This is a genomic window from Paenarthrobacter sp. UW852 (assembly GCF_024608385.1).
Taxonomy (GTDB): domain Bacteria; phylum Actinomycetota; class Actinomycetes; order Actinomycetales; family Micrococcaceae; genus Arthrobacter.
The window spans coordinates 1-57,671 of the sequence record NZ_JAMSGY010000015.1; the positions used below are offsets into that span (position 1 = coordinate 1).

Annotated in this window: 44 protein-coding genes and 1 pseudogene (1 of these 45 running past the window's edge); 26 read left to right on the forward strand and 19 right to left on the reverse strand. The window is 61.1% G+C overall.

Annotated features, from left to right (window positions below; all coding sequences use genetic code 11):
- Positions 1-259 precede the first annotated feature (259 nt).
- The 3 genes from NEK97_RS19385 to NEK97_RS19395 are packed head-to-tail and all read right to left on the reverse strand — an operon-like array spanning position 260 to position 2,721.
- Complete coding sequence (locus tag NEK97_RS19385; RefSeq protein WP_235517323.1) at positions 260-862, reverse strand: TetR/AcrR family transcriptional regulator; 603 nt, start codon at positions 860-862, stop codon at positions 260-262.
- 37 nt (positions 863-899) lie between these two features.
- Positions 900-2,249: a phenylacetate--CoA ligase PaaK gene (paaK, locus tag NEK97_RS19390; RefSeq protein WP_257371343.1), complete on the reverse strand. Its 1,350-nt coding sequence runs from the start codon at positions 2,247-2,249 to the stop codon at positions 900-902.
- Between the two features lie 7 nt (positions 2,250-2,256).
- Positions 2,257-2,721, reverse strand: coding sequence for a hotdog fold thioesterase (locus NEK97_RS19395; protein ID WP_257371344.1), 465 nt, complete (start codon positions 2,719-2,721; stop codon positions 2,257-2,259).
- A gap of 108 nt (positions 2,722-2,829) precedes the next feature.
- On the opposite strand from NEK97_RS19395, the gene NEK97_RS19400 reads away from it, so the two are divergent.
- The gene (locus tag NEK97_RS19400; protein ID WP_257371345.1) at positions 2,830-3,426 is read left to right on the forward strand and encodes a GNAT family N-acetyltransferase; all 597 of its coding nucleotides are present in this window, start codon (positions 2,830-2,832) and stop codon (positions 3,424-3,426) included.
- Here NEK97_RS19400 and NEK97_RS19405 read toward each other — a convergent pair.
- Both NEK97_RS19405 and NEK97_RS19410 read right to left on the reverse strand, forming a co-directional pair.
- On the reverse strand, positions 3,423-4,979 hold the full coding sequence (locus NEK97_RS19405) for a bifunctional diguanylate cyclase/phosphodiesterase (RefSeq protein WP_257371346.1): 1,557 nt from the start codon (positions 4,977-4,979) through the stop codon (positions 3,423-3,425). The genes NEK97_RS19400 and NEK97_RS19405 overlap by 4 nt on opposite strands.
- Positions 4,980-4,981: 2 nt before the next feature.
- The gene (locus NEK97_RS19410; protein WP_257371347.1) at positions 4,982-6,034 is read right to left on the reverse strand and encodes a CDC27 family protein; all 1,053 of its coding nucleotides are present in this window, start codon (positions 6,032-6,034) and stop codon (positions 4,982-4,984) included.
- A gap of 107 nt (positions 6,035-6,141) precedes the next feature.
- Here NEK97_RS19410 and NEK97_RS19415 point away from each other — a divergent pair, with 107 nt between their 5' ends.
- The gene (locus tag NEK97_RS19415) at positions 6,142-6,312 is read left to right on the forward strand and encodes a hypothetical protein (RefSeq protein ID WP_235517317.1); all 171 of its coding nucleotides are present in this window, start codon (positions 6,142-6,144) and stop codon (positions 6,310-6,312) included.
- Positions 6,313-6,461: 149 nt separating this feature from the next.
- Here NEK97_RS19415 and NEK97_RS19420 read toward each other — a convergent pair whose 3' ends face one another.
- Entirely contained in the window at positions 6,462-8,102 is a 1,641-nt protein-coding gene (locus NEK97_RS19420; RefSeq protein WP_257371348.1) for an ATP-binding protein, read from the reverse strand.
- 218 nt (positions 8,103-8,320) lie between these two features.
- Here NEK97_RS19420 and NEK97_RS19425 point away from each other — a divergent pair, with 218 nt between their 5' ends.
- Together NEK97_RS19425 and NEK97_RS19430 are read left to right on the forward strand one after the other, a co-directional pair.
- A complete protein-coding gene (locus NEK97_RS19425; protein WP_257371349.1) occupies positions 8,321-8,704 on the forward strand; it encodes an STAS/SEC14 domain-containing protein in 384 nt (127 codons plus the stop codon).
- A 19-nt stretch (positions 8,705-8,723) separates the two neighbouring features.
- Positions 8,724-9,533, forward strand: coding sequence for a class I SAM-dependent methyltransferase (locus tag NEK97_RS19430; RefSeq protein ID WP_257371350.1), 810 nt, complete (start codon positions 8,724-8,726; stop codon positions 9,531-9,533).
- Between the two features lie 6 nt (positions 9,534-9,539).
- Here the strand turns inward: NEK97_RS19430 and NEK97_RS19435 are convergent, their stop codons facing one another.
- Positions 9,540-11,789: a S9 family peptidase gene (locus NEK97_RS19435; RefSeq protein ID WP_257371351.1), complete on the reverse strand. Its 2,250-nt coding sequence runs from the start codon at positions 11,787-11,789 to the stop codon at positions 9,540-9,542.
- 284 nt (positions 11,790-12,073) lie between these two features.
- Between NEK97_RS19435 and NEK97_RS19440 the strand changes: the two genes are divergently transcribed.
- Genes NEK97_RS19440 through NEK97_RS19460 form a run of 5 tightly spaced genes read left to right on the forward strand, consistent with a single transcriptional unit; the run spans position 12,074 to position 18,586 of the window.
- A complete protein-coding gene (locus NEK97_RS19440) occupies positions 12,074-12,781 on the forward strand; it encodes a glycosyltransferase (RefSeq protein WP_257371352.1) in 708 nt (235 codons plus the stop codon).
- Complete coding sequence (locus NEK97_RS19445) at positions 12,778-14,220, forward strand: glycosyltransferase family 4 protein (protein ID WP_257371353.1); 1,443 nt, start codon at positions 12,778-12,780, stop codon at positions 14,218-14,220. The genes NEK97_RS19440 and NEK97_RS19445 overlap by 4 nt, the downstream gene beginning before the upstream one ends.
- A gap of 47 nt (positions 14,221-14,267) precedes the next feature.
- On the forward strand, positions 14,268-16,634 hold the full coding sequence (locus NEK97_RS19450; RefSeq protein ID WP_257371354.1) for a lipopolysaccharide biosynthesis protein: 2,367 nt from the start codon (positions 14,268-14,270) through the stop codon (positions 16,632-16,634).
- A complete protein-coding gene (locus tag NEK97_RS19455; RefSeq protein ID WP_257371355.1) occupies positions 16,631-17,776 on the forward strand; it encodes a glycosyltransferase family 4 protein in 1,146 nt (381 codons plus the stop codon). The genes NEK97_RS19450 and NEK97_RS19455 overlap by 4 nt, the downstream gene beginning before the upstream one ends.
- Positions 17,777-18,586, forward strand: coding sequence for a PIG-L deacetylase family protein (locus NEK97_RS19460; RefSeq protein ID WP_257371356.1), 810 nt, complete (start codon positions 17,777-17,779; stop codon positions 18,584-18,586).
- On the opposite strand, the gene NEK97_RS19465 is transcribed toward NEK97_RS19460, so the two are convergent.
- The 3 genes from NEK97_RS19465 to NEK97_RS19475 all read right to left on the reverse strand — a co-directional run bounded on the left by NEK97_RS19465 (position 18,570) and on the right by NEK97_RS19475 (position 24,691).
- A complete protein-coding gene (locus tag NEK97_RS19465) occupies positions 18,570-19,496 on the reverse strand; it encodes a diguanylate cyclase (RefSeq protein WP_257371357.1) in 927 nt (308 codons plus the stop codon). The genes NEK97_RS19460 and NEK97_RS19465 overlap by 17 nt on opposite strands.
- The gene (locus NEK97_RS19470) at positions 19,493-22,804 is read right to left on the reverse strand and encodes a response regulator (RefSeq protein WP_257371359.1); all 3,312 of its coding nucleotides are present in this window, start codon (positions 22,802-22,804) and stop codon (positions 19,493-19,495) included. The genes NEK97_RS19465 and NEK97_RS19470 overlap by 4 nt, the downstream gene beginning before the upstream one ends.
- Positions 22,805-23,035: 231 nt before the next feature.
- Positions 23,036-24,691 carry an alkaline phosphatase gene (locus tag NEK97_RS19475; protein WP_257371360.1) on the reverse strand — a complete coding sequence of 552 codons (1,656 nt, stop codon included), beginning with the start codon at positions 24,689-24,691 and terminating at the stop codon, positions 23,036-23,038.
- Positions 24,692-24,805: 114 nt separating this feature from the next.
- Here NEK97_RS19475 and paaA point away from each other — a divergent pair, with 114 nt between their 5' ends.
- The 7 genes from paaA (at position 24,806) to NEK97_RS19510 (ending at position 31,381) form a co-directional block, all read left to right on the forward strand.
- On the forward strand, positions 24,806-25,801 hold the full coding sequence (paaA, locus tag NEK97_RS19480; RefSeq protein ID WP_257371361.1) for a 1,2-phenylacetyl-CoA epoxidase subunit PaaA: 996 nt from the start codon (positions 24,806-24,808) through the stop codon (positions 25,799-25,801).
- The gene (paaB, locus tag NEK97_RS19485; protein ID WP_235517303.1) at positions 25,801-26,178 is read left to right on the forward strand and encodes a 1,2-phenylacetyl-CoA epoxidase subunit PaaB; all 378 of its coding nucleotides are present in this window, start codon (positions 25,801-25,803) and stop codon (positions 26,176-26,178) included. The genes paaA and paaB overlap by 1 nt, the downstream gene beginning before the upstream one ends.
- The gene (gene paaC / locus NEK97_RS19490) at positions 26,175-27,095 is read left to right on the forward strand and encodes a 1,2-phenylacetyl-CoA epoxidase subunit PaaC (RefSeq protein WP_257371362.1); all 921 of its coding nucleotides are present in this window, start codon (positions 26,175-26,177) and stop codon (positions 27,093-27,095) included. Before paaB ends, paaC begins: the two co-directional genes overlap by 4 nt.
- 14 nt (positions 27,096-27,109) lie before the next feature.
- The gene (gene paaD, locus NEK97_RS19495) at positions 27,110-27,646 is read left to right on the forward strand and encodes a 1,2-phenylacetyl-CoA epoxidase subunit PaaD (protein WP_284986340.1); all 537 of its coding nucleotides are present in this window, start codon (positions 27,110-27,112) and stop codon (positions 27,644-27,646) included.
- Positions 27,647-27,656: 10 nt separating this feature from the next.
- On the forward strand, positions 27,657-28,862 hold the full coding sequence (paaE, locus tag NEK97_RS19500) for a 1,2-phenylacetyl-CoA epoxidase subunit PaaE (RefSeq protein WP_257371364.1): 1,206 nt from the start codon (positions 27,657-27,659) through the stop codon (positions 28,860-28,862).
- Positions 28,863-28,871: 9 nt separating this feature from the next.
- Positions 28,872-29,651 (forward strand): enoyl-CoA hydratase/isomerase family protein, encoded by a 780-nt coding sequence (locus NEK97_RS19505; RefSeq protein ID WP_257371365.1) that lies wholly within the window; start codon positions 28,872-28,874, stop codon positions 29,649-29,651.
- Between the two features lie 266 nt (positions 29,652-29,917).
- Positions 29,918-31,381, forward strand: coding sequence for a YdiU family protein (locus tag NEK97_RS19510; protein ID WP_257371366.1), 1,464 nt, complete (start codon positions 29,918-29,920; stop codon positions 31,379-31,381).
- A gap of 52 nt (positions 31,382-31,433) precedes the next feature.
- Here NEK97_RS19510 and NEK97_RS19515 read toward each other — a convergent pair whose 3' ends face one another.
- From NEK97_RS19515 to NEK97_RS19535, 5 genes are all read right to left on the reverse strand, one after another.
- The gene (locus tag NEK97_RS19515) at positions 31,434-31,613 is read right to left on the reverse strand and encodes a hypothetical protein (RefSeq protein ID WP_235517296.1); all 180 of its coding nucleotides are present in this window, start codon (positions 31,611-31,613) and stop codon (positions 31,434-31,436) included.
- Between the two features lie 144 nt (positions 31,614-31,757).
- Positions 31,758-32,174 carry a MarR family winged helix-turn-helix transcriptional regulator gene (locus tag NEK97_RS19520; protein WP_257371367.1) on the reverse strand — a complete coding sequence of 139 codons (417 nt, stop codon included), beginning with the start codon at positions 32,172-32,174 and terminating at the stop codon, positions 31,758-31,760.
- Between the two features lie 78 nt (positions 32,175-32,252).
- On the reverse strand, positions 32,253-32,780 hold the full coding sequence (locus NEK97_RS19525; protein WP_257371368.1) for a hypothetical protein: 528 nt from the start codon (positions 32,778-32,780) through the stop codon (positions 32,253-32,255).
- A 94-nt stretch (positions 32,781-32,874) separates the two neighbouring features.
- Entirely contained in the window at positions 32,875-33,456 is a 582-nt protein-coding gene (locus NEK97_RS19530; RefSeq protein WP_257371389.1) for a DUF1349 domain-containing protein, read from the reverse strand.
- A 78-nt stretch (positions 33,457-33,534) separates the two neighbouring features.
- Positions 33,535-35,061, reverse strand: coding sequence for an S-layer homology domain-containing protein (locus tag NEK97_RS19535; RefSeq protein WP_257371369.1), 1,527 nt, complete (start codon positions 35,059-35,061; stop codon positions 33,535-33,537).
- Between the two features lie 141 nt (positions 35,062-35,202).
- On the opposite strand from NEK97_RS19535, the gene NEK97_RS19540 reads away from it, so the two are divergent.
- Positions 35,203-36,003, forward strand: coding sequence for an alpha/beta fold hydrolase (locus tag NEK97_RS19540; RefSeq protein WP_257371370.1), 801 nt, complete (start codon positions 35,203-35,205; stop codon positions 36,001-36,003).
- A gap of 86 nt (positions 36,004-36,089) precedes the next feature.
- Here the strand turns inward: NEK97_RS19540 and NEK97_RS19545 are convergent, their stop codons facing one another.
- Positions 36,090-37,166, reverse strand: a complete 1,077-nt coding sequence (locus tag NEK97_RS19545) for an LCP family protein (RefSeq protein WP_235517290.1) — start codon at positions 37,164-37,166, stop codon at positions 36,090-36,092.
- Between the two features lie 96 nt (positions 37,167-37,262).
- Positions 37,263-38,864 carry a hypothetical protein gene (locus tag NEK97_RS19550; protein ID WP_257371371.1) on the reverse strand — a complete coding sequence of 534 codons (1,602 nt, stop codon included), beginning with the start codon at positions 38,862-38,864 and terminating at the stop codon, positions 37,263-37,265.
- Between the two features lie 683 nt (positions 38,865-39,547).
- On the opposite strand from NEK97_RS19550, the gene NEK97_RS19555 reads away from it, so the two are divergent.
- The 9 genes and pseudogenes from NEK97_RS19555 to NEK97_RS19595 form a co-directional block, all read left to right on the forward strand.
- Entirely contained in the window at positions 39,548-39,880 is a 333-nt protein-coding gene (locus tag NEK97_RS19555) for a hypothetical protein (protein ID WP_257371372.1), read from the forward strand.
- Positions 39,881-39,883: 3 nt separating this feature from the next.
- A complete protein-coding gene (locus NEK97_RS19560) occupies positions 39,884-41,164 on the forward strand; it encodes a glycosyltransferase family 4 protein (protein WP_257371373.1) in 1,281 nt (426 codons plus the stop codon).
- Entirely contained in the window at positions 41,161-42,912 is a 1,752-nt protein-coding gene (locus NEK97_RS19565) for a glycosyltransferase family 4 protein (protein ID WP_257371374.1), read from the forward strand. The genes NEK97_RS19560 and NEK97_RS19565 overlap by 4 nt, the downstream gene beginning before the upstream one ends.
- A 20-nt stretch (positions 42,913-42,932) precedes the next feature.
- Complete coding sequence (locus tag NEK97_RS19570; protein WP_257371375.1) at positions 42,933-43,799, forward strand: ABC transporter permease; 867 nt, start codon at positions 42,933-42,935, stop codon at positions 43,797-43,799.
- The gene (locus NEK97_RS19575) at positions 43,786-44,676 is read left to right on the forward strand and encodes an ABC transporter ATP-binding protein (RefSeq protein WP_374111554.1); all 891 of its coding nucleotides are present in this window, start codon (positions 43,786-43,788) and stop codon (positions 44,674-44,676) included. The genes NEK97_RS19570 and NEK97_RS19575 overlap by 14 nt, the downstream gene beginning before the upstream one ends.
- Positions 44,673-46,580, forward strand: coding sequence for a glycosyltransferase (locus NEK97_RS19580; RefSeq protein WP_257371377.1), 1,908 nt, complete (start codon positions 44,673-44,675; stop codon positions 46,578-46,580). Before NEK97_RS19575 ends, NEK97_RS19580 begins: the two co-directional genes overlap by 4 nt.
- Before the next feature lie 24 nt (positions 46,581-46,604).
- Positions 46,605-47,894, forward strand: coding sequence for a UDP-N-acetyl-D-mannosamine dehydrogenase (gene wecC, locus NEK97_RS19585; RefSeq protein ID WP_257371378.1), 1,290 nt, complete (start codon positions 46,605-46,607; stop codon positions 47,892-47,894).
- Positions 47,891-53,014 (forward strand): FkbM family methyltransferase, encoded by a 5,124-nt coding sequence (locus NEK97_RS19590; protein ID WP_257371379.1) that lies wholly within the window; start codon positions 47,891-47,893, stop codon positions 53,012-53,014. Before wecC ends, NEK97_RS19590 begins: the two co-directional genes overlap by 4 nt.
- Before the next feature lie 179 nt (positions 53,015-53,193).
- Positions 53,194-54,794 (forward strand): annotated as a pseudogene (locus NEK97_RS19595) (IS1634 family transposase); the annotation flags it as partial.
- Positions 54,795-54,878: 84 nt separating this feature from the next.
- Here NEK97_RS19595 and NEK97_RS19600 read toward each other — a convergent pair.
- Together NEK97_RS19600 and wecB are read right to left on the reverse strand one after the other, a co-directional pair.
- Positions 54,879-56,795 (reverse strand): hypothetical protein, encoded by a 1,917-nt coding sequence (locus NEK97_RS19600; protein ID WP_257371380.1) that lies wholly within the window; start codon positions 56,793-56,795, stop codon positions 54,879-54,881.
- Between the two features lie 401 nt (positions 56,796-57,196).
- Positions 57,197-57,671, reverse strand: the end of a protein-coding gene (gene wecB / locus NEK97_RS19605) for a non-hydrolyzing UDP-N-acetylglucosamine 2-epimerase (RefSeq protein ID WP_257371381.1). Its footprint extends 686 nt past the window's final position; only the last 475 of its 1,161 coding nucleotides appear in the window; the start codon falls outside the window, past its right edge — the gene reads right to left on this strand; it ends in the stop codon at positions 57,197-57,199.

Here is a 57,671-nt window from a genome sequence, read left to right on the forward strand (position 1 = left end):
GGGGGTGGGTTGTGGGTGAGGGTTGGCCGGAAGGGGGCGAGTTGTGAGTGAGGGTTGGCCGGAGGCCGTCCTGACCGCTGAGGGGAAGCAACGCTCTCTCACATTCCGCCGTGTTGAGGGCAAACGCTCCTGCACAACGACCGCAGCCAGCCGCCGTCGTCGGGCGCTTGAAGGGGGTGGGTTGTGAGTGAGGGTTGGCCGGAAGGGGGTGGGTTGTGAGTGAGGGTTGGCCGGAAGGGGGTGGGGTTGTGAGTGAGGGTCAGGAGGCCGTGTGGAGGCCCTCGAAGGCCATGGTGATCAGGTCGTCCGCGAGCTTCTCCGGGGACAGCGAGCCGCCGGGCTTGTACCACTCAACGATCGAGTTGATGGTGCCGAACAAGAGCCTGGTCACAGTGCGGGGATCGATGTCCTGCCGGAGCGAGCCGTCCTCGCGGGCAGCGGAGATCAGGGCAGCCACTTTGTGGTCGAAGGCACGCCGCCGTTCCAAGGCGTCCCGTTCGATCTCCGTGTTGCCCCGCAGGCGCAGCAGCAAAGTTACAAACGGCAGCCGGTCCACCAGCACGGCGATGGTCTGCCTGAGCACAAACTCCAGCCGAGCGTCGGCAGGCCCTGACGTGGCAGAAGGCTCCTCAAGGATCGCCTCCAGCCCGCCCAGTGCGTGGTCCAGGGCGAGCTTCAGCAGATCGCCCTTGGACGGCACGTGGTGGTAGATGGCGGACTTCGAAATCCCGAGGTTTTCAGCCAGGATGCCCATGGACGTTGCGTCGTAGCCGTGCCGGTTGAAGACGTCGACGGCGATGCGGAGCACCGACTGCTGGTCGTAGCCGGGCCGTCCGCGTTTGGTGGTGGTCTCAGTAGGCATGCTGGCATTTTCTCACGATCTCCGCCAACGAAGCGGATCAGCCCTTGGGTCGCAGGTCGTAGATGCGGCGCAGCTTGCCATTGGATCGCTCCAGGGAACCGGGCTCCACAACGTCCACCACGCAAGACGAGCCGATGTGGATCTTGATCTGCTCGCGCAAGGTGTGGGCCGCCGTCGTACTGGCCTCGGCGGTGACGGACTCGCGGCGCTCAATGCGGACCGTGAGCGAGTCCATGCGCTTGCCTTCGGGCCGGGTGATTTCCAGCTGGAAGTGCGGGCTCAGCTCGGGGATGCGCAGGGCGATTTCCTCGATCTGCGACGGGAAGAGGTTCACGCCACGGAGGATGATCATGTCGTCGCTGCGGCCGGTGATGCGGCCCATGCGCCGGTGTGCGGGTCGGGCCGTGCCGGGGAGGAGGCGGGTGAGGTCCTTGGTGCGGTACCGAATGATCGGCAGGGCTTCCTTGGTGAGCGAGGTGAATACCAACTCGCCCGGTTCGCCATCCCCAAGCACGCGCGTGTGGTCGAACGGATCGATGATTTCGGGGCGGAAGTGGTCCTCCCAGATGTGGCAGCCGTCCTGTGTTTCGACGACTTCGCCTGCGACGCCGGGGCCCATGACCTCGGAGAGGCCGTAGATGTCGGAGGCTTTGATGTTCATGGTGACTTCGAGCTCGTGCCGCATCTCTTCGGTCCACGGCTCGGCACCCAACACTGCGTACTTGAGCGAGGTGGAGGTGGGGTCGATGCCCTGGTGCGCCATGGCGTCGGCGATGGTCAGCAGGTAGGTGGGGGTGGCGAGGATCGCGTCCGGCTTGAAGTCCTGGATGAGCTGGATCTGGCGTTCGGTTTGGCCTCCGGACATGGGGATGACGGTGCAGCCGAGGGCTTCAGCGCCAGCGTGTGCGCCCAGGCCGCCGGTGAACAGGCCGTAGCCGTAGGCGTTGTGGACCTTCATGCCCGGGCGGACGCCGGAGGCGCGGAACGACCGTGCCACCAAAGTTGCCCAGTTGGCGAGGTCGTTTTTGGTGTAACCGACCACTGTGGGGCGCCCGGTGGTACCGGAGCTGGCGTGGATACGTGCGATCTGGTCCTGGGGGACCGCGAACATCCCGAAGGGGTATTCCAAGCGCAGGTCTTCCTTGGTGGTGTAGGGGAACTTGCCCAGGTCGCTTAGCTCGCGGAGGTCCGAGGGGTGCACCCCGGCTTCGTCGAACTTGCGCTTGTACAACGGCACGCGATCGTAGGCGTACGCCACGGTGTGCTGGAGGCGGGTGAGCTGGAGGGCTTCGAGTTCGTCGCGGGAGATGGTTTCTTCACGGTCCAGCACGGGGGCGCTGGCTTTGGAGGCGGGAACGTCTGGAGCTGCCACGGTGTTCTGCGTCATGGTTTTCCTACTTCTTGGAGATGGTGCGGCTGCGGCCACGGAACTCAGCGATGAGTTCGCCGGGCTCGGCGTCAGGGGAGGGGGCGGGGGCCGGGGCGGCCGCGTAGATCTGGATGTCGTACAGGCCGCTTCGGCCGGTACTCGCGCGGCGGTTTGCGACGGCGGTGATCACCTGGCCTTGGAACGCCGGCTTGATGAAGTTGATGTCGACGCCGGATGCCACCGTGATGGTGGCGGCTTCCTCGGGCGTGGGGTTGGCCGGGTTGCAGGCCAGTGCGAAGGCTGTGTCGGCGAAGGCGAAGATCATTCCGCCGTGGGCCATGCCGAAGCCGTTGAGCATCTCCTGGCGGAGGTGCATCCGGATGGTGGCGTGGCCGTCGTCGATCTTGAGCACCTGGATGCCCATCCACTCGGACGCGTAGTCGTTCGTCAGGATGTGGTGCGATGCACCGGAGAGGGTTGTTTCAACCATGCGTCATTGCCTCCAGCTTTATTTACCGAATGTTCATTAGGTAATCCCAGATCGCGCCAAGTGTCAAGACTGGACCACTATTCACCCGCGACTAGTAGCCTCATCTTCATGCCCGATATTGAGCTCCCCATAGTCACCGACCGACTCATCCTCCGACGCTTCGAAGCTGAAGACCTTGAGCGTTTCTACGGATATCAGTCCCTCCCTGAAACCGCACGCTTTCTCTTCCGCAACGAGTTGACCAAGACACGGGCCATGGAGGTCCTGGGACGGTATGCGAATTTCGAGTTCAAGCAGGAAGGCGACTGGGTTTGCCTGGCCATTGAACGCAAGGACCAGCCCGGGCTGATGGGCGAGATAGTGCTGAAATGGCTTGAGGGGACGGGGCAAGGTGAGCTGGGCTGGATCCTGCATCCGGAGGCCCGCGGCCAGGGAATCGCTACGGAAGCCGCCCAAGCCGTCATGGAACTGGCTTTTGGGACGTTGTCCTTCCATCGCCTCGACGCCAAGCTCGATGCGCTCAACGCCGGTTCCGCGGGTATCTGCAAACGCCTGGGTATGCGGCTCGAAGCAACCCTTGTGGACAACTGGCACTACAAGGGCCAGTGGGCCACCGAGCAGATCTACGCGATCCTGGACACCGAGTGGCGGGACCGGAGGCGCCAGGTTGCAGCGGGCGGTGAGGCGCCGACGTCGGGCATTTAGTCCTCGGTGACGGGCCACGTCTTGTGGTGCTTCAGCTGCTCCGTTAGCTGCTCCCCGGGCAACGGCCGGCTGAAGTAGTAACCCTGGCCGCTGGTGCAGCCGATGCCCAGGAGGTACTGGGCTTGCTCGGCAGTCTCGATGCCTTCCCACACGGCATTCAGGCCACAGGCACGGATGAGTTGCAGGACGGCAGCGAGCAGGGCCGGTTGCGAGGGGTCGCTGCCCAGGGCGGAGAGCAGGGTCCGGTCCACTTTGACGGTATCGACGGGCAGCCGGCGCAGATAGCTGATGGACGAGTAGCCTGTGCCGAAGTCATCGATCTCCAGACCAACGCCGAGGCGTCGCAGGCTGTTGAGCGTGTAGCGGTCCAGGTCGTTGCCAAGGATGACGGCGCTTTCGGTCAGTTCCAGCACCAGCAGCGATGGGTCCAGGTCCGCGGACGCCAACGCTTCCCTGACGTCCTCGATGAACTCAAGCCGCTGCAGGTCGGCGGCCGAAACGTTGATGCGCATGCTGAAGTTGTGGCCCGCCGTCAGGGGGTCGCTGCGCCATTGCCTTAACTGCTCGACGGCGGTGCGGAGCACCCAACCGCCCAAATCGGAGATCATGCCCGTTTCCTCGGCAATCGGGATGAACTCGTCCGGCATGACCAACCCGCGGGTGGGGTGGTTCCAGCGGACCAAAGCCTCCACACCCTCGATTTCACGGGTGTCCAAACGGATAATCGGCTGGTAGTAGAGCACCAGTTGCGAACCGGCGATGGCCTCTTTGAGTTCGCCCACCAGCTGGTTCCGCATTTGCCGCGCAAGAAGCATGGCCGGTTCAAACACCTTGAGCTTGCCCCGTCCGTCCGCCTTGGACTCGTACATGGCGATGTCCGCTTCCATCATCAGCTCTTCGGCGCCGTGGCCGGGGTCAGCCATCCGCAGGCCCATGCTGGCCCCGCAACGCAAATGCTGGCCTTCGATTTCCATGACGCCCACCACGGACGCAAGGATGCGATTGCCAATTGAAGCCGCTTCGGCAGGGGATACGTCCGGGATCATGACGGCGAATTCGTCGCCTCCCATGCGCGCAACCATGTCCTGTTCACGGACTGCTCCGCTGATCCGTGCGGCAACGGTTTCAAGGACCTTGTCCCCGATGGTGTGGCCCAAGGTGTCATTGATCGACTTGAACCCGTCCATGTCCAGCAGGAGGATGGCGGGCCGCTTGCTGCCCTTATGCCCGGTCGCCTGAGCCTCGGCCAGCGCGTTGGCGAACGCTGAACGGTTATTCAAGCCTGTCAAGGGATCCGTCATGGCCATGTGGCGCATCGCCAGGTGTGCCTGGTTGAGCTGTTCCGTGCGGGCGTTGACCCGCTGCTCCAGTTCCTCGTAGATGATCTGGAGGTCCTCGGCCAGGAGGTTGGTACCCATGATCACAGCATCGATCTCATCGCGGGCGTCGGAGACCTTGATCCTGGTGTTCAGGTCGCCAGCTGCCAACCGCACGATACCGTCCAGCAGCAATCCCAAACGGGGATCCTCGTTGGAGATATTTCCTTCGGACATGCTCACCCCCCGTGCGGCTGGCCTCGTCGCTCATCGTCATGCCGCAGGTGTTCGCGAACGGCGACGCTTCGTTCAGGCAATGCGGCCTGTTCGAACAGTGTGGCTGCTTCGTCAAAATTCGCAAGCGCTTCATCTCGACGCCCCAATTCGAGCAGCGTTCGCGCGAGGAGGAAGTGGGCTTCTGCGGAGGTTTGGGTGGCCAAAATGGAGGACCGCGCGCAAAGCGGTTCAAGGATGGCCGCAGCCTGCTGCATATCTCCGCTGAGGAAATGCCAATGGGCCCGGACCAAGGACATTTCCAAGTGGTCCCTTTCGGAGCCACCCACAATGTCCGTGGCGAGCTCGGCCCTTTCTATGCAGCGGAGGGTAGCAGCGTCGCTGAGTTTGGCCTGAAGGCGCATTTCGGCGGAGGCCCTGTTGAAACGGGCCCAAAGATCAACGTCCTTTGAGGGCGATAGCAGCTCTGCCGCCAGGTCGTGATAGCGCCCTCCGTCATTGACGCGGTCTGCAAGGAAGGCAACGTTGCCTATCACCCAGTAGCCCTTGCCCGCGGTGTCCTCGTCCACATCGTCCGTCAGCAGGGTCTCCAAAGCCAGGCACTCCCGCCAGGCGTCATGGAGCAGGCGGCTTTCCGCCAAGGCGGCTATCAGGGCGCGCTGGGCAAGGATCTGGACGTAGAGCAGATCGGTGTCCTGGGCAGCAAGTTTCGCGGCGTCTGCCGCCATGGTCGCCGCCTCCGCCAACCGGCCCAGCCCTTGGAGGGCAACGGCAACCATGGTCCCGGCCTTCGAGCCAAGCTCTGCGGAGGTGGAGGTGAGGGTGTGGTCGTTGAGTTCGGAAGCCAAGGCAAGGAATTCCTCGATCCGACCCTGGTCGCGGAGGCACTCAGCCTGCAGGTAGCGCATGTTCCACCATGCTTCTTCGTCGCCGGCCAGCGTAGCCAACGCGGCGGCGTCACTTGCCAATCGAGCGGCTTCGTCGAAGTCCCGCTCCTTCCATCTGGCGCGTGCCGAAAGCCCGGCGACTACATGGGCGGCGAGCTGCGGACTTTGCATATGCCCATTATCCATGTCATTACAGAGGAAAAGCTCGTATAGTTTGCCCCGTGACTTTATTCAAGTCACACACAACAAATTCGCATCAGTACGAAAGGGCATAGCGGATGAAAAAATTTGCGGCAACCCTGCTCATGGCGGCGGTTCTGGCAGTAACGGGATTCGCTGCTCCAGCCAATGCCGACTCTTCGCAGGACAGTTCGGCGATCGGATGGTGGCCCAACAGCGTCACCAGCACCAAGACGAACACCACCAGCATCGGTTGGTGGCCAAACTAAACATTGGGGGAGCGCCTCTCAAGGCCATATGACATAAATTGATGCCCTGGGCCGCTGCCCGGGGCATCAGTTTTGTTTCGCCGGATGTCGAGCATTAGTGACGGCGGGACAAATCTCCGCAGGCCCGCATGACAGCGATGTCATACGGATTAAGGCCCTCCAACGGGCAGCTCCACGGACACCGTCGTTCCGGAGCCCAGCGTCGAATCCAACAGGAGCCGGCCCATGTGGCGGCTGATGATGTCGTGGGCAATGGCCAGTCCCAGGCCGCTGCCAGGGACTGCGGCGGACGTTGCGTTGGACGCCCGGTAGAAGCGCGTGAAGATGTGCGGGAGGTCGTGCTCGGGGATGCCCAGGCCGGTGTCGGCGATCCGCACAGTGGCCGCCCTCGCGCCGTTATCGGAGGCCGATACCGAGCTGGTGATGCCCACCCGGCCGCCCTCGGGGGTGAACTTGATGGCGTTGGCAACGATGTTCGTGAAGACCTGCTCCAGCTTTGCTTCGTCGGCCGTCACTTCAATGTCTTCCCCTGCCTCAGTGAATGAGAGGGAAACATGCCGGGACTCGGCAAGTGGCCGCAGCGTTGCCACCACAACTTGGAGCAGCTTGGCGATGTCCACAGGCTTGAGGTCCAGGTTGCTGCCGTCCTGCATGGACACGGTCAGCATGTCCTCGATGAGCCGGCGGAGGCGGTCAGAGTTCCGGCCAATGACGTCCAGCATCTTGGAAATGCCTTCCGGAACCGGGCCGCCGGAACCGTCCTGGATCATGTCCAGATACGCGGTGATGGAGGTCAACGGTGTCCGCAGCTCATGGTTCACCGTGGCCAGGAAATCTGTTTTGGCTTTGTCCAGTTGCCGGAGCTGGTGCAGCACGCGCTGCTGGGCACTGATGAGGTGGCCTTGGATAAGGCCATGTGCCACGTTCCCGGCCACGTGCTGCATCAGCGCGATCTCGGCACGGGTCCAGCGGTGCTCCTCCTGCACGGTGCACAGCAGGATGATTCCCAGGGCCGTGGCGCCTTCGCCAACAGGCAGAAGCACGGTGGAGATCGGGTGGAGCTCGCCGGACCATTCCCGCAAGGCCTGCGCGATTGCTGATTCGGGATCTTTCCTGTGGTCCGAGACCGCAAGGACGTCCGCTTGGGCCCACAGCTTGTTGGCTGCTTCGGCGATGGTTTCTTCGCTGTCTCCCAGCCTCGCGGGAAGGGGGGCCACTCCCGGACCGTTCCATTGTGCGCGGATGTTGGGGACGCGTTCATCCCGGAACGTTGCGAACCAGACGTGGTCCACGCCCAGGGCTTCGCCAAAGCCTCGGACCACGTGGTCGGCGATCAGTTGCGGATCATTGGTTTCCCGGATCGCCGATGACACGTTGCGCAGGCTCTCGCGGAGCGCCTCGATCTCCCCCCGGGAGCGTTCGCGTTCCCTTGACCGGCCGATCAGGGTCCTGACGCGGTGCACCAGTTCCGCGCCCCGCACGGGAGCCAGAACGTAGTCCGCCATCCGCAGGGACTCGATGTCGGCGACGTCCACTGATTCTTCGGCGTCCAGGAGCAGCAGCACCGGTATCCCCGGACTCCGCAGGCCACGGGCCAGACAGCTCCCGACGACGATCACGGAGGGGCTATGGCGTTGGAGTTCGAGGGCCACTGAGGCGCTGTCCGAAGCAGTAGTGACTTCGAAGCCGGCCGTGGTGAGCGCCGACTGGGAAGCAGCCAGGCGCTCCTCATCCGAATCCGCCACAAGGGCAGACGGAGAATGCCCTGCATCGGCAACGGTCTCGCCCACGGAGCCCCTTCCGTTCCAACGTTCTACTCACGGTATTTCCCGATTTGGCAACACCCTACCAGCGGCATTGGGGCTCGCGGCTTCCCGGCGTGAAATGCTCCGGATGAGTCGTGGAAGACACTCTTTACATTGACCACGGGATTCGTCAGCCTTGAGGAAGCCAAACCGGGGTGACCATGTCAGTTCCGGCACGGGCGCCGGACCGCAAGAGGAGCACAGTGGATCAACACGCAACATCGAAAGACCACCAGCAGGTGTCGTTCAAACTTGAACTCGAAGAGCAGGGAATCCTCCGCCTGACGTGGCCGCGCGGTGCCAGGATCCAGGAATCGGATGCCCAACGGGCCATGGACAGGGTCAATGAACTGTGCGGCGAAGACCGGCACCCCATGATTGTTGACATGGCGACGACGGACGACGTCACCCGTGGCGCCAGATCAGTGTTCGCCAAGCCCTGCCAAGCCAATCGAATCGCCCTGTGGGGTGCGTCGCCGGTTGACAGGGTGATTGCAAATTTCTTTCTTGGAATCATGAAGCCTCCGTGCCCCACCAAGTTCTTCACTTCCGAAACAGAAGCCCTGGAGTGGCTGGTGGAGGCATAACGCCACCTATATTTGGAGAATGTTCTCCGCCCTCAGGAAGTACCTGCTGATTCCACGCCTCATCAGGCTCTCCTCCGGCGCACCCAAGGACCCGCTAACGGCGTGGGACCGGTACTGGGGCGACGTCCGCTCGACAGGTGCCGCTGGAGACGTCCTGTGGGACTCGGGCAGCGACCACGAACTCAACGGCTACCTGCCCAAGGTGACACAGATGGACCCGAACCTGCCTGTGGTGGACGTTGGTTGCGGCAATGGAAGCTTCACCCGTCGCCTTGCCCGCCACTTTCCCCTCGCTGTTGGACTCGATTACTCAGCGAACGCAGTTGACCGCGCCCGGCAGGAATCAACGGACATCACGACGGCGTCATTCGCAGTCTGCGACATGACCGCACCGGACGCTGCGGCTACTGTGGCGGCGGCCCTGGCCGAGGCAGGCTGGACCGGCGACGCCAACGTGTTCATCCGCGGTGTCCTGCACGTACTGGACAGCGACGGCCGTGCCGCACTGGCAGCGAACCTGCTGCCCGTCGTCGGGGCCCGGGGCGGGGTTTTCCTGGCAGAGACAAATTTTCCGGGCACTCCGGTGGACTACGTGAGCCACCTCGGAGCTACGAGGAAATCCATCCCCGGACCGCTCGAGTGGGCGATTCGTGGGCTGCCGATGCCCGGCCGCTTCGGTGCCAAGCAACGCGCAAAGGCATTCCCGACGGCGGACTGGGACCTGGTGGAGGAAGGCTCAGCAAACATCGAAACGCGGCCCCTCAGCAACCCGTCCGACCCCGATGTGATCCCAGGCTATTTCGCGCTGCTGCGGGCCCGCCAACGATGAAGACCCCTACTTGAGTCCGGCCCCGGGGAGAAGCTCCGTGGCACCCACGGAATCCGCGACGAACGCGTAGTCCCATGCCCGCTCGCGCCACTGGACGTACCTGCCGGATGCTCCGCCGTGGCCGCCGTCCATCTCGATCTTCATGACGATGGGCTCGGACCCGGTGGAAACATGACGCAGTGCCTGCACCCACTTCGCTGGTTCGACGTAGAGCACCCGGGTGTCGTTGAAGGACGTCACGGCGGCGATCTTGGGGTAGGCCACGGCCGCCACATTTTCGTAGGGGGTGTAGGACTTCATGTAGGCGTAGGCCTCAGGGTCCGTGATCGGGTTACCCCATTCCTCCCATTCCAAGGCGGACAGCGGAAGATCAGGGTCCAGGATGGTGGTCAGGGCGTCCACGAAGGGCACCTGGGCCACTACCGCTGCGTACTTTTCGGGGGCCATATTGGCGATGGCGCCCATGAGGAGACCGCCGGCCGAGCCGCCCATGGCTGCTATGCGTGCGGGGTCAACCCAGCCTGACCCCGCAAGCCAGTCAGTCGCGGCGATGAAGTCGGTGAACGTGTTCTTCTTGCTGAGCTTCTTGCCGTCCTCGTACCAGAGGCGTCCCAGCTCGCCGCCGCCGCGGATGTGGGCGATGACCATGACGATGCCGCGATCCAGGAGTGACAAGCGGGCCACGCCGAAGCCAGGATCCATGCTCATCTCATAGGATCCGTAGCCGTACACCAGGCCGGCCGCGGTGCTGTCCTGCTGAACCGAAGCGTGACGCAGCACCGACAGCGGGACCCGGGTGCCGTCGTCGGCCGTTGCCCATTCGCGGGTGGCGACGTAATCAGTGGACACATAGCCACCGAGGACCGGGCTTTCCTTGCGGAGCAGTAGCTGGCCTGCGGGCAACCCGGGCGTGGGCAGGACGAAGTCGTACACACGCGAGGGCGTGAAGTAGGAGGTGTAGCCCATGCGAATCACGGGGGCTTCGTAGTCCGAGCCGGAAACGCCCGCGGTGTACAGCTCCCAATCGAAAGCAGGCTCCACGGGGTCGCCCTGCGCCGCCGTACCGAGCCCTGCAAGTGGCAGCACCTGCACCCGTTCGATGGTGTCCTTGCGAATGGACAGCACCAGGTGCGTGGACGTTACGCCGGCGCCGTTCACGCGCACCTGCTCGGAATGCTCGACGACGGTCCGCCAGTCCTGCTGCTCAAGCGGCTTGTCGAGCTCATCGGGGTCCACCAGGCTCACCATGGAGTTGATGGCGTCCTTGTCGTGGGTTACCAGGAGGGTCTCGCGGCCATCGAGCAGGAAGGGCTCTGCTTCGTAAAGAATATGTTCGTCACGGGAAATGACGGTGCTGAGGCCGGCCTCGTAGTCGTCGAAGCGGAGCAGCCTTGTTTCGCTGAACTCGGAGCAGCCGATGCTGAGCACCAGGTGGCGACGGTCGGAGGCGAGGTCGAAACCGAGCCACATGGCGACGTCGTCCTCCTGGTACAGCACCTCATCCTCGGCTACCGGAGTGCCCAGGACGTGCGCTTTCACCTGGTACGGACGCCAGGCGTCGTCCACCACTGTGTAGAAGAGGCGGGTGCCATCGGGGGAGAAAGCCACCCCGTAGAAGATGTTCTCGATGACGTCCGGAAGGAGCTCACCGGTGCGGAGATCCTTGATCCGGAGGGTGAAGCGTTCATCGCCGGCGTTGTCCACGGCATACGCGTAGAGATTTCCGTCCACGGTGACAGCGGCGCCACCGACGCTGAAGAACGGCTTGCCCTCGGCTTCAATGTTGCCGTCAAGGAGGATTTCCTCGCCCGGGAGCTCCACTCCGGCCTCCACAGCCGGCGGAGTCCAGTCCGCGATGGGGTCGCCCGAGTTGCTGGCCCGGACACGGCACTGAATGCTGTACTCCTTGCCCTCCACCGACCGGCTGTAATACCACCAGCCGTCCTTCCTGCTGGGCACGGACAGGTCCGTCTCCTGTGTACGGCCCTTGATCTCACCAAATATGGCTGCGCGCAACGGTTCCTGGTGCGCAGTGACGGCTTCCTGATAAGCATTTTCAGCCTTGAGGTGTTCCACCACCTCTGCCGATTCCTTGTCCCTGAGCCACTCGTAGTTGTCCACGAAGACATCGCCGTGATGCTCGCGGCGAGTGGGTACCCGCTTGGCAACAGGCGGCCCGGCAGTTGTTTCCGGGGCAAGGGTTTCCGGGACGGAGTTTTCCGGGGCGGCCGAAGGAACGGGAGATGCGTGGCTCATGTGGCAACTCTATAGACGGCCTCCGACAACCAACCAGCAATTTCGCTCAGAGCGCCCGGATGCGTTCGCAGCAACGCCAGGAGGTCCACCACGTGGACGGCAAACCGGGATTGGCGTCATGACTTGCAGGGTTCCGCCACTCCATATATTGCGGGCATGTTTTCGTGCCAGCTACCCGGATATTGGAGGCTCAGATGGTTCCGCTGCAATCCCACAGTGTGCACATCGGAAGGAGAGGAGGTCTCCAAGCGCGTCGACATTCAGAGACTTTGCGGCGCTCCCGTGTGGATCTCGAGGTTGTCATCCCGGCTTACAACGAGGCCGCCAGGATTCCAGGCACCCTCCGGCAGACGGCCGATTTCCTGGCTACCCAGCCTTGGTCATCGCGCATCGTTGTGGTGGACAACGGCAGCGTTGATGAAACGGCTGCGGTTGTTCGCAGGATCTCCCGTGAGAAAGGGGGCGTCGTACCCATCTCTGTGGTGGGTTGTTCGCGCCGCGGCAAGGGAGCGGCAGTCCGCCGCGGACTCCTCAGCGGAACGTCCAGGTTCACAGGCTTCTTTGACGCCGATCTGGCCACTCCCCTGGAAACGCTCACTGAAACCATGTCCTATCTGTCCAACGGGGCAGCGGCCGTCATCGCATCCCGCCATGCTCCTGGCTCCACCTTTGTGCGTCCCCAGCACATCGGTCGCCGGGTGGGCGGCACAGCATTCCGGGTCCTGACCCGGTCCAAGGTCAAGGGCATCCAGGACACCCAGTGCGGCTTCAAATTCTTTGAACGCGATGCCCTGACAGCTGCCATGGTGCAGTGCCGCAGCACCGGGTTCGCCTTTGATGTCGAGCTCCTTCTTCGGCTCCAGGACAACGACGCCAGCATTATCGAACTGCCGGTGGCGTGGACCGATGGTGCGGAGTCTACGTTCCGCCCGTTCCAGGACGGAGTTGCCAGCTTTGCCTCGGTGCTTCAACTCCAGAAAGCAACACCATGACCTTTGCTCTACCCGATCTGAACTCTCCCTCCCGGCTCGCGGGGAAGCATCTGCTGGTCCTCAACTGGCGCGACATCAAGCACTCACAGGCTGGTGGCGCGGAGCAATACATGCATGAAATCTCCAGGAGATGGGTGCAGCACGGAGTACAGGTCACCTGGTTCACGGGACGCGACGCCGGTCAGTCGGCGGAGGACCTCATTGACGGCATCCGGATTCTGCGCGGAGGCGGAACCCTCTCCATTTATGCGCATTCGGCGATGCGGCTTCTGCGGACCAGTGGGCAGTTTGATGCCGTAGTGGATTGCCAGAACGGGATTCCGTTCTTCTCTCCTTTGTTCCTCCGGCGGGATATTCCGATCATCCAGCTGATCCACCATGTCCATCAGGAACAGTTCCGTACCAAGTTCTCTCCACCCATGGCCGCGGTGGGCCGGTTCCTGGAAAACTCAGGGGCCAAGTCCGTGTACGGGCAGCGCTCCATCGTGGCGGTCTCTGCCTCCACGCGGCTGGAACTTCGCAAGCTAGGGTTCACCGGACCGATCCACGTGGTGCCCAACGGCACCATTGATAGCCCGCACGAGGTTTCCGGCCGCGCGCTCAGGCCCACCATCGCCGTCGTCAGCCGCTTGGTTCCGCACAAACGGCTGGACCTGCTGCTGGGACAATTCGCAGTGGCCGCAAGGAGCATCCCCAAACTGCGGATGGACATCGTCGGCGACGGGCCGGAACGGGCACGCCTGCAGCAATTGGCCATGGACTTGGGGCTGGACCATGCGGTGACGTTCCACGGGTACCAGCCCAACGACGTCCGTGACGAACTGCTGGGCAGGGCCTGGCTTACTGCCTCCACCTCGGCCTCGGAAGGCTGGGGATGCTCAGTCATCGAGGCCGCAGCGTGGGGCGTGCCCTGCCTGGGCTTGCGCGTACCCGGTATTAGGGACTCCGTGCTGGACGGCAGGACCGGTTGGTTGGCCGATACCCCCAAAGAGTTTGGGGCGGCCCTGGTCGAGGCGTTGTCGGCCCTGGCCGAGCCTGACGCGGCCAGGGACGTTTCCGTGGAATGCAAGGAATGGGCGAGCTGCTTCACCTGGGACCGCAGCACCAGGCTCCTCACCGGTGTCCTGCTGGAGGAGGAAAAGGCACGACGCGCGGGCGGGGACCTGCGCTCCTTGCACTCGGATCTTTCCACGCTGGTTCGTTTCGAACTCCCTGCGGGGGCGGACCTCAGGGCTGTCCTGCGGGCAACAGACGAAGTAGCGCTGACGGACGACGGCCATATTTCGGTCATGATGAAAGGCCGTGACGAGTTCGAGGCCTTCGCTGCCCTGAAACAGATTGGCGTGGAGACCGTTGAACTCCGTCCGGCAGGACCCAACACCTTGCTTGCGGGTCCCGGGAGTTCCTTTGCTCCCGTCGATGCCGTAGATGGCCAGTAGCGGGCGGTCCCTACGTGGAGGTGTACCTGGAAAGACCACTCACTGGCGTGCCCATCAGGCCAAGGGCCGAACGCCGGGACAAAGCGCCCGCTGACGACGTAAAGATCGCGGAGAACAGCGGCTTCCTGGCGGTCTCGGCGGGGATTGTGGGCGTGGTGAGTTATGCCTGCACCCTTCTCATGGCGAACATGCTGGGGACGGCGGATTACACACTGTTCGCCGCGGCCGCGATGATTCTGGGGGTGGTGGGAATCGTCGCCAATGCGCTGGTCCCGCTGCCCTTGTCGCATGTGGTCGCGGTCCATCCCGAAGGTTCCCGGGAACGGCAGGACGGAGTAGCTTTCTCGGTCTTCGTCTCCTTCCTGGCAGGCCTGCTGGCGGCAACCGTCACCGGGACAGTGACCCTGGCGCTGGCAACGCCTGCGCTGGCGGCCGCAGTGGCTTTGGCTGCCTTGGCAATCTTCATTGTCAATGCGCCCGCCGGATGGTTGCAGGGCGAGCTCCGCTTCAGGTGGTACGCAGCGTCCACCATAGGTGAGGTAGTCCTCAGGCTGCTCTTCAGCCTTCTGGTGATCGTGATGGCGTGGGGTGCCGGGGGAGCAGTCCTGGGCTTCGTCGTGGCCTGTTTCGCGCCCTTGGTGGTGCCACGGTCGTTCTACCGGGACCTCCGTTGGAGGCCACGAGTGCTCCTCGACAAATGGCGATGGGCCGAAACCAGCGATATCGCTTCCGTACTGTGCGTCGTGTCGGTGCTGGTGGGAGTCGATGTCGTGGTGGTGGGGTTCCTGGACAACGGCTCTGCCGCGGCTGCGGGGTTCCAGGCGCTGGCCACCATCGCCAAGGGTCCTGTCTACGTGGCGGCTGGAACGGCTTTGGTGGCATTTCCCCTGTTGCGCACCCCCGGCGCCAGGACAGAGGAGGTGCTGCGTGCATCTTTTGCCTCCTTCGGGCAGCTCGTGGTTGTCGCTTTCGCCATCATCGCCACGGCACCGCCCGTCATGGCGGGCATCATAGTTCCACCGAAATACCAAGGTTCCCTCCAGCTGCTGCCGTGGCTTGCCGCCTCGGGCCTTGGCTATGCAGTCCTGATGGTCCTGTCCACCATCCTCCTGGCCATGCGTGCCTATCGCCGTTGCCAGTTGGGATTGGCATGTTCGTGCCTCCTGGTGGTGGGCGGACTATGGGCCGGATGGCAGTTGGATGCAGTCACCGGCCTGGCCGTGGGCTCAGCGGCGGGGGCGGTCCTGTCAGGGGTGGTCCTGGTGGTTTTGGCGTGGCCCGTGCTGACGGAAGCCCGCCCCGGGAAGGGTGCCGGACAGTTCATACTGCTGGCGGCCGGCCTGATCGTCGTCCTGGCAGTTGCTTCCTGGCTGCAGCCCCTGCTGTGGCTCGTCCTGGCCGGAATCAGCGGGGTCGCGGTCCTGGCACACCAACGAAACCTTTTGCCCCACAAGAACGACTTCAGGATGGCCCGGCGTCGTCCGGCCGGTGACCATACCGGCACCTCCGGTCGCCGCTCCACGGTGAAAACACGGCCCACGTGGGCTGCCCGGGCGCTCGCAGGCAACCTGACCGCATTTATCGTGGTGGTTGCCGCAGCGTTCGGGCTCTCGCTCAGGTTTGGCGAGGGCATGGAAGCGGCGTTCCAATTTCGCTGGCTGGACGCTGTGATGGGCGCTGTTGGGGTGGGGCTGTGTTTCCTCGTGGCCCGCAGGCTGTCGTCAACTGCTGCCGCGTGGCTGGCCGCCGTGGTGGTGATCGTCGAACCGTTGCTCTTGCGCATCGGAAACCCGACATTCCTTGAGGCGTCAGGGATGGTGGCGGCACTCGCGGCGCCTTTGCTCCTCACAGGTCCCGGGGCTGGTGTCCCGGCCGGGTGGCAGTCTTTCCTGAAGCCGGCGGGGGCCGGGGTCTTATTGGGCTATTGCGCCATCAGTCTGGACGTGTCCTTCATCTGGGTCGTGGCCCCCGTGATCGTAGCAACGGTGTGGAAGAGGACCCTTTCGTGGCGCCAGGCCGTGATGGTCACAGGTTTCGCGGTGGTGCTGTACGCGGATTACGTCATGGTGGCGGCCACCCACGGCTACGCCACAGGCCACGGGTTCCAAGGAGTGCCGCGGATTGCCAAAGAGGTGATCGGACTCAGCGGCACGGGGCACGCCCTGCTGGTGTGGTGCGCTTTGGCAGGCGTTGTTTTGTGTTTCAGCGGCCACGCTGGGCGGCGTCTCCTCGGATTGGGTGGCCTGGCGTTGGGGGCATCGGGCGCTTGGACCGCACTGCTGGGAACGCTCACTGAAGAGTTCGTGTACGCAGTTGCGGTGGCTGGTGCAATCTGCGGGGCCGTGATGGTGGTGGAGCTTGCTGCGCGGTTCTCCACGGCCAGCAAGGTCTACAGAACGGAAAGGCAACGATGAGGGTTCTGCATTTGGGTTTTGAGGACCCGCAAATGCCCGGCGCGGGTGGGGGTTCGGTCCGTACCCACGAGATCAACCGCCGCATTGCAGCGCAAGATTTCCACGTCACGGTGTTGACCACCCGTTACCCGGGCTGGCAGGAACGGGTCCAGGACGGTGTGCACTATGTACCCATCGGGTTCGGTTCGGGAAGGAACAGGCTGAGCCGCCTGGTGGCGTACGTGGCACGCTTGCCTTTCGAGGTTCGTCGGCGTCGTGACATGGCGGATTTGGTGGTGGAAGATTTCTTCGCCCCGTTCTCCACCATGGCCGCGCCGTTGTGGACGGGCCGCCCTACCGTGGGTGTGGTGCAGTGGTTGCATGCCGAGGATAAGGCGCGGCAGTACAAACTGCCTCTGCATTGGATGGAACGTCTGGGTGTCCGGAAGCACCGACGCCTGATCTCCGTTTCGCAAGGAATAGCGGACCGCCTGACAGGAATAAACCCGGACGTCCATGTGGACGTAATTGGTAATGGGGTTGACCCGGCCGCATGGATACCGGAGCCGCGCTTGGGCAAGGATGTCCTCTTCATCGGCCGCTTGGAGTATGGGCATAAGGGCCTGGACCTTCTCTTGGCAGCCTGGAGCCGGTGCTGCGACCGTGTCGATGGCGATTTGCTGATTGCGGGTTCAGGCCCGGACGAAGCGCGGCTTCGGGAGGCCATCCGTGATGCGGGGCTCACCCACAGGGTAAGGATGCTCGGCTGGCTTAGCGGCGAGGAGAAGTTCCAGGCGCTCAGCAATGCCCGGCTGGTGGTGGTGCCTTCACGCCATGAGACGTTCGGCCTGGTGGCTATCGATGCGTTGGCCACCGGCACCCCTGTGATCACTTTCAACATCCCTTGCCTCCGTGAAATCGTGCCGCCCGGCGCGGGGTGGCTCGTGGAAGCCTTCGATGTGGATGCCTTCGCGGAGGAAATCGCCATCAGATACGCCCAGCCGGGATTGGAACAGGCGGCCGCGCTCGGGCGGGAGTTCGCGACCGGCTACAACTGGGACGCCCTTGCCGCGAAGCAGGCCCAGTCCTACAACGACTCCTTGGCCGCGCTCAGTGACGCCCACACGGATCAGCGCAGACCCACCACCCATGAAAGGGCTTGAATGCCGTACCGAACCAGGATCGAACGTTCGCTGGAAGGCGACGCGCCATGGTTGTTCCTTTCACCCCATCTGGATGACGCGGTGTTGTCCTGCGGTGCGCTCATGGAGGCGCAAGCCCTCGGCCGTCAGATTATCGTGGCAACGATTTTCACTGAGGCCGCGCATCAGCCCCATACCAGGGCAGCCCGTTCCTTCTTGCGCCAGTGCACCATCGGCGACGCCGCCCAACTGTACGCGGCCCGGCAAGCGGAGGACAGGGCCGTCCTTCAAAGAATGGGCATCCAGTCCATCCACCTGGGGGAGGTCGACGCCCTTTTCCGGCGCCGCCGCAAGCCCGTACGGCTGGGAAGCAGCGCCTGGGAAAGGCTCCTCCCCGAGTTCACCCACCGCTACCCCACGTACCGGTTCGATATCGCCATGGGCCGGATAGCAAGGGGTGACAGGTCGCTTATCCGGAACCTTCGCTCCGACGTCGCAGAGCTCCTGGTCCACACCAAAGCCGAGCTGCTCTTTTGCCCTGCGGGAGTGGGCAAGCACGTGGACCACCTCATTACCCGTGAGCTCGGCGAAGGGCACCCGGACAACCTGGTCCTGTATTCGGATTTTCCGTACGACCTGACCCAGCAACCGGACGAATCCCACATGCAGGGATTGGGCTTCGTGCCGTGGTCGTGGGAGCAGGGGCTGTCCGCGAAGCCGCCTCGAATCAGGGAGTACGCCACGCAAGCTGACGCACTCTTCCCCGACGGCGAAATCCCCGTGAAACCGGAAACGTACTTTGTTCCCGGTGTGATCAACGCTCAGCGGTGAGGGCGCTCGCGAGCGTCACACGGTTCCGGCCGGACGCCTTGGCCGCATACAGGGCGAGGTCAGCCTCGCGCAGGAGCTGCTCAGCGCCGGCCCGATGCCCTTCGTCGAAGGCAGCCACTCCGGCGCTGATGGTCAGGACACCGTCGGGGTCGCCCGAGTGCTCGATCTGTAAACTGTGCACGGCGGATCGGACCCGTTCCAGGATCACGGCGGCGGTTTCCTCTGACTGTTCCCCCAGCACCAGCAGGAATTCTTCGCCGCCAAAGCGGTAGACGCCGTCGGATTCCCGGACTTCACGGGCCAAGGTGGCGGCGATGGCGACCAGGGCGGCATCGCCTGCCTGGTGCCCGTATATGTCGTTGTAGCTCTTGAAGTTGTCCACGTCCACCATGGCGAGGCAGTAGTCCTTGGGCGTGTTGCCAGCCGGATTGTGCAGTTCGCCGAGGTCTTCGGTCAGCTTGAGCCTGTTGTGCAGCTTGGTCAGGGGATCAGTCCGGGCCTGGTTGCTCAGGGCGGTCCGATACTTGGCCAGGTCGGAGTGCAAGGACGTGATCCGCTGCGCAGCAAGGAGCCGGATGTGCAGGTTGAAGGGGTCCAGGGGCTTGGTGACGTAATCGTCCGCCCCGGCTTCCATTCCCGCGAGCACGTCCTTCCGTGATCCATGCGAGGTCACCAGGATCACGTAGGTGTAGTTGTCATCCTCGGAGGAACGGATCGCCCTGCACAGATCGAGCCCGTTCATGCCGGGCATCATCAGGTCGGTGACTACCGCCTCCGGTGCGTGCGCCAGGTACAGCTCCCAGGCTGAGTCACCGTCCACGGCCACGAGGCATTCGTGGCCCGACTGTTCGACGGCGGCCTTGGTGATCATCCGGGAGATCTGGTCGTCGTCGGCGATCAGTACTTTCATGGAGCTCCCAAGAGTGTGCGCCCAAGGGCATCATTGACCTGGGCGAGTTCCGCCCTGAGTTCGACCAGAAGCCCTGGTCCGGTAGCAGCGATGTCAGGGCCGCCTGCCCGCCCGAGCCGCTCCAGGTTCCTGCAAAGATCCGCTGCGCCAACCGCACCAATGTTTGCTGCTGCACCGGCGAGTTTGTGGGCGGCTGCCTCCACGGCAGCGGCTTGTCCGGCGTCCAAGCCGGATTGGAGCTTTTCCAGGGCGCCTTGCGCGTCCTCCCTGAATGCCTTGATCGCGTCGGGCAGCAGGCCCAGACCATCTTCGGGTCCGAGTTCGCGGAGGATCTGCAGCCGTTGCTCATCCAAAACAACAGCGTTCGACGGCGGTGCTGCCGCCGCCTGCAGCGGTTCGGCGTCCGGCACCCAGCGGCCGAGGACTTCCCGCAAGGTGTCCAGGTCTACGGGTTTGCTGACGTAGTCGTCCATGCCGGCGGCGAAGCAGCGTTCGCGGTCCTCATTCAGTGCCCCGGCGGTCATGGCGATGATGGGGATCCGGGAATCGTTTCCCATGCGAGAACGGATGGCCTTGGTTGCATCGAAGCCGTCCATGACGGGCATGTGGCAGTCCATGAGGACGGCGGCGTAGGCGCCGGTGAGCGCAGCTTCAACGGCTTGGGCGCCGTCTTCGACGATGTCCACGTCGTAGCCGAGCCTGTTGGCCATGCCGCGTGCCACGAGTTGGTTGACCTGGTTATCTTCTGCCACCAGGAGCCTGCCGGCCCGGTGTTCCTGGGACGGCGATGCCGCAGCTGCATTGGAGGGGGCGGCCGGGGAAGCTGTGCCCATTGTCCTGGTGGACATGACCCGCAGGATCCGGTTGTAGAACTCGGAGCTGCGCACGGGCTTGGTGAGGTATTCCCGGATCCCGGCCGCGACGAGGTCTTGCCTGTCCACCATCATGGTGGAGGTCAGCAGGATGATGCCGGGGCCGCCGGAACCGTTGCTTTCATGGTTGATTTGCCGCGCGAGTTCCAGTCCATCGGTGTCCGGCATGCACATGTCCACCACGGCAATGTCGTAGGGTTCGGAGGCTGAGATGGCCGAGCGGTATTCGCGGATGGCGCTGGCGGCATCGGGCACGGCGACGGGCATCATTCCCCAACTGGCCAGCTGGGTTTCGAGCACCAGGCGGTTGGTGGCATTGTCGTCGACCACCAGTACCTTGCGGCCTGAGAGGGAGGCGGGCAGGGCAGCGGTGTCAGACGCCGGGGGCCCGATGGGCAGGTCCAGCACGAACCAGAATTTGCTGCCGTTTCCGGGCTCGCTGTCGAGGCCGATTTCCCCGCCCATGACCTCCGTGAGCCGGCGTGAGATGGCCAGGCCCAGGCCGGTACCACCGTAGCGGCGCGTGGTTGAGGCGTCCGCTTGGGCGAAGGATTGGAACAGTTTGTGGTGGTCTTCGGCGCTGATGCCTATTCCTGTATCCCGGACTTCGAAGCGGAGTGAGGCTTTGTCCTTGTCTTCGCTGAGGACCGAGACCTGGATTTCCACTTCACCGGCCGGGGTGAACTTCACGGCGTTGGAGGCGAGGTTCACCAGGATTTGCCGGATGCGGCCGGCGTCGCCCATGAGCCGTTCCGGGACGGCGGGGTGGCAGTAGGAGATGAGTTCCAGGTTCTTGGCCTGGGCGGCTTCTGCGACAAGTCCAGCCACTTCGTCCACCAAGGCCCTGGGGTCGAACGCATTGACGTCCAGGTCCACCTTTCCTGCCTCGAGTTTGGAGAAGTCCAGGATGTCGTTGATGAGGGTCAGGAGGACCTCGCCGGCGCTCTTCACGCCTTGGGCGTACTGCCGTTGTCCCTCGCTGAGGGGAGTGTCCATCATGAGGGAGGTCAGCCCGATCACGGCGTTGAGGGGTGTCCTGATTTCGTGGCTCATGGTGGCCAGGAACTCTGATTTGAGGCGGCTGGCTTCCAGGGCGGCTTCGCGCGCCGCGAGCAGTTCGGCTTCGGCGGCACGGCGTTCGGTGATGTCCCGTGAAATGGTTGCGACGCCCCGGATGCCGGACTCGCTGCGGATGGGGGACAGGGTCACCGAGACGGGGATGGTGGTGCCGTCGCCACGGAGGCGGAGGGATTCGTAGTTATGCACTTCGCCGCTTTGCGCGGTGTTTTCGAAGGTCATGCGCTCTGTGTCCACCAGGTGCCGTGGAACAAAGAAGTCGCCTTTCCGGCCCAGTGCCTCCGAGGCCGGGTAGCCGAAGATACGTTCGGCGCCGGGGTTCCAGCTGGTGATTACTCCGTCGGGGGTCTCGCCAATGATGGCATCGCCTGAGGAGTTGACGATCGCGCCGAGGCCTTCAAGTTCCGCCGTGCGCTGGGCCACCTTCGTTTCAAGGTCCCGGGTCAGGGTCACATTTTCGACGACGATCAGCACCTGCCGCACGATCACGAAGCCCACCACCACGAGGCCGGTGACCAACAGGATGGGGTCTTCGCCGATGGGGCGGCTGCGGGAGAAGAACACTGCGCTGAAGACGGGCAGGTAGGGGAGGAGTTCCAACGCCGCAGCGTAGATGCGGCCGTCCTTCCGCATGCTGGTGTTTTCGGGGAGCAGCGGGCTGAGTCCTACCAGAAGGAAGGCGAGCACCCACCCCAGGGCCAGGGGGGATCCGGTGACACCCGTGATGCCTTCCAGGGTGAAGCGCATGTACGCCAGGTCGGTAATGGCCAGGATCCAGAACCCGAGTCCCATGCTCAGCCAAGGCAGCCTCCGACCGCGGGCGGCCCTCATGGTCAGGACGATTACCACTGACACCATCAGGACGTCGGCAATGGGGTAGGCCATCTGAGTCGCGCGGGCGAAGGCATCCGGGTCTTTGTCGGCCGCCAAAGGCCCCAGAACAGAACTCCATGCGATGAAGAAGGTGGAACTCGCTACGACGCCGGCGTCCAGGATGGTCCGGCGCAGGGGGAGCCGCAGCCCTTGGCCGCGGAGCAGCAGCACCAAGCCAACGGAAACGGGGAGCGCGTACCAAACAAAGCCGATGTCGGCGAGGGACGGGAAAGGATATTCGTGGTTGAGCGTGATGCCGTTGACGGTCCACACCGCTTGGCCGGCTGACCAGAGCGCCAGGCCGGCCACCACGAACCATTGGCCCAGGGTGTTGACGCGCTTTTTGAGTACGGCGCGGGTGTGGGTGGTCAGCGCGGTGAGTGCAGCGAGAAGGATGGCCAGATCGCCGGCGAGTTGCGCCGTCGTCGTTCCTGCTCCGCTGGCCAAACCGACAGCCAGCAATGTCAAACACAAAGCGACGGGCACCAGAAAGAGTGGCCATCCCTGCCGCCCGAACGAGCGCTCCTGAAGAACCCCGTGCTTCACTCCTGCCACTGAACCCCTGCCTTCGAAAGTGGCCCCACCAAAAGCGAACAACGCGTCTTGCCTTTGCGCTGAGGAGAGCATACGCCGTACATGCCCAACCAGGCAGCAGGCGAGCGCATTTTGGACGCGCGGGCTGCTCCCTGGTTGGGCTGGCCGGCTCCTCGCAGGGAGTCAGCGCTGTGGCGTGAGGGCTTTCGAATACAGCACTGCGCCCAGGGCGTTGCGGAGGCTAACGGTGAAGACGCCATCGTTGGCGATCTCGACGTGCCCGAAGTACTGGTTCTCGCCATCGCGCGGTGACTCGCCGGGGTATCGCCCGGCTTTGGAGAACACCACTTCGGGCCCGAACGTTCCGTCCATGTCGTTGGGACCGAACGAACCCGCGTTGATGGGGCCGGCAACGAACTCCCAGAAGGGGTCGAAGTCGGTGAAGGATGCGCGTTCGGGTGAGTAGCGGTGCGCGGCGCAGTAGTGGACGTCAGCGGTGAGCCACACTGTGTTCTTTACGCCGTGTTTCTTGAAGGCGCTGAGCACGCCGGCGATCTCCAGCTCGCGGCCCAGGGGCGCCCCGTTGTCGCGGTTGGACAGGCTTTCCTGGTTTACGGCGCCGTCAGGGACGATGATGCCCAGCGGCAGGTCGGCCGCGATGACTTTCCATGTTGCCTTGGATTTGCGGACCTCCTTGATCAGCCAGTCCACCTGCTCCTGGCCCAGGATGTTGGTGGTGTAGGGTTCCTTGCCGTCGGTGTTGGGGGACTTGAAGGTGCGCATGTCCAGGCAGAAGATGTCCAGCTGCGGGCCGCGCGAAATCCTGCGGTAGATGCGCGCGGGCTGGTATTGGCCGGCGTCGACCTTCCCGGGACGCCAGAGTGCAGCGGCGTCGGCGATCGGCATGTTCTCCTGCCATGCCTGGCGGCCCCTGGCGGCGAGGGTGTTGACGTTCCGTTCTGTGTAGCGGGCATCGTCCAGGATTTGTCCGGGGTACCAGTTGTTGTGGGTTTCGTGGTCGTCCCATTGCGCGATGACCGGGACGTCGGCGAACATGGCGCGCATGTTGGCGTCCATTGAGTTGTAGCGGTGCCGGCCCCGGAATTCCTTGAGGGTTTCGGCTACTTTGGACACTTCTTCAGTGACGATGTTCCGCCACACCTGGCCGTCCTTTTCGGTGACGGTGGCTGTGATGGGACCGTCGGCGTAGATGGTGTCGCCGGAGTGGATGAAGAAGTCCGGTTTGGTGGCGTGCATGGCTTTGTAGCCGCGCATGCCGCCGAGGTCTTCGTTGATGCCCCAGCCTTGGCCGGCGGTATCGCCGGTCCATACGAACGTTTGGGGGTACGACGACGGGCCGCCGCCTCCGCGGGCTGCTTCAGCACCGCCGTCGTTCTTTCCGTTCGTTGCTCCGGGTGCCGTGCTGAACGTACCGCGTACCGCTTCGCCGGGCCCGTTCTCGTCTTCGAAAGTGAGTTCCACCGCGAACCGCGTACCCGCGGGAAGGCCGGTGGCTTGGATTTTGGCGGTGAAGTCGCTGGCGTCAGTGGCCAGCGGGCCCCTCAGGGTGCGGGTGAAACCGTAGCGTCCGCGAAGTATTTCTCCTGCGCTGTCCACTGCCTTGAGGGTGGCTGTCATTCGGCCGGGGCCGGAGGCACGGGACCAGAGGACGGCGGAGTCGGTGGTGACGTCGCCGGTGGCAATGCCGGTGGGGAGCGTGAGCCTTTTGCGGACCAGGGGGATGGCGGCGTAGGCCGGAGTGGTTCCGCTGGCGATGCCCGCGAGCGTGAGGCCTGCAAGGGAGGTCTTGACCAGGGTGCGGCGTGTGAAGTCAGTCATGGTCCCACTGTGGCCAGTCCCAGTGAACGGCAGGTGAGTTGGAAGTGGACCTTGACTGAAAACACCCGCTCCGCATATTCTGAACGAACGGTCGGTAATTTATTAGGAGCAACCATGGCATCGCAGAATCTGCAGTCAGTGCCCGCTGAGCTGTCCCCGGAAGAGCAGGAGCGGGAGGCAGCCGGACAGGCGTATTTTGATCGCATCATTTCGGAGGACTCGCGCATCGAGCCGCGCGACTGGATGCCTGCGGCTTACCGCAAGACCCTGCTGCGCCAGATCTCGCAGCACGCACACTCGGAAATCATCGGCATGCAGCCCGAAGCCAACTGGATCACGCGCGCGCCGAGCCTGAAGCGCAAGTCCATCCTCATGGCCAAAGTCCAGGACGAGGCGGGCCACGGCCTGTACCTTTACTCCGCCGCTGAGACCCTGGGCCAGTCCCGGGACCAGATGATGGAAGACCTGATTGCCGGCAAGGCCCGCTACTCCTCCATCTTCAACTACCCCACGATTTCCTGGGCCGACATGGGAGCCATCGGCTGGCTTGTCGATGGTGCCGCCATCTGCAACCAGGTGCCCCTCTGCCGCGCCTCGTACGGTCCTTACGGTCGCGCAATGGTGCGCATCTGCAAGGAAGAATCATTCCACCAGCGCCAAGGGTTCGAGATCCTGCTTGAACTCTCCAACGGCACGCCTGCGCAGAAGCAGATGGCCCAGGACGCAGTGAACCGCTGGTACGCACCGTCGCTGATGATGTTCGGCCCGCCGGATGAGGATTCCCCCAACTCCAAGCAGTCAATGGCCTGGAACATCAAGCGCTTCAGCAATGACGAGCTGCGCAGCCGGTTCGTCGGCATGATGGTGGAACAGGTCCGGGTACTCGGCCTGACGCTGCCTGACAAGGACATCCGTTTCAACGAAGAAACCAAGAAGTGGGAACACGGACCCCTGGACTGGAACGAGTTCAAGGAAGTCCTGGCCGGCCGCGGTCCCTGCAACTCGCAGCGCATCGAGCGCCGCCGCGAGGCACACGAAAACGGTGCCTGGGTTCGCGAAGCCGCTGTGGCGTACGCCCGCAAGCAAGCACAGAAAGAGAGCGCAGCATAATGGCTCCCCACGGAAACCCCGAAGCACCTGGCAGCGCCGCCAGCGACATTAACCGCGAGGCTCCCAAGGTCGCGGCCACCACCGAGCAGCACCAGGAATCGCCGTGGTCTCTCTGGGAGGTCTTTGTGCGTTCCAGCCGTGGCCTGTCCCACGTCCACGCCGGCTCCTTGCACGCCCCGGACGCGGCCATGGCCCTCCGGAACGCGCGTGATCTCTACACCCGCCGCAACGAGGGCGTTTCCATCTGGGTTGTCCCGGCCGAGGCGATTTCCTCCAGCGATCCCGACTCCAAGGGTTCCTTCTTCGAGTCCCCGCAGGGCAAGGACTACCGCCACGCAACGTACTACACCAAGAGCGAAGGCGTGAAGCACCTGTGAGCACTCCAGAGACCACTGACTTCGTCATCGAGGGACACGGCGACATTTCCGTTGGCGTCCACGGAGCCGGCGCATCAGGTGACGGTTCGGCCAGCGCCACCCGCATTACCCCGGGCAACGCACTTCGCCCCGAGGACATCGCCCTGGAGATCAGCCGCGGGAAGGTCAAGCCCAGCGAGGACGTCGCCCAGTACGCCCTCCGGATCGGCGACGACGGCCTGATCCTCGCCCAGCGTTTGGGGCACTGGATTTCCCGCGCCCCCGAGCTCGAGGAAGACATCGCACTGGGCAACATCGCCCTGGACCAGTTGGGGCACGCTCGTTCGTTCCTGACCTACGCTGGTGCTGCCTGGGGCAAGTCCGAGGACGACCTCGCCTACTTCCGCCGCGAGCACGAGTTCCGCTCGGCGCACCTCTTCGAGCAGCCCAACGGCGACTTCGCGGTCACCATCGCCCGCCAGTTCATCGTGAGCTACTACCAGTTTGAGCTCTACTCGGCGCTCGCCGCATCGACCGATCCCACCCTTGCTGCCATCTCCGCAAAGGCCGTCAAGGAAGTGGATTACCACCGCGACCACAGCGCCCAGTGGGTGCTGCGCCTGGCCGGTGGCACGGACGAGTCCCGGAAACGCATCATCCAGGGCTTCAAGCTGGTGTGGCCGTACGTGGACGAGATTTTCGAGGACGACGAGCTCACCACCCGTCTCGCCGAGGCAGGCGTTGCTGTCCAGCCGTCCAGCCTCCGGGCAGAATTCGACCGCCTGACCGGCGAAATCATGGCCGAAGCTGAGCTTGAGATCCCCGGCGTTCCGCAGTCCCTGGGCGGCGGCCGCCGCGGCAAGCACTCCGAATTCCTGGGCTACATCCTTGCCGAGATGCAGGTCCTGGCCCGTGAACACCCCGGCGCGAGCTGGTGACCACAATGTCAACGATGGAAAAGACTGAAGAGCAGCGGGCGTGGGACATCGCGTCCACGGTCTGCGATCCGGAAATCCCGGTCCTCACCATCGAGGACCTGGGAATCCTTCGCGGCGTTCAGGTCACCCCGACAGGTGCGACGGAAACGCACGACGGCGGCCCGGCGGGTACCGCCGTCGAGGTCACCATCACGCCCACGTACTCGGGCTGCCCCGCCATGGACGCCATTGGTGACGACCTGCGGAAGGCTTTCGAACGGGAGGGCTACGCCAGCGTCCACGTGAACCTGGTGTTGTCCCCGGCGTGGACCACGGACTGGATGACCGAGTCCGGCAAAGCCAAGCTGGAGGAATACGGGATCGCCCCGCCCAGCGGCATGGCTGCTGCTGGCGGCCACTCCGGTCCAGTGCGCCTGAGCCTGGCGGTCAAGTGCCCGCAGTGCAACTCGTTGAACACCAAGGAACTCACCCGTTTTGGTTCCACGTCCTGCAAGGCGCTTTTCGTCTGCCAGGACTGCAAGGAGCCGTTCGACTACTTCAAAGTCCTCTAAGGAAGCAGCCATGACCACCGAAACACAGACGGCCAGCCGCCGTCGTGCGTCTTTCCACAACCTGACCGTCGCGGAAGTCCGGCGCCTCACGGACGATGCCATTGAGGTCACGTTCGGTGTACCCGCTGAGCTGGCGGGCCAGTATGACTACCTTCCCGGCCAGTACGTCGCCCTGCGAACCACGCTGCCCGATGAAACCGGTGAGCCGCATGAGGTCCGCCGCAGCTACTCGATCTGCGCAGAGCCGCGCAGTTTCGAGGACGGCAGCAGCGAGATCCGGGTAGCCATCAAGAAGGACCTGGGTGGCATCTTCTCCACGTGGGCCAATGCCGAGCTGAAGGCCGGAGACGTCCTGGATGTCATGAGCCCGCAGGGTGCCTTCATTTCACGCCACGGGAAGGACGGTGCGGCCGTCCAGCACAACGTCATGAACTCCATGAACCACCCGGAGGAACTGGCGGGGGAGCCGGGGAACTTCGTGGCGATCGCCGCGGGCTCGGGCATTACCCCGGTGATCGCGATTGCACGCACGCTGCTGGCCGCCAACCCGGAGACAACGTTCGATCTTGTCTACGCCAACAAGGCCGCCATGGACGTCATGTTCCTGGAAGAGCTGGCGGACCTGAAGGACAAGTACCCGTCGCGCCTGGCACTGCATCACGTCCTGTCGCGCGAGCAGCGCATCGCGCCGCTGATGACCGGCCGAATCGATTCCGAGAAGCTGCAGGCCCTCCTTTCGTCCGCGATCCGCTCCGAAGATGTTGACGAGTGGTTCCTGTGCGGGCCGTTCGAACTGGTCCAGCTGTGCCGTGACACACTGGCCGCCCGCGGCGTCGAGCCGGAGCACATCCGCTTTGAGCTGTTCACCACCGGCCGTCCGGATCGCCCCGAAGGCAACGCCGGCCGACCGGTGATAGCCGACGAATCACAGGACACGTACAAGATCACCTTCAAGCTCGATGGCCTGACCGGAGACGTCGCCAGCCCCACGCACGCCCGCGAGTCCATCCTCAACGCTGCCCTGCGTGTCCGCCCGGACGTTCCGTTCGCGTGTGCAGGCGGCGTGTGCGGTACGTGCCGCGCCAAGGTGGTCTCCGGTTCCGTGACCATGGATGAGAATTACGCCCTTGAACAGGACGAGTTGGACAAGGGCTACGTCCTGACTTGCCAGTCCCACCCCACCAGCGAAGAAGTTACCGTCGACTTCGACGTCTAAGGAGTCCCCATGATCGAGCTCTCCATTGCCAACGGCATCGCCGAAATTGTCCTCAACATCCCGGAAAAGCTGAACTCGCTCAACGAGGACGCGCTTGCCGAACTGGATAAGGCGTACGACGAGGCCGCTGCCGCCGCCGCACGCGGTGAGGTGCGGGCGCTGCTGCTCCGTGGTGAGGGCCGGGCCTTCTGTGCCGGTCGCGACATCGCCGCAGTGACACCCGAATCCGATGATGCGCAAGCGTACCTCGGCGGGTTGGTGGAGCCGCTGCTGAAGAAAATGGCTGCGTTCCCTGCTCCCACCTTCGCCGCAGCCCATGGGGCGTGTTTGGGTGTCGGGCTGGGGCTGCTCTTGGCCACCGACGTCGTATATGTGGCGGAGAACGCGAAGTTCGGTTCACCCTTTGCCAAGCTTGGCGCCACCCTGGATTCCGGTGGGCACTGGTACTTCACGGAGCGTTTGGGCATGCACCGCACGCTGGACCTCATCTACACGGCTGACCTCATTTCAGGTGCCGAAGCCGTTGCCCAGGGAATGTTCAGCCGGGCGATGCCCGCCGATGTCCTGCTTGAGGAGACGCGGGCAATTGTCTCCCGGGTGGCCTCGGGCGCGACACAGGCCTTCAACGCCTCCAAGGAACTCGTGGCCCACATCCGCGACCAACGCCTGGGCCTCTGGGCGTCCATGGCGGAGGAAAACACCGAGCAGGCCCGTCTCTGCAAGACCGACGACTACGCCGAGGGTTTCAAGGCGTTCCAGGAGAAGCGGGCACCGGTTTTCAAGGGGTAGTGCCGCGGAATAAAGCTGTCGCACGGTCCGGTTGCGTCATAAAATTGGTCATCGCGGTAGTGCCTTGAACGGAGGCGTCCATGCTCCAGATGATTATGTGCAAACTCAACTTCCGCCACGTTTGGCACGTCGAGTCGGCGGAGGACGGGAGCGGACGCTACAGGCGTTGCACCCGATGCGGGAAGTTCGACCGGGATTGGGATGGCAGCGGCTTCATGCACTGATGCCCCGCCCTTTACCGGCGGAGCTGCAGATATCCTTGGTTAATGAGTGACATCGCGCATTCCACCATTGCCTTCGAAGGCCATTTCGCCCGCGACTTCCCGGAGCTGGCCATTCCGTGGCGGGCTGAGGAAGCCCCGGATCCTCAGCTGTTGGCGCTTAACGGGCCACTCGCCGTCGAGCTTGGTTTTGATCCGGACTTCCTGCGGAGCCCGGAGGGCGTGCGGCTGCTGCTCGGCAACGCCGTCCCGGAGGACGCGACGCCGGTGGCCCAGGGCTACTCTGGGCACCAGTTCGGCTTTTACTCCCCGCGGCTGGGAGACGGACGTGCCCTGCTGCTGGGCGAGGTGGTGGGCGCCGACGGGGCGCTTCGCGACGTCCACCTGAAGGGTTCGGGCCGGACGCCTTTCGCCCGCAACGGCGACGGCCGGGCGGTCATCGGACCCATGCTCCGCGAGTTCATCGTGAGCGAGTCGATGCATGCGCTGGGCATTCCCACCACCCGTTCCCTTGCCGTCGTCGCTACGGGCCGCCCGGTCCAGCGTGAGACGGTATTGCCCGGCGCGGTCCTGACCCGGGTGGCCAGCAGCCATCTGCGGGTGGGAAGTTTCCAGTACGCCCGGGCTTCCGATGACATGGAGTTGCTGCGGCGGCTCGCTGACCATGCGAGCGAACGGCACCACCCGGCGTCATCCGAGGAGGACAACCGTTATCTTGGCCTCCTGAAAAACGTCATCTCCGTGCAAGCGGAATTGGTGGCCCAGTGGATGCTCGTGGGGTTCGTGCACGGGGTCATGAACACTGACAACATGACGATTTCGGGCGAAACCATTGACTACGGACCGTGTGCCTTCATGGATGGTTTCGATCCCGTGGCCGTGTACAGCTCCATTGATGAGATGGGCCGGTACGCCTACCGGAACCAGCCCGTGGTTGCGGAGTGGAACCTTGCACGTTTCGCCGAAGCAATTGCGCCGCTGATCCACGAGGACCAGGACCAAGCGGTAGCGATGGCCGTTGAGGCGCTGGGTGGTTTCCGTCAGCAGTACAGCGCTGCCTGGTTCAGCGGGATGAAGGCCAAACTGGGGCTGCCTGAAAAGATTGACGACGGCGTTTCCTCGCCTTTGGTGGACGACGTGCTGAACCTGGTCCAGGAGGCGCGCGCGGATTACACGTCGTTATTCCGCAGCCTGGGCAAGGCGGCCCGGGGGCAGGCGGAGCCAGCCAGGGGCATGGTGCTGGACTTGCCCGCCTTTGACGCGTGGCTGGAGCGTTGGCGGGCCCTTGCGCCTGATGCGGATGCCATGGACGCGGTGAACCCTGTCTACATTCCCCGCAACCACGTGGTGGAGGAGGCACTCGCGGCCGCAACAGCGGGAGACATCGGACCGACGGAGGACTTGCTCGAGGCTTTGGCTTCTCCGTATGAGGAACGTCCCGGCCTGGAAAAATACGCCGCTCCCGCGCCTGACAGTTTCGGGCCGTACCGGACTTTCTGCGGAACGTAGGGGGAAGCGGCGCAGACCCGCTCGCTTCCCCTCACCTGGCAGGGTTTGCCTGCTAGCCCCAGATGGCTTTGACCACCATGCCCGGGCCTGCCGCCAAGTGGCTGCCGGTGTGCCCGTCATCCAGGATGCACATGTCTTCCGAGCCTGGGGGGCCCGTCGAGACCAAGCACTCTGTGGCCCTGAAACTCAGGAGGTCTACGGGAAGGTTGTCGCCGATGCGAAGTTCACTCATGATGCCCTTTTCGTTGTCCGGGCGCGGTGTGAGGCTCCGCCCGGTAGCTGGAAATATGGATTTCCCTTGTCGCCGGACTTCATCAGCGAATAACTCCATACTGCCTTGGTCTACCGGGTTCCTCCAAGTGGGCCTTGTGAACCCCTAGTTGATTTTTGTGTCCCGAACGATGGCAATGAGTTCAGCCCGAAGGCTTTCGGAGTCCAGATCGATGCCTTCGAGTACGGTGTTTTCCTGCCCGTGGGACTTGTTCAGCAAGTCCAGTCCCAACTCGGTGATGGACACGAGTTGGCCGCGCCGGTCGAAACGGTTTACCTCGCGATGGATTAAACCCCGGGATTCCAGCCTGGTCAGCAGCGGACCCATGGTTTGGGCTTGCACACGGATGCTTTCGGCCAGCTTGCCCGGTGAGATGGGCCCAGAAGCCGCCAAGGCATCAAGCGTGAGTACCGTTGGATATGTCAGTCCCAAGGGGCGGAGCCGCTCGTTCCACCCAAGTTCCACGAGCCGCGCTGCGGTGGACAGCAACCGGCTTGTTGGCCAATAGTCCATGTCAGGCATTCGGGCCCCCAGCCTCATAAGAATAGTCAGCTTCCTTACTAAGACTACATCCCATGGGCTGGATGATGGATTGTGGGGTCAGGAGAGCTCGAATCCGGAGTGTCCCGTAGTGCGCTCAGCGCTGTGCACATGCAGGGCATGCCGCATCGCCTGGCGGTTTTCTTCGGCCGATTCAAGCTGGCCGGCGACGCGGTAGAGATCGGCGGCCCACTGGAATTCGTCGGCAGCGGAGCGGAAGCGGGCTTCATCAAAGAGCCTCCGACCGATGTGGTGGCGGACGTAGGCTTCCTCTTCCGGTGTCCGCGCTGTCCGGAGTGCCTTCTCATGGAGCACCGCGGCGTCGTGCCAGCGGTACTGGCGCTGCTTCACCTGGGCGAGGATCAGGAGGAGTTCCCGGCGGTCGGGTGAATCGGGGAGAAGCTTGAAGCCCTCGTCCAGGGCCTCGGTGTCCCGTCGGAGCAACGCCAGGTATCGAATGCGCTCCACTGGTGGACACTCGCCTGCCAGGGCCTCGTTCAGGGCGTCGCGGTTGATCACCACGTCGCGGAACGTCGCAGGGTCAGTTCGCCAAAGACTTGCAGTATCTTCCACCGTGATGCCCCCCATAGGACTGTAACGGAGCCAGCTCAGTTGCGGCCTGGGTCATCGGGCCGCAGAAGACTCCATAATCTCACGAACGGTCATGCCCGCAAGTTCCGGATCAGTGAAGTTGGCCGTCCGGGGGAGTGCTCCGCCATGTGTGGAACGGGACCGTCAGCCCGTCCCGCGTCGGTGAGCAGGCGAATGGTCCGGCCAGGGCAGTCAGTATCGGCTCCAGCGGCACAACCCGCACCAGTTGGAGTTCCCCGCCGTCAGCCGCGGCCCGGATGGTAAGGGCATCGCCCCCGCGGCTGACACGTACGCGGATACGGCCCCCGTTCCACTCGGGAACGGGTGCCAAGGACCAGTCTGAGACGCGGTCGGTGACAACCGCGCCCAGCTGTGCGGCGCCGTCGGCGTATTCCACGCCGGCCTTGATCCAGTGTTCCGGGCTGATCCGCACGAAGATGCCCGCTTGGTCGAACTGCTGGGAAAACGCGGCCGTGAATTCGACCTCCATGGCACTGTCCTGCGGAAAGGGTGCCAGGAGGGCGTGTTCGGTGTCGTGGATGAAGCCATAGGACGTGATGCGCCAGGCGTCGCTGCCCTCAGCGGCGGTTACCAGGAGGTCGCCTTCCAGTTCGACGACGGCGGCCGGCTGGTTGGTCCATTCGCCGCGGCTCCATGGAATGTCGGTCATCAGTGGTCTCCTCGTTACTGGTTTCGCGCAGCAACCGGCGGGCCCCGGCACCAAAGCCAGGGCCCGCCGTCGTACGTCTATTTATGGGTGACCGGGCAGGCTCTGGCAAGCGATGCCGTCGCCATCGCCGTCCAAGCGGGCGATATCACCGTAGTGCGGGTAGTAGTAGTTGAACCAGTCCTGGGCCTGGCGCCACGTGCTGAAGTCCTTGCAGTTCTTGGTGTCACCCGGGTTGGCCGGCTTTGGCGGCGTCACCACCGGCGGCGGGGGTGTCACCGGGGGCTTCGGCGCGGGCGGCGGCGTCACGACGGGCGGCGGGGGAGGCGAGCAGTTGCTGCCCGTGATCCCGCCATTGCCACCGTTGACGAAGCGGTACATGAACGCGGCCATCGCATCACGCGCCACTGGCTGGACCGGGTTGAAGGCGCGGCAGCCGTAGCCGATGTCCCAACCGGTGGAGATGCCCTGGGCAGCCAGCCACGTGATCTGCTTGTAGAACTGGCTGCTGACGGGGACATCCTGGAAAGGCGACGTTCCCGGTGCCGTGAAGGCTGGGTTGCCTCCATAGCGGTAGAGGAATGCGGCCATGGCGTCGCGGTTGATGGGGCTGAGCGGACGGAAGGTCTTGGTGCCGTTGGCTTCGGTCCAACCGGTGGAGATGCCGCTGGCGGCCAGCCAGGTGATTTCCTTGTAGAACTGGCTCGACGGCGTGATGTCACTGAAAGGCGACGTCGCCGGGGGAGTGAAAGCGGGCTTCTTGGCCAGGCGGTAGAGGAAGGCGGCCATGGCGTCACGGTTGACGGCGTTCAGCGGCCGGTACGTCCGGGTGCCGTTGGCTTCCACCCAGCCGGTTGAGATGCCCTGTGTCGCCAGCCAGGAGATCTCCACGTTGAACTGTGTGGAGGAGTTGACGTCGCTGAAGGTGATCGGTTGCGTGGGGGCCGTGTCAATGGCAATTGCCGGTACGGTGACCTGCGTGGTTCCGCACGAGCCCTGCAACGTGTTCGAGACCGCCGCGGATTCGGCCGCGTCCATGGTCAGCTGCCAGCGGTACTTCACCAGCACCCAGTCCGTGGCGTACCTGCAGGCAGTTCCGGCCAGCGGCGGCATCCATTCTGCAGGATCGCGGTCGCTCTTGGACTGGTTCACGTTGTCGGTCACGGCTTCCAGGCCGACGTCCAGTGTGAGGTCGTTGGCATAGTCACGGCGCTGTTCGGCCGTCCAGGCGCTTGCTCCGGAACCCCACGCTTCGGCGAGTGGGACCAGATGGTCTATGTCGACGTCGGACGCGTTGGTCCACGTCGCCCCGTCGTACCAGGAGTTCCATTGGCCAGTGGCCACGGTGCAGTTACCGGGATTGAACGTCACCGGCGTCAGCGACTCCTGCTGAAGCACCTCTGACCGGGTGTCGCAGCCGTCGTTGTCAGCGTCCACCCAATGCTGGAAAAGGTCGCGGTTGTACCCGGTGTTTGTTTCCTGGGTTACCGTCAATGAAGAGAAAAGAGTTGCGACGCTTGCCGTGTCTGAGGCGGTCGCGGTTTGCGGCAAAAAGACAGCCGCCGACGCGGTCAGCGATAGGATCGCCAACCACGAAAGAGCCTTAGGCATCTGGGTTCCCCATATTCGATTAGTGCGCTCTGAGCAGCGCATACATCATGGGATCGTACCGGCGTGGGCCAGCTAATCAGGAACCTTGCAGTGGTGTGACGCGGGGGTGTGTCCTCCTGATGGCCGGCGTACGCTGAGCCCATGAAGTCCCAGGTCAGGACACTGGCTTTGAGCACGGGGATCAGCGTGCCGTGTTTCGTTCAGGGCCGCCTTGATGAAACTCACGACGACGGCGGCGCACCGTTGCTTTTATTGCATGCCTGGGGCGAATCCTGGCGCAGTTTTGATCGGCTAATTGCCTCGCTTCCGGATTTACTGCTGGTAGCCCCCGACTTGCGGGGGCACGGCGGTGCTGACAAGCCTTTGGGCGGTTATTCGTTGGACGAGGTGGCACATGATGCTGTGGCGGTCCTCGATGCACTGGGCATTGGACGGGCGCACCTAGTTGGGTCCTCCAGTGGGGGATACGTGGCACAGCAACTGGCCGTGATGTACCCGGATCGGGTTTCGTCGATGGTGTTGGTTGGTTCCCCGTTGAGCCTTCACAGTAAGCCGGCCTTCGCTGACGAAGTAGAGGCTTTGACTGATCCCGTACCGGAATCCTGGGTTCGGGAATCGCTGTCCTGGTACCGACTGCTGCACACTGTGCCGTCTGCTTACATCGAGGATCGGGTCCAGGATGGCCTGACCATGCCGGCGGCCGTGTGGAAGGCGTCGCTGCGCGGGCTGTATCAGGCCGTTCCGCCGACGGAAACGGGCCATATTTCGGCGCGCACCCTCATTCTGTGGGGCGCCCACGATCACCTGGTGCCGCGGCACCATCAGGAGACCTTAGCCGCCCGGATCCCTGGCTCCCTGCTTAAGATCTACGAGGAGACCGGGCATTTGGTGTTGTGGGAATGCCCGGAGCGGGTGGCGGGGGATGTTCGGGGGTTTCTCTAAGTCCTTGGATTCCGGGGTGCAGTGAAAAAGCAAACCCCACGAACGGAAGACCGTTCGTGGGGTTTGGCTGGTTTGAAGGCTGTTTGTTAGTTGCCCTTTTCGAGGGCGTGCGCAGTGACGTAAGCCCCCAACTGGTCCTTGGAGAGCGCTCCCGCAATATCCGTAATAGCAGTGGTATCCGCTACGACAATGGACTGCCCATCAGCGGAAGTACCTGTGCCGAGCGTGGGTAGCGTGAACATGACGGTGTCATTCGCCCGCAGGTCCTTCATGCCCAGAGCAAGACTGCCGATTGCGGCGGCGTCGAAGCCCTTATCGACGCTGATGAAGGGTGACACAGCGCTGACCATGCTGTTCACGGTCACAGGGTTAGTGAGCGTTTCACGGGCGATGGTCTTGCTGATGATGGCTTTCATGTACGCCTGCTGGTTGCGCACACGCTGGTAGTCGCCATCACTGAAGGACTTTCGCTCCCGGACGAAGGCGAGTGCTTCGTCGCCGTTCAGCGTCTGCTTGCCAGCTTGGTAGAAATGGCCCTTCATGGGTCCCGATGCCGGTGCGAACGGGATCTTGACGTCGACTTCCACGCCACCAACAGCATCGGTCAGACCCTTGAATCCTTCGAAGTCCACCATTGCTACGTGGTCGATCCGCTGCTGGAACAAAGACTCAACCGTCTGAACCATGAGCGGCACGCCGCCCAGGGCGAGGGCAGCATTGATTTTCGATTCGCCGTGACCCGGAATATCGACCCAGAGGTCACGCATGAGGGAAACCGCGTAGACGTTCTTACGATCGGCGGGAATGTGGACCAGCATGAGCGTGTCAGCCCGCTGGTCGGTAGCCGTCTGCGTATCAACATCCAACTCGGCAGTGCCGCGGGTATCGCTACCCATGACCAGCACGTTCATCGCCGCGGTGCCGTTGACAGGCTCAGCCTTCTGAGGACGCGTGGATTCTTCCGGGAAAGCGGAGTCGATTTTTGTGGTTCCGGAGTTGAACGTTTGCGCCAGGTTGAAGATGTAGGCGCCGCCAATCAGCCCAGCCACCAGGACCGCTGCCGCGAAACCGAGGAGCACGTTCCGGGCGGTTTTCTTCCCGCTCTTCTGACGTCGGGGACGGGACTCTGCAGAGGGAGTTTCAGTATCTGTCGGGAGCGTCATGTGTTCCTTGGTGTCGGCATCAGCAGAGTCGATTCTATCAAGGGTGTGATTGGGGTTGGCTCAGGGACTTCGCAGTATGGTCTGTTGCCTTACGAATTAGGGGAGCAGGGAATGGAATTCCGTAGCTTTGGAACCCCAGCTATTCGTCACGTTTACCGAGAAGGCTTTGCCTTTTCCAATGACGACTTTGCCAAAGTTGACCGTGATCATATCCAGCTTGGGGTTCATACCGTGTTTCATGCCGTACGAAGGGTCGAAGCTGTCTGCTTTAGCCGACTTCTCGATCGCTTCTCCGTCTTTATTCGACCAGTTCAATGTGGCCGTACTTCCCTCAAGGTTGAAGCCGACAATCTCAACCTGGTCAGTCCCAGCCTGGAACGTCACGTCTGTGATTATTGGGGTGTTTAGTCCCGTTTCTACCTGTTTTTTAAGAGTTGTTCCGGTTCCTTTGCAGGTGTAATACGAATCCCACATAAAGGAGATGACCTTACGGGCGGTAGCAACTTGTTGTAGCTGCCGATCGATCCGCTCTTTTGTAGTCTGTCCGCGGAGGCTGTCCCCACAGGGATTTTGCTTAGTTGCGGGCGCCATGCCCTCCAAATTTGCCCAAAGGACAGCACCTGTGCCCTTAATTCCCGCTGCTGCGGCTGTGAAGTAGTCCTTGTTGGGTGCGAGATATTTACTGTTCCAGGTCCCTTGGCCAACGATCGTGGCCGCGTAAGGGTCAACTGCGGAAGCTCCCTCACTGGGGGAGAAAGCGCCGCCCTTGCCCGTGCCCATTCCATCCTGAATGGCGATGTTGAGCTGGACGCCGGCCGCTGTTTCGGCTATCCGGCGGATTCCCCTACGTGCATCATCTACGCTGATTCCTGATTTATCCACACGCGCGTCAATGTATGGGCTGACAATCGCCTGACGGGTCGGAAGGATGCGATGAATGGCATCGTTTTGGCTCGTGTAGAGAGCAAACACGGAATCGAATGTTGCACTGTCCGTGAGGGGCATCTCGGTGTGGTGGTAGAAGCCGGCCAAGCCCGGCAAATCATTTGCATCAGCTTGGTACTTCAGGAACCGGTCTGTGAAGAGGTCGAAAGTTGCCTTGTAGGAGAAATCGGGTAGATAAGTCAAATCCGTTCGCTTCGCTGGGGCGGGCAGGCCAGCGAAGAACTTCATTCCGAGTTTCGTCGCTGCCCCCGCAAGGGATTTGGAAGGGTCTGTAGAGGATGCAGGACTTCCGCCCGCTATCACGATGTTGTATTTGTTATCGGTTGATGTGCACGTTTTTCCCGCGTTCGGGAGGACGAGGACCGTGTACGTCTGTCCGTTGTTGGTGACCTGTCTGTCGCCAGGACACTGCAGCGCTTCAGGACCCCACTTGCTTGCGTCGAGGAATGTGAAATAGCGCTCAACGGTTCTGGGCCCAGCGGCGACTCGGGCGCAACTCTTCCCGTCAACGAGGCAATCAGCAGGAAGGCCGTCGGCTGTCGCCGGCTGCAGAGTGGATCCAAAAGTTATGACCGTGTCGCCGCCGAAAGCCTTGATGTCCTGCAGCTTCCCAAAGTTTGTCGCGTCACGGGAACTGGCCGAGATGAAATAGCCGCTTATGGGGAAGCCTGGCTCCACTGCGCCTGGTCCTGGGATATCCGCCGTTTCCGGAGGTGCAGTGTCGGGCTGCTCTGTAGTGAAAACTCCCACCACGCCAGCTCCCACGAGCAGAGCCGTGAGTGCAAGGAGTACAGATACTAAACGGATGGACGTGCGACGTTCTCTGTTGCTGTCTTTTGACTTCCGGGGTCTCATGTTTTCCTTGGTATCGGCGTCCGCAGACACGACTCTAACAAGGGCAGCTGAGGTTGAACCGCTGGGCGGCCCCTCCGTGCTGGGCTACGCGTCCAGCAGGTGACTTCGCGACCGCGGAGCTAGTCCATACGATAAACTAATTCGGGTCGCCCTCCGATGGTGGCCGTACGCGCGCTGTCATGACGTTAGACAGATGAGCATGAGCCGGGGGTGCGGAAGCATCCTTATGAACACAAAACGGGGGAAAGATGGGAAAGGCAATCAGACGCGTTCAAGCCGCAAGTGCCGTCCTGATGCTGGCCATTCTTGGGTTTTTCGGAGCCCAGCCTGCCGTGGCCACGGAGACGAGCCCGGGTCCTGGCACTGAACAGCCCGGGGAAACCCCAAATCCCGATCCTAATCCGATCGATCCCCTCCCAGTCGACCCCGTCCCCGGAAACCCCGTCCCAGTCGACCCACCCGTGATCCCGACGGACCCAAGTCCTGCCCCGACTGATCCGACGCCGGCCCCAGTGCCGCCGCCTGTCGTCCAGCCAGTCGCACCAGTTGCCCCGCCGGTTGTGATCCCGGCTGTACCTCCTGTGGCTTCGTCTGCATCCCCGGAGCCTACGACAACAGCTCCCTCGCCACAGGAGAATCCGGCCATCGTTGAACCAGTACTCCCCATCGAGCCGGAGACGTCAGTGTCACCGGAGCCGACGCCGACGCCTACCCCTGTAGCGACCAAGACGGCTGCCCCGCCCGTAGTGAGCGCCGACCTTGCCGGTCCTTTGAAAGTAGCGCTGGCTCCAGTAGCTGAGAACAATCCCCTTGTTCAGGGAGCCACCGTTTTGGTGCTGCTTCTGCTGGGCGCCGCGTACTTCCGTGCTCTGCGATCCAAGGGTGTTCGTAAGCCCCGCCTCAGTGGCAAATAAACCATGAGTAACTCCCTACCCGGGGATAGTGCTGAGCAAGACCAGGTTGACGCGCCCCTGCGCCTCATGCTCCTCACCCATTCCTATTGGCCCGAACACAGTCCGCCGCAGCGTCGGTGGGGCGCACTGACCCGCGAGTTCCGCAGTGCGGGTTGGCACGTCGACGTCGTTGCGCCCGTTGCGCACTACCCCAACGGCCGCCGTGACTTGCCCCGGCGGCAGGCAGGTTTTGCACTTAGTCACCAGAAGGGACCGCACGGGGAGACCATCCGTCGGGTTCCCTACCTCCGCCACATTGGTACCTCTTCCGTAGCGCGGCTCGTCGATCAGGTTTTCTCGGCCGTGCTGTCAGTTCCTGTGGGGCTCTCGGGCAAGAAGCCCCACGCTGTCCTCGCCACGGCGCCGAGCCTTCCCACCCTTGCTGCTGGCCTAGTCCTGTCCAAGTTGCGCAGGGTTCCCTTCATTGTGGAAATGCGCGATGCCTGGCCGGACTTGGCACGTGATGCCCGCATCGTCCAGGGCAGCGTGAAAAGCGTCGTGGAGCACGTGGTGGAGTTCGTCCAGCGCAAGGCCGATCTGGTGGTGACGGTCACCGAAGGATTCGCGGACACGCTCCGCGCCAGGGGAGTCAGAAACGTCATCACCGTCAGTAACGGACTGGACCTGGGCGCCATGCCGTTCCTTGATCCGCCGCCCCTGGAACGTGATGGCTTCCACGCCCTCTATCTGGGGAACCACGGCAAGAGCCAGCGGCTGGATGTGCTGATCAGGGCAGCCGCTTTGCTGGGCGAGGGCTTCCACCTGACCTTGGTTGGTAGCGGAACCAGCAGGCCGCAACTGGTGAAACTGGCCCGCGAACTGGATGCTCCGGTGACGTTCTACCCGTCCCTCCACGGACCGGCCGTCATGGACAAATATCGTGAAGCCGATACCTGCATCGTTTCCCTCCGGGATGACTGGAAGTCGTTTGAAACCACGGTGCCGTCAAAAACCTACGAAGTTTTGGCCATCGGCCGGCACGTCACAGCCATTGTCCGTGGTGAGGCTGAGCGCATCATCCTGGATGCGAAAGGCGGCGACGTGGTGACCTCCAATGCCAGGGCCGTGGCTGAACTGTGGCGGGAACTGTCGAAGGACCGCGCCAGGCTCTCGGCCGGCAAGAGTGGCAGGGAATGGGTGGAAAATCACGCTGAGTACTCCAAGCTTGCGCGGAATTACATGGGTCACATTGCAGAGCTGGTTGGCCAGGGCTCCAGCGCACGCAGCCAGGAGCGTGTGGCATGAGGCCCCTTCTGAGAAATATGGTCTTGGCCTTCGGCACGGTCTCGGAGCACCGTTCAGAGGCGCCGTTTGTGCTGGCCCTTCAGGTCCTGCGGCGTCTTCCTTCGAAGATCGTACGGCCGTTGGCGCGTGCCTTCTCGGGCGCACTCCCTGATTCCACGAGTCCGCTTCTGATGATGGCCAGCCATGCTGCCGGTGACGGGGAGGCCTTGCAGCGACGGTTCCGTAACGCACGCGCCGATGTGAAGTCCTCAGAGCACGCCCGCAAAGCTGGCGAGGTGGCTCTCGCAGCAGAGCAGTTGGACTGGGCGGATGCCTTCCTGGATCTCGCAGGCTCCAGCCCACAAGCAGCAGCAACCACGGCGCGCCGGCGCTGGTATGCCGGCGACATGAGTGGGGCCGTCCGCGCCCTCGATGGCCAGCCCGGAAACATGGCGAAGCAGCAGCGTCGTCTTTCTGCTGAACTCAACGTCTTTGAGGGGTGGCGACCATCGTTGGACAAGGCTGTCACGCAGCCCGCTCCGAAGCGCGTACTCCATCTCCTGACGAACTCCTTGCCCCACACCGGGAGCGGGTATGCGCGAAGGACCCATTCGATCCTAACCGCTCAGCAGGCCGCGGGCTGGGACACCTTGGCCGTTACCCGCATCGGCTACCCGGTCCAGATTGGCGTGCTCACTGCCAAGGACACTGACGTGGTGGACGGCGTGACCTACCAACGACTGCTGCCCGGCAAGCTGGCCAAGACCATGGATGGACGGTTGCAGCAGCAAGCGGAAGGACTGCTGGCCGTTGCCCGCGACTTCCAACCCAGCGTCATACACACCACCACACACTTCGTTAACGGTCTTGTAGCCCGTGAGGTTGCTCACTCGATCGGCGTTCCGTGGGTCTACGAAGTCCGCGGCCAGCTCGCAGACACGTGGGCATCAACCCGTGGACCGGAAGCGCGAAACAGCGAACGGTATGGGTTGTTTATGGAGCGTGAGGCCGAAACCATGCGGAGTGCTGACCTGGTGGTGACACTGGGGGAGGCCATGAAAAAGAACATCGTGGCTGCTGGAGTCCCCGCAGAGAAGGTGCTGATCAGTCCGAACGCGGTGGGTGGTGACTATCTCAACGAGCCCATGTCCCACCAGGATGCCCGCAGTGTTCTCGGTCTGGACACCGGACTGCTGTATATAGGCACAGTGACGAGTTTGGTTGATTACGAAGGCATAGATGATCTGGTCACAGCATTTGCGTTGCTCGCGCCGCGACTGCCAAGGTTAAGGCTGCTTGTGGTGGGGGACGGAACTGCTGCTCCGGCACTTCGAAACCAGATGCAGCGGCTGGGGCTCGCGGAAAGGGGGGTCTTCACTGGACGGGTTTCTTCAGGGCAAGCCCGCCTCTACCACCAGGCCTTGGACGTTTTTGTAGTGCCCCGCAAGGATTTGTCCGTTACCCGTTCCGTCACACCCTTGAAGCCCGTGGAAGCACTGGCCTGCGCGCGGCCGGTTGTCGCCAGCAACCTGGACGCGCTGCGCGAGATAGTGCACGACGGCGTCAACGGCCGGGTTGCCGAACCGTCAGACCCAGCGGGGCTGGCTGAGGTGTTGTTGGAACTGTTGGAGGATGAAGGTTTGCGCATGCGTCTTGGAGCTACGGGGAGGCAGTGCGTTTTGGCGACGCGGACGTGGAGCGCCAACGCCCAAGCGTACGCGAAGGCTTATGATGCCGCGGTTTCAAATCACTTGAGGAAGGCCAGCTGATGTCGGCTAAGAAGGCTGTCTTGCCAGAGCCCGCAATGGTTCAACCACTGGCGGTGGACATGCGACGCCTGACCCGCGTTGGCGCGCGGCCGGGGTTCCTGGATTACCTGGTTCAGCTTTGGGACTTCAGGGAGTTCATCTTCTACGACGCACGCGCCCGGGTTCAGAGTGGGACCCGCCGCGACCGCCTGGGCAGCGCATGGTTGCTGCTGAACCCCATATTCAATGGGCTGACGTACTACTTGATGTTCGGTCTCCTGCTCCAGACTGGTCATGGCATCGAGAACTATGTTGGATATCTGGTGATCGGCATCTTCATTTTCCAGGGAACGTCGGGTGCCATCACGAGCGGCGCCAGGTCCATCCACAGCAACAAGGCCGTGGTCCAGGCGTTCAACTTCCCTCGGGCAACACTGCCCATCGGGGTGAACATCCGGGAGATGATGTCCAACGTTCCGCTGATCCTTGCGATGCTTTTGATCATCACGCTAGTACCTCCGGTGGAGAAGATCACGTGGTTGTGGTTGCTTATCGTTCCAGCTCTACTCCTGCAGTCAGTTTTTAATCTGGGAGTAGGGCTGATACTTGCGCGCGTGATCTCTCGGGCCCACGATGCAACGCACCTGATACCGTTTTTCATGCGGGCATGGATGTATGGCTCCGCTATCTTCTATTCCTACGATCGGTTCGTTACGCACCCGGGACTACTTGCTCTATTGAAGTTGAACCCGCTGTTCAATGTGATCGACATTGTCCGTAATTGTGTCCTATACGCTCAGCCACCAACCTGGCAGTCGTGGGCAACTCTGGGTGTCTGGGCCCTCGGAACCCTTCTCGTGGGCATGCTCTTCTTCTGGCAGGGGGAGGAATCCTATGGTCGTGGCTGAGCAGGTTTTGGACGTAGAAGGTCATCCGTGTGTGGTTGTCGACCGCGCGGGGATGGAGTACCAGGTTATGACCTCTGATGCCGAGGCCATCGCGCGGGAGCGTAGCGAAACGAGTTTCATACGACGCCTGACCAGACGACCCAACACGGTTACGGTAAGGGCCTTGCATGAGCTTTCTTTTGTTGTCGAGCGCGGCGAGTCCATCGGCATTATCGGCCGAAATGGTTCCGGCAAGAGCACGCTGATGAAACTTATAAGTGGACAAGTTAGACCGACGTCAGGAGCCATTTTCGCGTCCAGCACTCCGATTATGTTGGGAGTGAACGCGGCTCTCGTGGGCGATCTTTCCGGTCATCAGAACGTAGTGCTGGGATGTCTTGCCATGGGCATGAGCCGTCGTGAAGTAGCTGCCAAGTTTACGAGCATCGTCGAACTCTCCGGGCTAAGAGACTCGATCCATCTACCCATGAAGTCTTATTCATCCGGTATGGGTTCAAGGCTTCGCTTCGCAATCGCCGCCAGCATTGACCCCGAGATCCTCCTGGTGGACGAGGCTCTGAACACGGGTGACGCGCAGTTCAGTGACCGCAGCAAGAAGCGGATGGATCAATTACGTGAGCAAGCTGGTTGTGTGTTTATTGTCAGCCACTCCTTGGACACCATCACCAACATGTGCAGCCGAGTCATCTGGCTGGACAAAGGTCACATGATTATGGATGGGGATCCCGAAGAAACGGTGAAGTCTTATCAAGACTTCACCGGAAACCTCGCGAAAGGAAACGGCATCACGGCCGCCAGGATTCGAGACGAGGCAAGAGCCAATTTACAAATGACCGAAGTATTGGCCAGAAGCAAGATGCGTAGGAGCCGGGCATGATCTACACGGTGGAAGATTTGCGGAAGGCCGCTTGGCACTTCCGTGCCGGTGGTATTCGGCAGGTGCAAACGTGGCACAACCGCCAGCGCGCGCTCAACGTCGGCAAGGCAGCAGCCAAGAACGTCGCTGCGCGATCGGCCGCGGCCAAGACAGGCAAGCAGCAACTGACTTTCCCAGCTTTTGAGTACCCATCGGTTCCGTCCCGAAGGGATGACCTGACGGTGGCAGTTATCCTGGACAATTTCTCGGCCAAGGCTTTTGCTTATGAATGGAACCTGGTCTTCCTGACGAAGGACCGCTGGCTGCAGCAGTTGCAGGAGCATCGCATCGACTTCCTCTTCGTTGAGTCAGCGTGGGAAGGTAACGGCGGTTCCTGGAAGTACCAGTTGACCGGGACCAGTGGTCCTAAGCCCGACTTCCTGAACCTGATGCGCTGGTGCCGGGAGAATGGTGTGCCGACTGTCTTTTGGAACAAAGAAGATCCTCCGCACTTCCACGATTTCCTGCCGGCGGCCCGTGAGTTCGATGTGGTCTTCACGTCCGACGAAAACAAGCTTCCGGACTACAGGCAGGCGCTCGGACACAACCGCGTGGACGTGCTGCCGTTCGCTGCTCAGCCGGCGATTCATAATCCCGTTCGCCCAAGGGAGGGCCGCCACTCGCGTGACGTGGCCTTCGCAGGAATGTATTTCGCGCACAAGTATCCCGAGCGGCGCGACCAGATGCGGTTGCTGCTCGATGGCGCCATGGCAGGCTCAGACAGGGTGAAGCACGGCCTGGAAATTTTTTCACGCCAGCTCGGTGGGAATTCGGACTACCAGTTCCCTGAGCCGTACGCATCCCGCGTTGTTGGTTCCTTGTCCTACGATCAGATGCTGACCGCGTACAAGGCCTACAAAGTCTTCCTCAACGTAAACTCCGTGGTGGACTCACCCAGCATGTGTGCCCGCCGTATTTTCGAGATCACAGCATCCGGGACCCCGGTGGTAACCATGCCAAGCCCGGCATTGCCCCGGTTCTTCCCCGATGGTGAGATTCACAGCGTGGAAACCAAAGAGGATGCCGAGTACATTATTCGGGCCCTGATGAGGAGCCCCGAACTCAACGACCGTTCTGTCCACCTCGCCCAGCGCCGGATTTGGGGAGAGCATACTTATGCCCACCGAGCCGAAAAGGTTGTCGGGATGGCGTTGCCCCACCGGATTCGCCCGGTGCAACTCGAGTCGGTCAGTGCACTGGTATCCACCATTCGTCCCCACCAGCTCGAACATATCTTCAGGACCATCGGATCCCAGCAGGGTGTCCAGGTCGAATTGGTGCTCCTGACGCACGGCTTCAAACCAAGCTGGTGGAAGATCTGGCGCTTGCGCCGCAAATACGGTGTCCGCCAAGTGACGCTTCTTCATGAGCCACGGACTGTCAGCTTGGGGGCATGCCTCAATCTATGCGTCGCAGCTGCGACTGGCGACGTTCTCACGAAGATGGACGATGACGACTACTACGGTCCGCACTACCTGCGGGACCAGGTGAACGCCCTGATGTTCTCGGGTGCCGACGTTGTAGGAAAACTAGCGCACTTCATGTACATCGAGAGCCGGAACGCCACGGTGCTGAGGTTTAACCACATGGAGCACCGCTTCAGCCACATGGTCATCGGCGCGACAATTATGGCCAAAAAAGCAACTTTCGTACGTTTTCCCTTTGAGGAACTCGGGCGAGGCGAGGACACCGCGTTTATGAGCGCGGTCAGCGGCGCTGGCGGCAAGATCTATGCGTCCGACAGGTACAACTACTACGTACAGCGCTCGGCTTCAGGGCATACCTGGACCGCCACGGACGACCAATTGCTTGCATCCGGAGACATTCAGTTCTGGGGCAATCCGACTGAACACATCACTGTTTAGCTAACCAATTAAAAATCGGGGAACATGTTGAATACTATTAATCGCGTAGCCGTCATCGGCCTGGGATACATCGGCCTGCCAACTGCGGCCATTCTGGCTACCAACGGCATCGAAGTCATCGGTGTCGATGTAAATGAGCGCACAGTTGGGGCAGTAAATGCCGGCCAGGTGCCGTTTGTAGAGCCGGACCTTGGCGTCCATGTTTCCGGCGCTGTGAGCCAGGGGCACCTGAAGGCTTCGACCTCCACACCTCGGGCTGAGGCCTACATAGTGGCGGTCCCTACACCCTTCAAGTCTGATCGTTCCGCTGATCTGAGCTACATTGAGGCAGCAGCCCGGGGCATAGCTCCCCAGCTCCAAGGCGGTGAACTCCTGATTCTTGAATCCACCTCGCCTCCTGGTGCCACCGAGCACATGGCCAACTACATCCTGAACCTCCGCCCCGACCTGAGCCTTGACGGTTCCGATTCACGCCCGGCGATCCTTGTCGCCCACTGCCCGGAGCGGGTCCTCCCCGGACGCGTCATGATTGAGCTGGTCACCAACGACAGGATTGTTGGCGGCATGACCGCCGAGGCGGCCGAGACCGCAAAGAATCTCTACGCTGTTTTCTGCCAAGGCGAGATCCTGACAACAGACGCCGTTACGGCGGAGATGGCCAAACTGGTGGAAAACTCGTACCGGGATGTCAACATTGCATTCGCAAATGAGCTTTCCATTATCAGTGACAAGCTCGGCATCGACGTGTGGGAACTCATTCGCTTGGCGAACCACCACCCACGCGTGAACATCCTGCAGCCTGGTCCGGGCGTTGGCGGTCACTGCATTGCTGTTGACCCGTGGTTCATCGTGGCGGCAGCACCCGACGAGTCCCGATTGATCCGCACAGCACGCGAGGTCAATGACTCGAAGCCTGAATGGGTCATTGAGCAAGCGAAGTCAGCTCTTGCCGGGCTGCCTGATTCTGCCGAGCTGTCGGTGCTTGGACTGGCGTTCAAGGCAAACATTGACGATCTTCGGGAGTCTCCGGCAATCGAAATCGCAGGGCACCTGGCAGATGCTTTGCCGGACCGCCGACTCAATGTTGCCGAGCCCCACATCGAGGCGTTGCCCGGCAAGCTGGCGAACCGTCGAAACGTAGAGTTCCTGTCCGTTGAAGAGTCGATTGAGCGCTCCGAAGTTGTGCTGGTGCTCGTCGACCACGACGCAGTCAAGGAAGTTGGCGCTGAGGCGTTGGTCGGCAAGGTATTGATCGATACGCGGGGAACGTTCGATGTATGTGCCCGAGAGGTTTTGGGTAGCCGCGAGGGATGAAAACGGTTGAGATCGTTGCAAATGGAACCACGTACCAGCTGAATCTCCCAGAGGCTGATCGCGACTACATCCAAAAGACGATTGCCTCAACGCATCGTCCCTACGAGGAGTCGATGTTGATCGACATCGCGGATGTTGTAGCTCCCGGGGACCTCGTCTTGGACATTGGCGCCAACTGTGGAAACCACACGCTCTACTTAAGTTGCGTGGCGGGTGTCGACGTGCATGCTTTTGAACCGGACGGCGAGCTGTGCGACGTCATTCGTTCGAGTGCGCTGCTGAACGGTGTCGATGACCTGGTCACGGTTCACGAAGTCGGAGTCGGTGACGCTGGCGGCTTCGCTCGGCTGGTTCAGACGTCGGAAAACAATCGGGGAGCTCAACGGCTCGAACGCGTTTCATCGGAAGATGGCGAAACGACAATCATTCGATTGGATGATTTGGAGTTCTCTAAACCTGTCCGGGTGATCAAGATCGATGTTGAAGGAATGGAGATGGAGGTTCTCAAAGGGGCAAAGAATCTCGTCGAACGATATCGGCCTGATATCTATTTGGAATGCCAAACGCGGCAGGATTTCGAGCGAATTCATCGGTGGCTGACAAAGTTCGATTATCGCTACTTGTCGACATTCAATGCAACACCCACGCATCGATTCGTCCCGAATTCGTCTTCGCACGCACCAGATCGCTTTGAGCAGATCGTTAAACAGCAAGTTGCAGCCACTTACTACGACCAACAACTCATATCGAGTCTACGGAAGAATCTTACCGAGGCAAATTTAAAATATCGTGGGGCAACGGCTCAACTAGCCCCCCTCAATGAACAGTTGCGCCTTCTAACATCTGCCAATGAACAAGCGTCCGAACGGGTCAGTGGGCTTGAGCTCGAGCTCTCAGGGTCGATTGCTCAAAGACAGGATGCCGAAACTTCTCTCGCTCACAAAGAACTCGAGCTTGCCTCCATCCGATCGCAGTTGGATGTTCTAGCTCTGCGTGAAAGAGAATTAGTGGCCAGTTCTGATTATCTATCAAATCAGTATCAAGAGGCCCTGGAAACGATTCGTCACGAACGGTCTTTCATCGAGAAAACCGACAGGCAAATTGTGCAAGCAAATGCGCGAATCACTTCCTTGGAATCGGAAATCGATCAATTGGAACGGCAGCACGAACATGAAGCGCAGACGTGGCAAGAGGAGCTGCAACAACAAAAGGTCTTGACAAGCAAGATTCTTCGCATGTCCAAGATGCGAACTGCGATAGCGAAGTCTGCAGTGGCTCGGGAGGAAGTCGCCACTAATGACCTGAGGGAACTAACCAGCCGTCTCGCGGACGTGCAAGCGGCACTCGAGAGTGCTAATCGTGATCTAAATGAGGCCACCAAACGTCTCGTTAAAGAAAAGGGAATGGTATCCCGGCTCGAGCGAGCCATTGATGAGTCGAAGAGCGAAACTGCCGCGACGCTGCACTCTCTCCGACAAGAAAACAGCAGTCTCCGAGCATCGTTGGACGATGCCCAGAAGAAATTGATAGATGCAGATAAAGGATCTGCAGGCCTACAAGCAGAAGCCGATCGAACAAGGGCTCGAGTGAGTAGTGCCGAGGCAGAAGTTGAACGACTCCAAAGTGAACTTGCGGCGGCGAGGCAGAAGATTGAAGATGTCCGAACGAGCGTCACTTTCCGTTTGGGAAAGATCATTCGAGAGTCTGCCGGATCTCCGAAGGCCGTTGCATTGCTTCCCGTAAGACTGGGTCGATTGGCAGGTGAACACCGGGCTCGCCAGTCCTCAAAGGCTATTTTGGGTGAAGTAGTTCCGGAGGGGGAGACTGAGAACGCCGTGTTGAGCGGATCACCGGTGGTAGTGAACAGGTCTGCGGAAATCCGAGCCTCCCGACGCTTGCAGACCGGCTACGCTTCAGCAGCCCTTCAGCTGACCAAGACCTCACAAAGTAGCACGACACGTATTGCCGCAATCATGGACGAATTCACTGTGCAGTCTTTTGCACCTGAGTGTGAGCTACTTGAACTGAGTCTGGAGAATTACGCTGAAGAATTGGTATCCTTCGCGCCCGAGCTGGTTTTCCTGGAGTCAGCATGGCGAGGCAAAGGTGACTCGTGGGGAAATAAAGTCGCCCAGGCGTCATACGAAGTCCGAGAGATCATTTCATGGGCGAAATCTAATAGCGTACCGGTGATTTTGTGGAATAAAGAGGATCCTGTTCATTACTCGACGTTCCTGAACACTGCAAACTTAGTAGACCACATTTTCACCACCGATATTGATTGTGTCCAACGATATAAAGAGGATCTGGGACACGACCGCGTTCACTTTCTGCCGTTTGCCTGCCAACCCACGCTCCATAATCCCTTGGAGATTTATGATCGCAATAAAGGTATGGCGTTTGCCGGCGCTTACTATAGACGATATCCTGATCGCACACGTGATTTAGAGTCTTTTATCGATGAAATTCCAAACTCTTTTACCTTGGAAATATTCGATCGAAATTTTGGAAAGTCTGACGTTCAGTATCAATTTCCAAATGACTACAATAGGTATATCGTTGGAACCTTGACGAGCTCTGAGATCGACCTAGCTTACAAAGGTTACGATTACGCCATCAACCTCAACTCAGTCAAAGAATCGCAGTCCATGTTCGCTCGACGAGTGTACGAACTTCTAGCGTCAAATACGACTGTGGTGAGCAACTACTCTCGAGGGCTCCAGCTCCTATTTGGCGAGATACCTGTGGTGTCCGACAGTGGTCGCGTTGTCGTGAAGACACTCACTTCAACTACTGACGTTTGGGCTGGTCGGCGGCGAAGGCTAGCCGGCCTGCGAAAAGTAATGCGGGAACACACGTACAGTCACCGACTCCAATATGTTCTAAATCGGACCGGAGTCTGTCAGGCAATTATTAGCCAGCCAAAGGTTGTGGTGTTCGGCCTTGTCTCGTCTAGTGAAGATGTAGCTCGCCTTCAGGTATCCATGAAATCACAGTTTGGTGTTGACATTTCGCCGCGCCTTTACACGGAAGTGGACGACTGGTTGGAGCCCGATGGATTGATCGACGGTCTACACGTAAGCGATCTCGAAAGTATCGCAGGCGACAGCCTTGCGGATCTCGTCCCAGACGGTTCATTTGCCGCCTTTATGGTGCCTGAAGACTACTACGGTCAAAATTACTTACTCGATTTAGCGCTGGCTTCTCGTTATTCATCTGCATCAGTTGCAGGAAAACCTTGCATTTTCAGGGCTAAGGGCTCGGCCGTCAACATAGCGGAAACCGGCCCGATCTATAGTGCCGTTGAGAAGCTCCCTGTGAGGTGCAGCTTAGTTTTGAAGCCCGAGACCGTCACGTCCCCAGTGTCGTCGCTATTGCGTTCAGCCCGTGGAGCATCCTTCCTGGAGCCAGCGATGTTAGCGACTGAGGTGTTTGATTACTGTAAGAACGGTGCTGCGCTACCTCGAGAGGCGCTCGATTCGGTATCAAGCGGGCGGATAGACAGCGGTCTGGGTCTCGATGAGATGGTTGCGGCGGGCGATCGTATCCACGCGGCGGACGTCGTAGTTGATGCGGAGGGAACGCTCAGCGGCGCTGGAATGGCCGAACTCTTCGTTACCCGGGCGCGTCCCGGCGTACAGACAGAAGTTCGAGATGATGCATGGCACTTTGATTCAGATTTAGCCGATGGCGCCCATGACTATATTTATGCGCTCGATCTGATCAGTCTGGACTCGATTGCTATTGACGGACGCCTTGAGTTTCACGTTGAGGCCAATGCAGGCTTGAATCTTCAAGTTGCAATAATTTACTATGACGGTTCTAGTGCCAAGATTGAGGGACACGTAAGGGCGGTCAATCAGAACCACACGATGAGCATTCCGGAGAATGCTGTCAGTGTAAAGCTGGGTGTCCGTATATTTGCTTCTGGTCAGGGTGCGATTCGGCGAATCCTCTGGAAACACAAAAATGTCACTCCAGCGTTCATTGCTTCACGAGCGGATAATTTGGTTATAACCAACAGGTATCCTTCATACGGCGATCTCTATAAAAATGGTTTTGTTCATAGTCGTGTTCGTCGATACATTGATTCTGGCGTTCCTACTGAAGTCTTCGTCCTCGATGACGGCGTACGTTTGCGTTTTCGAGAGTTCGAAGGCGTAACTGTGATCTCTGGTCCAGCGGAGGCGCTAGCTCAGTTTCTTCGAACTGGTAAACATCGCGCGATTTCACTTCATTTTGTCAACGATTCAATGTGGGATCTAGTTAGGGATCTTCCTGGACGCCCGCGAATTGCAATCTGGGCTCACGGTGCAGATATTCAGAAGTGGTCGAGGCGCAAGTTTCTATACAAGACTGAGCAGGAAGTTGCAAAAGCTAAAGAGCTTAGTGAGGCTCGTCTTTCGTTATGGCGAAGAATTTTCCGGGAAGCCAGCATTGATGTGTCTGTTGTTTTTGTTTCAAAATGGTTGGCGGAAACGGCTGTGTCAGACCTGGGGTTGGACGAGTCGCGCCTCCGCTATTGTGTAATACACAACCCGATTGATACCTTGCGATTCGAATACAGAAAGAAGTCCCCAAGCCAACGCTTCAAAATACTGTCCATCAGGCCATATGCGTCATCTGTATATGCAAATGACCTCACTGTCGATGCGATTCTGTTGCTTTCGAAGACCGAGCAATTTGCCAAGATGGAGTTTAGGCTGATTGGAGATGGTCCACTATTCGATGAGATAACCCGCCCATTACTTGGCTTCGCTAATGTATTTTTGGACAAGAGGTTCTTGGCGCAGGATGAAATTGCTGAGATACATAAGGACTATGGCGTTTTTCTTTGTCCGTCGCGGATGGATTCTCAGGGTGTCTCACGGGATGAGGCTATGTCGTCCGGACTGGTACCTGTGACGACTCGGATTGCCGCGATACCCGAGTTCGCGGACGAAGCGTGTGGTGAGCTCGTTGAGCCGGAGAATGCTGCAGATCTTGCAGACGCTCTCTTGCGTCTGGCTGCCTCAGGAAGGATTTTCCGTCGCAAGTCGAAGGCAGCCGCCAAACGGGTGCGTTCGCAGGTCGCCGCTTCAAGGGTTGTCCCTCAGGAGCTCGAGGTTCTCGGGTATTAGTTACCCTACAGAGTGCCCGAGGCTGACATATGCCGACGGCACTCTGTATGTTGTGTGAATCTCCAACCTGACTTGGCTCACGTGCCGGCGATTTTGGACAGGTCCGCTGGCTGACCTGCGGTTATGTTTTTAGATCCGGCACTTTTCACGCACTAAGGCTTTGGCCTAAGGTCGCCGATGTGGTGTTTATTCGGCGGGCGCGGACGGCTTCGGGGGCGACTGCGGTGTAGCTCGCGGAGTACGCGCATGGCCGTCAGCGGATCGTGGAGCATGTCGGCTCGGCTCCCAGACAGGGGCCGAGCTCGGCGTTCTGCTGGAGCGTACCCGTGAGCTGCTTGAAGATCCGGCCCAAGGCATTCTGGACCTCGGCATCGAGCCGACGCCACAGGTGCAAAGCTTCGTCAAACCTGCCGCCGAACCAATGCTGTTCGCAGAGTCCGAGACGGTAGAACCAGTCGGCCGTGACAGCTCCGGGCGGGTGGTCGGGACTGTTTGGCGCCTTGGCCGGGGTATTCACTGCATTGGGATTCGACCGGCTCGACGACGAGGTCTTCCGCGACCTCGTTGTCGCCCGGGTCGTGGAACCAACTTCGTTGCTGGATGCCGGTAGAGTCCTTCGAGACCTGGGCCGGGCCCCTGCCAGCTACGCACCATGAAACGCAGCCTCGGCCGGGCTGCAGCGGGCAAGTACCGCAACTGGATCGCGACCTGGTGCTTTGAGAATGCCAGCACCGCCGGGGATATCTCTTTGGTCCTTTACGACGTCCCCACCCTGTATTTCGAGGCTGAGAAGGAAGACGAACTGCGGAAGGTCGGATATTCCAAGGAACGCCGGGTAGATCCGCAGATCGTGGTGGGTCTGTTCGTGGACCGGAGTGGTTTTCCGCTGGAGATCGGCTGCTTTGAAGGCAACAAGGCGGAGACCGCCACGATCGTTTCGATCGATCATCAAGCAATTCCAAGCCCGCACGGGCTGGCGGACATGGTCCTCGTCGCGGGCGCCGGCATACTCTCCGCAGGCAGCCCGCGCGATCTGGACGAGGCGAACCTGCGGTTCATCGTCGGATCCCGGATGACCAAGGCCTCCAACGATCTGGCTTCGCATTTCCGTTGGCACGGCGACACGTTCACCGACGGTCAGCTAATCGATACCATCACCTCCCAGGACCGGCCACAGGAACGTGACTACCCCGATCTGCGTGCCAAACCTGTCTGGGACGAAGAGCAGCACCCAGGATCGTGGCGGGCAGTGTGGGCCTATTCCTGTAAACGTGCGGTCCATGACAACACAACCCTCACGGCGCAGGACAACCGGTCCCGGGAGGTAATCGAGGGCCGGAAAGTGTCCCGGACACCACGCTTCACCAAGACCACGGGTGGGAAACCGAGGCTGGATGAAGTCTCACTGACAAGGGCACGGCAACTGGCAGGGCTGAAAGGCTACGTCACCAACATTCCCGCGGATCTCATGCCCGTATCCGAGATCATAGGCTCCTACCACGACCTCTGGCACGTCGAGCAATACTTCCGCATGAGCAAACCGGACCTGCGCGCCCGGCACGGGTTCGTCCACCCCCGCGACGCGATCGAAGCCCACCTGATCATCGTGTTCACCGCCCTGGCCGTATCCCGGGAAGTGCAGAACAGAACCGGGCTGGCGGTGCGCAATGCGGTCAGGCAACTCCGAACCCTGCGCTCAGCGACCATCGCCATCAATGGCACCACGCAGACATTCGCGCCCGCCATAACCACGGAGCAGGAAGCCATCCTCGAAGCGCTCCGAAGCTCAAACACACGGACTAACCAAATGAGCCAAGTCAGGTCAGATGAGTCAGAAGATTCACACCGCGAGTGTGAGGCGTACTCAGACCCTGGCGGCCCCTTCAACTTCTAGAAGCCCCTTAAGCGCTGACTCCAGGGAATGAATTTTTGCATCTCCCGTTCCTACGGGCATAACACAGAACTTGTCACGTTCCGACATGACGTTATCGATGGTAAGCCGTCGCCCCGACTGCTGCACCATGCGGATGCCGGCTTCAAAGCAGTTCTGATCTATCCACCACTGTTTTGAACCTTCGTGCGCCATACTTTCGGCGGCAGAAGCCATGAAGCCCGCGACGGCCTTTGAGGACTCCGTCGTGTTGAAGATGGCGAAGCCACCTGTGTACTTCTCCCAAGGCGCTACCCCCCCTCCTAGGATGCGTGAGCAAACGTCCGTCTGGGCGTGGGCTTCAATAAGGCTGCTTAGAGGACCTGTGATTACCGTATCCAAGTCAAGGACGACGACGGGAACATTCAGAGCACTAAGTATGGGATAAACAGTTGAAAAGCGGACCAATGACGCAACAGGACCAATGTTCTCGCTCACCCGCATTCGCAGCGGATTGAGGATGATGCTTCTGGCTCCCCATTGATCCAAAAGTTTTTGAATTTCCACGCTATTGTCAGTTATGACGGAAAGAAACATGGTGGCCTCAGACCCACATGTTGCCGAGAAAGATTTCACGAGATACTCGGCATACTTGCGGAAATAGACTTCATCGCAAGAGGCGCTCACGACGTACTTTGTTCCCGGAGAAAGCTTTGGAACTTCTGTCAGTTCGAGCCCCAGAAGGCGGACGGGTGAGGGGGACGGAGAGAGTGAATCGGGGGTGGATGTCACGACTGTGGATACTGGAATAGCAATGTAGGGTTCGAATCCGCTCGACTTGTTGCTACGGAAACCTTCAATCAGCTCACAATACCTGTTGAAGTCCCCGGATTCATAGGCGCAGAGAGACTGAAAGATTCGGCCTACGTTTGCTATATCAGGATCTGATGTCGTTTCAATGAGAGAGTCGATGAGTTCAGCTGCCTGCGCCGGTTTGTTGTTGAAGAGCAGTCCCCTGCAAACGTAGATGAACGACTCAAGTGTTTCCTTCCTCGCCATGCCAGCGAGTGCGCAGTCGAGAATCTCCTGGTTGAAGGAATTTGTCCAAAGTTTTATGAGGCTGCAGAGCCTGCGGTATGGCCAGTCTGCAGAGGCGTTCAGACGCGCCGCAGCGTATAGATCATTCTTGGCGGAAAGATACAGAGTAGTTTCCTCGGCGTCTCGAATGAATTTAATCTGACCAATGCTAGCAACTGCCGAGTCCACGAGTTCCTGATAGGAACGCCTATCTTGGATGGGCTCGGCCGCAAAGTCTGTCTTTTGGGCTTCCTTGACCGTCTGTGAGAGAGCTGATCTCACGATCTCAATACCCCTGGACGTCGGGAGGGGTTTATGTCCTATTTCCTCCGAAACAATGTGAATCTCGGTGTCGTAAATGGACTCAACCTCGGTCTTGAGCGTGCTCAACTCATTCAGAAAATGCATCTGCTCCTGAAATCCCGTGTCAGCTCGGTTGGTCACAATTTTCAGTTTTGGAAGTACGCGACGTTCTTGGAATCTATCGAGAACGTTGACTCGTTCCGGGTGCTGCTTATAGAACTCTTCAAGGTCTTGATTGATTACGTGTCGCTCAAGTGCGCGGATGGCACCGCGTATCGGATATTTTCGCATGTCCAACTGGGGAACCTCGGCTACAGCGAATGAGCCTGCTAATTCTGCACCAAGCATGAGCGCACCAAACCCGCCCATAGAAGAGCCGTAAATTACGACGTCTTCATTTTTCAAACCAAGTTTGTCTAGGATTTTTTTGACATATACAGCCATTGCGTCGATAACGTCCTCGCTATCAGACATAAACCATGCAGCGCGGACCTGCGATGACGAATAAAGTGCTGGGTCGCTAAGTGCCAAGATGTGACAGTCGGGAAAGTGGGCAAACCATGACCATCGGTGGAAGACGGGATTCTGCTGTGGTGCTGCGCTTGGCTGAGCGGAGGGAAGCAGGCAAATCAGTTTAGTCGCATTCGGTCTAAAGTACGCGAACGAGTCTATGTTCAGCCCGGCCGCAGTCTTAGCTGATATTTGATACTGCCTATTGTGTTCAAAATTGCCGTTCGCAATCGCAGTCAGAGCAATTGGTGTTGGATCGAGTTCGCGTGTCAAATCATTCCCGCTTCGTTTATATGGCTATGCCTGGCGCCTCATGTTGGGGGGCGGCTTAGTATTGTTGTGACGCGAGCGAACGTGCGAAACCAAACTGCAGCGCAGGTTTGCTCGATAGTCCTATTTTCAGGGCTCTAATGATGTGAACCTTACCTGCTGAGCAACGGCGTGACGTTGAATTCGTCAGCGCGCTTACCTGTTCCAAGAAGTTGGGCCACCGCCGCCACAGTCCTTGCCGCTGCCTTGCCGTCGCCGTAAGGGTTGACGGCGTTGGCCATGGCATCAAAGGCGTCTTGCTGGTTCAGGAGGCGGTCCACTTCCTTGACGATGGTTTCCTCGTCGGTTCCGATCAAGGAGACAGTGCCGGCGTCTACAGCTTCGGGACGCTCAGTGTTGTCGCGCATCACCAGCACGGGCTTGCCCAGACTGGGAGCCTCTTCCTGAACTCCACCCGAATCGGTGAGGACGATGTGGGCGAGGGAGAGGAGGCGGGTGAATTCGCCGTATGCGAGCGGTTCCGTGACAACCACATTGGTCTTGCCCTCAAGTGCGGGCAGGACGGCTTCGCGTACCACCGGGTTCTTGTGGGCCGGCAGCACGATGACCAGGTCGGGTTCGGCCTCT

What these genes read in the sequence shown, in the direction of transcription:
- NEK97_RS19385 (WP_235517323.1), bottom strand. Translation starts at nt 862, where the DNA reads ATGCCTACTGAGACCACCACCAAACGCGGACGGCCCGGCTACGACCAG.
- paaK (WP_257371343.1), bottom strand. Translation starts at nt 2,249, where the DNA reads ATGACGCAGAACACCGTGGCAGCTCCAGACGTTCCCGCCTCCAAAGCC.
- NEK97_RS19395 (WP_257371344.1), bottom strand. Translation starts at nt 2,721, where the DNA reads ATGGTTGAAACAACCCTCTCCGGTGCATCGCACCACATCCTGACGAAC.
- NEK97_RS19400 (WP_257371345.1), top strand. Translation starts at nt 2,830, where the DNA reads ATGCCCGATATTGAGCTCCCCATAGTCACCGACCGACTCATCCTCCGA.
- NEK97_RS19405 (WP_257371346.1), bottom strand. Translation starts at nt 4,979, where the DNA reads ATGTCCGAAGGAAATATCTCCAACGAGGATCCCCGTTTGGGATTGCTG.
- NEK97_RS19410 (WP_257371347.1), bottom strand. Translation starts at nt 6,034, where the DNA reads ATGCAAAGTCCGCAGCTCGCCGCCCATGTAGTCGCCGGGCTTTCGGCA.
- NEK97_RS19415 (WP_235517317.1), top strand. Translation starts at nt 6,142, where the DNA reads ATGAAAAAATTTGCGGCAACCCTGCTCATGGCGGCGGTTCTGGCAGTA.
- NEK97_RS19430 (WP_257371350.1), top strand. Translation starts at nt 8,724, where the DNA reads ATGTTCTCCGCCCTCAGGAAGTACCTGCTGATTCCACGCCTCATCAGG.
- NEK97_RS19435 (WP_257371351.1), bottom strand. Translation starts at nt 11,789, where the DNA reads ATGAGCCACGCATCTCCCGTTCCTTCGGCCGCCCCGGAAAACTCCGTC.
- NEK97_RS19445 (WP_257371353.1), top strand. Translation starts at nt 12,778, where the DNA reads ATGACCTTTGCTCTACCCGATCTGAACTCTCCCTCCCGGCTCGCGGGG.
- NEK97_RS19455 (WP_257371355.1), top strand. Translation starts at nt 16,631, where the DNA reads ATGAGGGTTCTGCATTTGGGTTTTGAGGACCCGCAAATGCCCGGCGCG.
- NEK97_RS19460 (WP_257371356.1), top strand. Translation starts at nt 17,777, where the DNA reads ATGCCGTACCGAACCAGGATCGAACGTTCGCTGGAAGGCGACGCGCCA.
- NEK97_RS19465 (WP_257371357.1), bottom strand. Translation starts at nt 19,496, where the DNA reads ATGAAAGTACTGATCGCCGACGACGACCAGATCTCCCGGATGATCACC.
- NEK97_RS19475 (WP_257371360.1), bottom strand. Translation starts at nt 24,691, where the DNA reads ATGACTGACTTCACACGCCGCACCCTGGTCAAGACCTCCCTTGCAGGC.
- paaA (WP_257371361.1), top strand. Translation starts at nt 24,806, where the DNA reads ATGGCATCGCAGAATCTGCAGTCAGTGCCCGCTGAGCTGTCCCCGGAA.
- paaB (WP_235517303.1), top strand. Translation starts at nt 25,801, where the DNA reads ATGGCTCCCCACGGAAACCCCGAAGCACCTGGCAGCGCCGCCAGCGAC.
- paaD (WP_284986340.1), top strand. Translation starts at nt 27,110, where the DNA reads ATGGAAAAGACTGAAGAGCAGCGGGCGTGGGACATCGCGTCCACGGTC.
- paaE (WP_257371364.1), top strand. Translation starts at nt 27,657, where the DNA reads ATGACCACCGAAACACAGACGGCCAGCCGCCGTCGTGCGTCTTTCCAC.
- NEK97_RS19505 (WP_257371365.1), top strand. Translation starts at nt 28,872, where the DNA reads ATGATCGAGCTCTCCATTGCCAACGGCATCGCCGAAATTGTCCTCAAC.
- NEK97_RS19510 (WP_257371366.1), top strand. Translation starts at nt 29,918, where the DNA reads ATGAGTGACATCGCGCATTCCACCATTGCCTTCGAAGGCCATTTCGCC.
- NEK97_RS19515 (WP_235517296.1), bottom strand. Translation starts at nt 31,613, where the DNA reads ATGAGTGAACTTCGCATCGGCGACAACCTTCCCGTAGACCTCCTGAGT.
- NEK97_RS19520 (WP_257371367.1), bottom strand. Translation starts at nt 32,174, where the DNA reads ATGCCTGACATGGACTATTGGCCAACAAGCCGGTTGCTGTCCACCGCA.
- NEK97_RS19525 (WP_257371368.1), bottom strand. Translation starts at nt 32,780, where the DNA reads ATGGGGGGCATCACGGTGGAAGATACTGCAAGTCTTTGGCGAACTGAC.
- NEK97_RS19535 (WP_257371369.1), bottom strand. Translation starts at nt 35,061, where the DNA reads ATGCCTAAGGCTCTTTCGTGGTTGGCGATCCTATCGCTGACCGCGTCG.
- NEK97_RS19540 (WP_257371370.1), top strand. Translation starts at nt 35,203, where the DNA reads ATGAAGTCCCAGGTCAGGACACTGGCTTTGAGCACGGGGATCAGCGTG.
- NEK97_RS19545 (WP_235517290.1), bottom strand. Translation starts at nt 37,166, where the DNA reads ATGACGCTCCCGACAGATACTGAAACTCCCTCTGCAGAGTCCCGTCCC.
- NEK97_RS19560 (WP_257371373.1), top strand. Translation starts at nt 39,884, where the DNA reads ATGAGTAACTCCCTACCCGGGGATAGTGCTGAGCAAGACCAGGTTGAC.
- NEK97_RS19565 (WP_257371374.1), top strand. Translation starts at nt 41,161, where the DNA reads ATGAGGCCCCTTCTGAGAAATATGGTCTTGGCCTTCGGCACGGTCTCG.
- NEK97_RS19575 (WP_374111554.1), top strand. Translation starts at nt 43,786, where the DNA reads ATGGTCGTGGCTGAGCAGGTTTTGGACGTAGAAGGTCATCCGTGTGTG.
- NEK97_RS19580 (WP_257371377.1), top strand. Translation starts at nt 44,673, where the DNA reads ATGATCTACACGGTGGAAGATTTGCGGAAGGCCGCTTGGCACTTCCGT.
- wecC (WP_257371378.1), top strand. Translation starts at nt 46,605, where the DNA reads ATGTTGAATACTATTAATCGCGTAGCCGTCATCGGCCTGGGATACATC.
- NEK97_RS19590 (WP_257371379.1), top strand. Translation starts at nt 47,891, where the DNA reads ATGAAAACGGTTGAGATCGTTGCAAATGGAACCACGTACCAGCTGAAT.